This is a genomic window from Catalinimonas alkaloidigena, from assembly GCF_900100765.1.
In the GTDB taxonomy this organism is placed as follows: Bacteria; Bacteroidota; Bacteroidia; order Cytophagales; family Flexibacteraceae; genus Mooreia; species Mooreia alkaloidigena.
This window is the reverse complement of sequence record NZ_FNFO01000003.1, coordinates 115,344-173,014: the sequence shown is the minus strand read 5'-3', so window position 1 is coordinate 173,014 and position 57,671 is coordinate 115,344. Positions and strand designations below refer to the sequence as shown.

Sequence of the window (57,671 nt, the reverse complement as noted above, 5' to 3'; positions counted from 1 at the left end):
ACAAGCTCAGCGAAAAGTCTCTGCTGCGTTTCGGGCAGTCGCGCTCGACGAGCGGTGCGTTTTGGACGCCTACGTCGATCAACTATTCCATTACGAACGACATGGCGTTCAACGGTCCAGGCAGCGGCCCGTTCTACACGTACAACCTGAGCGGCAACCGGAACCTGAAACTGGCCTCTGTTACGCTGACCGAACTCGGTTTTCGGACCCACCTTTCCCGCAACCTTTCGCTGGACGTGGATGCGTTCCGGCAGAAACTGCGCGACATGAACATGTTCGTAATGACGGAGATGACCTACCAGCCGACGGGGTATCCGGCGCCTTACCCGGCCTACGTACCCGAGCGGATTCAATTTAGCTTCGAGAATCTGCCCCTCACGGCGACGCAGCTGGGCCTGACCGTGTCGGCCAATTACATCGCCAGTGCCAAGTTCCAGTTCAAACCGTTTGTCACCATTCAGCGGACCCAGGTGATCGATATCCCGCGCGGTGCCAATACCCTGCCTGTCGATTCGGCGTCCAATCCGTACAACATTTACAATGGCTTCGACGACGAACACAAAAGCACGCCGGCCGTTTTCGGTGGCTTGTACGCCAACTTTAGCCCCTCGCAGAAGTGGAACATCAACCTGAACGGTTATTTCTTCAGTGCCCATACGCAGTTCCACCAGTACGATCTGGAACGCGAATCGACCGTAGGGGCAATCAGCGGCAAGGTGCTGATCAACAGCAAGGTGGCCTATCAGGTGATCGAACCGTTGCAAGTGTACCTGAACGTGCGCAACCTGACGGGGAGCACCAGCCGCGAGTACTACGGTTCCGACCGCACCAGCCGTTCGGTAATGTTCGGTGCCAGCTATAATTTCTAGTTGTATTGCGTTATCCTGTTATGTTAGACGGGCCGCACGTTCTTTAGCGTGTGGCCCGTTTCTTTGGGGAAGTACTTTCCGCGGCTAGGGCTTCGTGCCACGCGGCGTAGGGTGTATTTTTAGCCAGATGACGGTTGTAGTCCGGTGCGCCATCTTCCCACCAGACGGGGCCGCGTTCGCCTAACGCCACTTTGGCGCGATGCACGTCGGAACGTGCCTGTTTAAGCGCCGCCTCGTCTTCCAGCTTTTGCGCGCGGCCCACCGCGGCCCGCGCCTGCATCAGGGCCTTGACCAGACGTTCGCGCTCGGCGTCGGCCAAGGCCGGGTTGCTGCAACGCCACAGACGACCCTTCACTACAAAATAGCGCCCATCGGGCGTGACAGGATACCGCATCTTTTTGGGGTAGCATACGGAATTCACGCTGGAAGGGATAACGCCCTGCCGGACTCGAACCGGAACGTGGAGCTGCACGTACAAAGCAATGTTTCTATCCTCTTGCTCCTCCCATGTCTGCAGACACCCTTACCCCCGCCGACCCTTCCGTGGCCGAGGCCTATCGATTGCCGGTCGATCAGATCGCCCAACGCTTGGAAACCGATCCTGAAAAAGGCCTTACGGCCGAAGTTGCCCGGCAGCGGCTGGAACAATACGGTCCCAACGAACTGGAACACGAACCGCCCGTGCCGGGCTGGAAGCGCTTTCTGGCGCAGTTCAACGACGTGCTGGTCATTCTGTTGCTGATCGCGACGGCCATTTCGGTGGCGGTCTGGCTGTACGAAGGCGAAGAGGCGTTGCCCTACGAGGCCCTTGTCATTTTCTCCATCGTGCTGCTCAACGGCATTCTGGGCTACGTGCAGGAAGCGCGCGCCGAAGAGGCTGTGAGTGCCCTGCAGGCCATGTCGGCGGCCGAGGCGCAGGTGATTCGCGACGGCAAACGGCAGTCGGTTAAGTCGACGGAGTTGGTGCCCGGCGACGTGCTTCTGCTCGAAGAAGGTGATACGATAGGGGCCGACGGTCGGCTGGTGCAGGCGACGGGGCTGCAAACGGCCGAAGCGCCACTGACCGGCGAAAGCGTCCCGGTATCGAAAACCGCCGACCCCATCGAAGCGGAAGCGGGCGTGGGCGATCAGACCAACATGGCATTCAGCGGTACGGCCGTGACCTACGGGCGCGGCAAGGCCTTGGTGACAGCCACCGGCATGAAGACCGAGATGGGAAAAATTGCCGGGATGCTGCAACGCGCCGAAGCCAACGATACTCCCCTCCAGAAAGAACTGGACAAAACTGGCAAGCGGCTGGGCCTGATCGTTATCGTCATTGCGGTCATCATGGTCGGCACCATTCTGCTGGTCGAAGGAGCCACCGACTTTTCGGCGGTGATGGAAGTGCTGATCCTCGGCGTGGCGCTCGCTGTGGCGGCTGTGCCCGAAGGCCTGCCCGCCATCGTCACGGCTGTGCTGGCGATTGGCGTACGACGCATGGCTGATCGGAACGCCATCGTCCGGAAATTGCCGGCTGTGGAGACGCTCGGCTCGGCCACCGTGATCGCCTCCGACAAAACCGGAACGCTTACCAAAAACGAAATGACCGTCCGGGCCGTGATTACCGCCAGCGGCCGCACCAACCTGACGGGCACCGGCTATCAGCCCGAAGGCGCGGTAGAGCACCAAACCGACCGGGACGAAAGCGCCCTCACGGCCGAAACGGAACGCATTCTGCGGGCCGCCGATCTGGCCAATAATGCTGTATTGCAGGAGAAAGACGGGCAGTGGATCATCCAGGGAGACCCGACCGAAGGGGCACTGCTGGTGGCAGCACGCAAAGCGGGTATGAAGCCGGACGAACTGGAAAGCCGTTTCCGGCGGGTGGGGGAGGTGCCATTCTCGTCGGAGCGGAAGCTGATGAGCACCGTGCATACCGACGCCGAGAAAAAAGAAGAACGCAACATCGTGTTCACCAAAGGTGCGCCCGACGTGCTACTGGAACGCTGCACACACGAGCTGGTGGGCGAGGAAGCACGAGCGCTCACCGACGAGCGCCGGATGGAAATCAAACAGGCAAATGAACAACTGGCCGAAGAAGCACTGCGGACCCTCGGGGTAGCGTTTCGCTCGGTTGCTCCCGATACTCAGGGCGATAAAGTAGACGATGCGGTTGAGCAGGAGCTGGTCTTTCTGGGACTGGTCGGTATGATCGACCCGCCCCGCCCCGAAGCAAAAGAAGCGGTGACCAAGGCACACAAGGCTGGCATCCGCACGATGATGATTACCGGCGACCACCCGAAAACCGCGGCGGCCATTGCCAAAGAGCTGGGCATGGTCGAGGAAGAAAAGGCCGTAGTGGGGGGCGAGTTGCAAAAGATGGACGAGGCGACGCTGGAGCGGACGGTCCAAGAGGTGTCGGTGTACGCACGCGTCAACCCCGAACATAAACTCAAAATTGTCGAAGCGCTGAAGCGCAACGGGCAGGTTGTGGCCATGACCGGCGACGGCGTAAACGATGCCCCGGCGCTGAAAACGGCCGATATCGGCGTGGCGATGGGCATCACGGGCACCGACGTCTCAAAAGAAGCCGCCGACATGGTGCTGACCGATGACAATTTCGCGTCGATTGTGGCGGCGGTAGAGGAGGGGCGCTCCATTTTTGCCAACATCCAGAAGTTTCTGCGGTACCTGCTGTCGTCCAACATCGGCGAGGTGCTGACCATGTTTCTGGGCGTGGTGCTGGAGGGCGTCATCGGCCTGACAAGCGAAGAAGGATTGGTGGTATTGCCCCTGCTAGCTACTCAAATTCTCTGGATCAACCTGATGACCGACGGCGCACCCGCGCTGGCGCTGGGCCTGGACCCGGACGATCCGGAGGTGATGAACCGCCCTCCGCGCGACCCGAACGAAGGCGTCATTACCGGAAGCATGTGGCGCGGCATTGTGCTGGTCGGAGTCGTGATGGCGGTCGGCACCCTCCTGGTGCTGGATGCCTCGTTGCCCGGCGGACTGATCGAGGGGGATGGCAAGCTGGCGTACGGACGCACCATGGCCTTTACTACCCTGGTGATGTTCCAGTTGTTCAACACGTTCAATGCCCGCTCCGACACCCAGACGGCCTTTCACCGGCCTTTTCAGAATCCGTGGTTGCTGGGGGCCATTGGCCTCTCGCTGGTCCTGCACGTGTTGGTGATTTACCTGCCCTGGTTGCAAACGGCCTTCGAAACGGTGCCGCTGTCACTCGGCGATTGGCTGGAGTGCGTCCTGGTCGGCGCCTCGGTTGTGGTCGTACGCGAGGTTAGCAAACTGATGGGGTGGTGACACAAGCAACGCTTTGTATACCCTTCGGCCCATGCTGCGTAGGCTAGAGTAGACTTTATTCGGAAGCATGCGCGCATTAACCATCAAAGTACCCAAAGGCAAAGGACACGAAGTCAAGCAAATCGCCGCACAACACCACGGCAAAAACCTGACGTTGCAGCCCACAGAGGCAGGCGAGCAGGTCACCGTGCACCTTAATAACGAGGCGGTGAGTCGCTTCATCGAAGCCATCAGCCACCTGGAATCTGCCGAAATTACGCTGGTGCCTCGCGGGGTCATCACCATGTATCCACCGGCCGAACAAACGCCGGAACAGGTTGTGGACGTCACGTACCGCAGCCCTATCGAAATCTTTTTAGGCGGGTTGCAGAGCGTCGGTTCCTGGACAGGCCTTCTGGTCTATTCCATCGCCGGAGCGGTGCTGGTCTGGATCGGCCTCTACACCGGTACGAGCTACCTGCTGGTGGCGGCCATGCTGATTGCGCCGTTTGCGGGCCCGGCCATGAATGCCGCCCTGGCTTCGGCCGCGGGCAAAATGCAGCTGTTGCAACAAAGTCTGCTCCGGTATTTTGTCGCCATCGGGACGGGCATCGCCGTCTCGTTTCTCCTGTCTCTCCTGGTCGGACAACAGCACGCGACGCCGATGATGGTGAGTGTGAGTCAGATCTCGCAGGTAACGCTGCTGTTGCCGCTGATCGCCGGGGTGGCCGGTGGCGCGAACCTGATCCAGTCGGAACGCGACAGTCTGGTGTCGGGCGCGGCCGTCGGCATGCTGGTAGCCGCTTCGCTGGCTCCGCCCACGGGCCTGATCGGCATGGCGCTCAACTTCGGCAACTGGCAACTGATTCGGAGTGGTATTTTCCTGCTGATTCTGCAACTGGCGGGCATCCAGCTGTCGGCGGCGCTGATGTTCCGGCTCATGGGACATGTCACCACCAGGGGCGTGCGCTTTGCCGACGGGAAATCCTACGTATTTCCGCTGTCGATGTCGGTGGCCGTGCTGGTCATTGCCGGGTTTATGTTCTGGCAGTTTTCGCAACAACCCAATTTGCAGAAGGCCAGCCTGGACACGCAGATTACGGAAGTGATGCGGACGGAACTGAGCAAACTGGACCAGCTGGAAACCATTGAGGTCAACGCCCGTTTTACCCGAGGAACGTTGCCCGACCTGAATCCGGTCATTTGCGAACTGTACCTGTACCGGCGCGATGCGTTGCTGACCGACGCGCAGCTCAAGCAACAAATTGAGCAACGACTTTATGAGGCCATCAAGGCCCAGGGGTGGAACGCCGATCCTATGTTCAACATCACGTTGCTCGACTATCCCGGCGAAGCCCCCCGCTAATCATCCATCAATCACTGATAACGCATTCAAGCTATGAATCTTTCTCAAGCCAAAGTACTCATCACCGGGGGCAGTTCCGGCATCGGCAAAGCCACCGCCCAACTGCTCCTCCGCAAAGGGGCGAAAGTCGCCATCTGCGGACGCGACCCGCAGAAACTCCAGGCCGCTGCCGACGAACTGGGGGCCGTAGCCCTGCCGGCCGACGTCAGCAACGAAGCACAGGTGACCGAACTGGTGCAGGCGGCTGTGACCCAACTGGGCGGTTACAACGTGTTGATCAACAATGCGGGCTTCGGCCTTTTTGCCCCGCTCACCGAGCTCGATCCGGCCGATTTCCGGCGCGTGTGGGAAACCAACGTGCTGGGTGCCATGCTGGTGGCTCAGGCTTCGGCGCGCCACTTTGTGCAGGAAAAGTACGGCAACATCATCAACATTTCGTCTACTGCCGGGTCACGCGGTTTTGCGGGGGGGACGGCCTACGCGTCCAGCAAATTTGCCCTCGGCGGCATGACCGAATGCTGGCGTGCCGAACTGCGCCCCCACAACATTCGGGTGATGCAGGTCAACCCCAGCGAGGTGCTGACGGAGTTCCGCGAACGGTCGGGACGCGACCGTGCCCCCGAAAATCCGACGAAGCTCCACGCCGAAGACATCGCCCACGCCATCGCCAGCTTACTGGAACTCGACGACCGTGGGTTCGTGACAGAAACCACCGTCTGGGCCACCAATCCCCGTGAGTAAAAGCCACTTACCTTCTGTGGTAACCAACGAACATGCCCTACGGTGCGCCCTGCCTGCCGTAGGGCATGTTCGTTTGATGCACTATTTATCGAAGAAATAATCGGATAATGTGGCGAAAAACCGAAAGAGCTATTATCTTGGCCTTCGATTAGTCTCTGCACGAGAGACGTGCCACATCGGCAATCGCAAACGAAGACGCCTCTAAGCACCATTCCACTCGGCGTCTGACGAACAGCTTTCTGGGCATACGAGCGCTAAACCGCATTGTACTGGCAAACCAACAGGCCAGTGTACGTTCAGCCATGTCTTTCCGCTCCTGGTTAACGCTCCGCCAGCGGCAGTAAGCATGCGCTTCTTTCATAGACAGTACGGTTAGTCCTCGCTCTACCGGTAGCGCCCAGCCTTGGCTGTTAGCGAACGCTTACCCTTATCTCATGAAAAAAACCATAACTCCCGCTCAACTCAAAGCCGCAGTTCCTGCTTCGCTGCGCCACTCGCTTCGCTCCACGCATTGGTTTGCCCACAGTGTAGTGCGCCACGTAGAAAACCTCCGTTTTACGGGCAAAGCCACGCCGCACATTCACGTACTGCGCGACCACGAACGCAAACGCAACTGGTCGTTCTTCACGTGGCTCCAGGAAACTTATCCCGAACAGGCGCGCCTGTTCAGGCATACCACGACTCATGATCGAAACCTGGCTCCCTTGCCCGGCGCGGCCTTGTTTATTCCCTGGTTGCAAGATCCGGTGCGCGAGCGTTGGCTGCCCCTGTACAACAAAGTGGTGGCCCTGGAAGAAACCTACGGTAAGCTGGGCGTACCTGTCGTTAATTCCGTGCGCATGCTCTCCAATAGCATCAAGTCGCGGGCGCTGAACATCATCCGCAACGAAGGCGTCCGTACGGCGCACAGCCTACATATTTCGCCGGAAACGTCGTTCGAAGAAGTGGCCACGGCGCTAGGCTTGCCCTTTATTGTGCGGAACGATGTCGGGCACGGAGGCGCGGTCCATTTGGTGCAATCCGCAGACGACTACCATACCATCACGTGGTCGCAACTGCCCTATCCGGTGGCGCTGGAATACATCGATACCACTGACGCCGAGGGGTATTACCGCAAGTACCGGTACGTGATGATGGGGAACGAGGGGAAGATGCGCTCCCTGGTGATTACGCCCAAATGGATGGCCCACAGCGAAGACCGCGTCATGCAAAAACGCTTCCTGGATGAGGAACGGACGTTGCTGCGCACTGCAAACCCGCACCATGCGCTGTTCAACCGGCTCCGCAAACGATTGAAGTTCGATTTCGTTGCGTTCGATTATGCCTTCGATGCGCAGGAGCAACTGGTGGTGTGGGAACCCAATCCGTTTCCGGTGATCATTCGTCCTTACGAGTGGCAGCATCCCGAGCTGACGCACCACCACGAGGCGGCAACCGAGATTTTCGAGATGATGTTGTGGCACTACCTTTCGCTGGCAGGTATGGCGGAACGGTGCCCTGTGCGTCCGAAAATCGCTGAAGAAGCGGTCGCCTGTAATGAAGCCCTGTAGCCGGGGCGCTCTTTTTCTGCGCAATTACACCAAAGCCGCTCCCGGGAATCGGAGGAAACCGTTATTTTCCGGTTTTGACTCCCTGCCCATGAAGCTACGACATCTACTCGTTACCGGAGGTTTGTGTGCCTTCGGTCTGTCGGCCATTCCCCGCCCGGCCATTGCTCAGAAAGTCCCCTCGGCCGCGAAACTCAACGCCCGCTGCGACGCCCTCGAAGCGAAGGTCATCGCGTGGCGACGCGATTTTCACGAACATCCCGAACTGGGCAACCGCGAATTTAAAACCGCCGAAAAGGTGGCGGCCCACTTGAAATCGCTCGGGATAGAAGTGCAGACCGGCGTGGCGCATACCGGCGTAGTCGGGGTGCTGAAAGGCGGCAAACCCGGGCCGGTCATTGCCCTGCGTGCCGACATGGATGCGCTGCCGGTGACCGAGCGGGTCGATCTGCCGTTTGCCTCGAAAGTCACGACCGAGTACAACGGGCAGCAGGTCGGGGTGATGCACGCCTGCGGACACGATACCCACGTGGCGATGATGATGGGCGCGGCCGAAGTGCTGGCCGGGATGAAAAACGAATTGCCGGGAACGGTAGTGTTTCTGTTTCAACCCGCTGAAGAAGGACCACCCGAGGGCGAAAAAGGCGGTGCGGAACTGATGGTAAAAGAAGGTGCTCTGAAAAATCCCGACGTGGAAGCCGTGTTCGGGCTGCATATCAACTCCATTACCGACGCCGGCAAGATCCGCTACCGGCCGGCCGGGTTTATGGCCAGCGCCGACGACTTTCGCATTCGGGTCAAAGGCAAACAGACACACGGGGGGTATCCGTGGGGCGGAGTGGACCCGATCGTCACGTCCGCGCAAATCGTCAACGCGTTGCAATCCATCGTCAGCCGGAATGTGGAACTAACCAAGAGTGCCGCCGTCATCACCGTCGGAAGCATTCACGGCGGGGTGCGCGCCAACATCATTCCCAGCGAGGTAGAAATGCTGGGCACCATCCGGGCGCTCGACCCGGACGTGCGGACGCAGTTGCACGAACGCATCCGTACGGTGGCGACCCACGTGGCCGAGAGCATGGGCGCTACGGCCGAAGTAGAAATTTCGGTGACGACGGCTTATCCGGTGACGTACAACGATCCGACGCTGACTGAGGCGATGCTCCCGTACCTAGAGGCCGCCGCCGGGAAAGAGAATCTGGTGCTAACCGATCCGGTGACCGGCGCTGAAGATTTTTCCTTTTTTGCGCAGGAAGTGCCGGGCTTCTTTTTTAACGTTGGCGGCAAGCCGAAGGAGGTAGCGAAAGAAGACGCCGCTCCGCACCATACCCCCGATTTTTACATTGACGAGAGTGGCCTGAAAACCGGCGTCCGCGCCCTGGTGAACGTGGCGGTAGGCTATTTGAGTAAACCGGTCGCCCACACGGGTCCGAAACGCTAGGTCATGTCTGTTGCCGGCAAGGTGCTCTGCTACACGTTGGGCGTGCTGTTTGTGGGGGCGGGGCTGAACCACTTTCTGCAACCCGCCCTTTACCTGAACATCATGCCGCCGTATCTGCCGTGGCACCGGTTTCTGGTGTACCTCAGCGGTGTGTTCGAAGTGGTGCTGGGTGTCGGTGTGGTACTGCCCGCGTCTCGTCGGTGGGCGGCCTGGGCCCTAATTCTGCTGCTGATCGCCGTATTTCCTGCCAACGTGTACATGGCGCAACATGCCGCGCTTTTTCCCAACGTTCCGGTTTGGGCGCTCTGGCTGCGGCTGCCGCTACAGGGCGTGCTGATCGCGTGGGCCTACGCATACACCCGACCGAGGCGAACCTGACCATCGCGCCCTTTCCAACCCTGCATTGTTACGCCACCTCTACCCAACCCACCGTTGTTCCGCTTCTAACCCTTTATCTGCTGTGCGTTATTCTATTTGGCTCTTCTTAATTGCATGCATCCCCACCGGGCTCTTTGCCCAGAAAAATCCGCTCAAGGGACTGGACCGGTACGTCGACGAAGCCCGGCAGGCATGGGAGATTCCGGGCATGGCGCTGACCATCGTCAAGGACGGAAAGGTGGTGTATGCCCAGGGATTCGGGGTGCGCAACCTCGACACCCGGGAGCCCGTCGATGCTCATACGCTTTTCTCCAACGCCTCTACGACCAAAGCCTTTGTAGCAACCGCCCTCCTGATGCTTTCCGACGAAGGAAAAGTAGACCTGGACGCGCCGGTGATTCGCTACCTGCCCGGCTTTCGGGTGGCCGATCCGTACGTGACGCGTGCGTTGATGGTGCGCGACCTACTGTCCCACCGCACGGGGGTGGAGCCGACCAACCTGTGGGTGTACGACAGCCTGGACCTGAGCGACGACTACGTCCGACGGCTGCAGTTTGCTCCGCAGCACTCCAGTTTGCGTTCGCACTACCAGTACAACAACGACATGTTCATTGTGGCGGGGAAGGTGATCGAGGCGGTGACCGGGCAGCCATGGGAAACGTACGTACAACAACGCATCCTGACGCCGCTCGGCATGGCAGAAACCCTGACCAACGGCTTGGAGGTGAAAGGCAAACCGAACGTTGCGGCAGCGCACGGCCCCATTCACGACACCCTGCGGGTGCTGGCCTATCCGTACAATCCCGGCGTAAGCGCTGCCGGGGCCCTGCGCTCCAACATCCACGACATGGCCCGCTGGGTCATCGCTTTGCTGGACAGCACGCGGCACGACGGGACGCGCCTGCTGACGCCCGGTGCATACGCACAGCTGTTTACGCCTCACACCCTGATCGGCCAGTCGAGCAACCCGGCCATCCGCCGGGCGGGGATTCATTTCTACGCCTACGGCCTCGGGTGGTTTCTGCAAGATTACCGCGGGCATCTGCTCGTGTTCCATACGGGTTCGTTGCGTGGCGCAAGTGCATTGGTGGGCATGTTGCCGGAAGAAAACCTCGGCTTTGCCATGTTCCTGAACAAAGACCAGGCAGAGTTGCGGATTCCACTCATGTACGAAATTTTCGACCGGTACCTGGGGACGCAGGGCATCGACTGGAGCGGCGAAGCGCTGGCCTACTACCAGGCCGAAGCGGCGAAAGAGCACCAGGAAGCATTAGCCGTTTTGCCCCGCGTACCGCACGATGTGCCCTCCCTTGCGGCGGAGGCCTATGCGGGCACTTACGTCGACAGCCTGTACGGAACCCTCACCGTGACGCTGGTGGGCGGAGCATTGCAGATGCAGCGTGGCGAACGGTCGTACGACCTGCAACACGTGCATTACGACACGTTTCGGGCGGTGAATCAGGACCCGTGGTACGGACAATGGCCTTCGCAGCTCCGGTTTCTGATGGACGAAAAAGGCCGGGTGGTGCAACTGGAGATGGACGAGGTGCGCTACCACCGCCTACCCACCGGAAACGCGGGTGGCACGCGTTAGAAGACAGCCTACGGTCGATTAGCAGACCGGATAAGGTCCGTCAGAAAACTTGGTGCTGTGGTAACCTTTGGCGCCGATCTGGTTTGCCAGCGAACTGAGTGGTCCCTGTCCGTTTTCGAGCCGTTTCAGCACCGTATCGAAGTCGTGGTGCGGTTGCCAGCCAAGTTCCATGCGGGCCTTGGTATTGACGTATACCCGGTCGAGGTGCGGAAACATGCGCCAGCCCAGCCGCGCGTAGACCGCCTCGTAAGCGGGCACCCGGCGTCGGACCACGGTGGGCGCGTCGGTGCGCAGCGCCGGCAGATCGTCGGGCGTAAAGGGCGTGGTGGCACTGATGATGTACCGCCCGAAACCCAGCGCCGGTACTTTTTCGATTGCCAACAGATGCGCGCTTACCACATCTTCCAGATCGACCCGGCGGTACAGAAATTCGTTGGTTTTGATGTTGGCGTCCGCGTAGGCCTCGCGCAGGTCGCGGTGGTCGTCTTCTTCCGCAAAGAACCGTGACGTTCTCAGAATCAGGCAGGGCAAGTGCTGGTTACGGTGAAAGAGCTGGCACAGGTCTTCGGCGGCGACTTTCGTCACGCCATAAATGTTTTTCGGGATGGGCACGACCTCTTCCGTAATCCACGGGGTGGGCGCTTCGGCGTTCGGCGCCATGGCATCGCCGAACACACTGGTGGTGCTGGTGAACACGAACGCACGGACCTTCGCCTCCGCCGCCTCTTCGAGCAAATGCAGCGTCCCGGTGATGTTGGTGTCGACAAACGCCTGCCGACTGTGGGTCGCCACGTGGGGCTTGTGCAGCGTGGCGGTGTGGACCACGGCCTCGACCCCCTGCATGCACCGTCGGACGTGGTCGCGGTCGGTGATCGACCCTACGCGGTGTGTGGTTGCCGAGGGCAACACATCCGTCCCGACTACCTCGTGGCCCTGCCGTTGCAACGTACGGACGAGCGCCTCTCCCAAATGGCCGGCACTGCCTGTAATCAGAATTTTCATGGGGCTAGTTTACTTCCTCAAGAGGCACTTGCCTCCGCGTGCCAAAGGTAAAACTTTTTGTACGCCTACCTGCCCCGTCCCACTCGACCGCCTGGCCTCTTCAGACACTTTCCAGAATGGCCCGCAGGCTGTCTTCCTGCACAGGTTTTACGACATAATCCGACACTTCGGAGTAGCGTTGCGCTTTGGCGACTTCATCCGGATCGACCGAAGACGAGACCATGTAGATCGTGATTTTTCTGGATTTGGGTTTGATCTGAATGAACTCGTCCAGAAACTGCCATCCGTCCATAATGGGCATGTTGATGTCCAGCAGAATGATGTCGGGCAGCGTGTCGTTTTGTTGGATGACGGGTGTCAGGTACTTGAGGGCCTCTGCACCGTTTTTGAAAACCAGCATGTTTTCGCAAAAGTCGACCAGTTTCATCAGCTTTTTGATGCCGTACACATAAACAGGATCGTCGTCAATGATGCAGGCAAGCTGTATCTTTTTCATAACAGAAGTAAATCTTGAAGGTGGTGCCTACACCGGGCGTGCTCTCCACGGCTACTTTTCCGCCCATCGCTTCAATTTGGTTTTTGGTGATAAAAAGCCCTACGCCGCGGGCGTCGGCATGCTCGTGAAACGTTTTGTAAAGTCCAAAAAGCTTGGCCCCGTGGCGCTCCAGGTCTATGCCCATGCCGTTGTCGCGAATGGACAGCACGCGGTACCGTTCCTGTTCGTCCATGCTAAGGGTAATCTGCGGCGTGCGCTGCGGATGGCGGTACTTCAGCGCGTTGCTCAGAAAGTTGAGCAGCACACTGTCCAGGTACGCCGCATTGAACAACACCCTGGCCTCGTCAGGAACTTCGTTGGTCACGACGCCTTCCGTGCGGCGCAAATCGGCGCTGAGCGTGCTGATGGTTTTGTCGAGAAAGCGCCGCAGACCCAGTTCTTCTTTCTGTTCGTGTGCCCGCGTCTGAATCTGCACCACCTGGGTGAGGTGGGTAATGGTTTCCGAAAGCGAAGCCGAAATGTTATTGATGTTTTGCAGTAGCAAGGCTTTCTCGTCTTCGTCGGTTTCGGTGCTGAAAAAGGTCAGCATCATCTCCAGGTTGCCGCCGTGCGAGCGCAGGTTGTGCGAGACGATGTGGGCGAAATTCATCAGCCGGTCATTTTGTTCCTTGACCAGCACGAGCGTCTCTTCCAGCTTTTGAAATGCGATTTTGCGCTCGGTGATGTCCTCGATCTGCGACACGAAGTGCAGGGGCCTGCCGCGCTCGTCGCGCACCAGCGATACGGCCAGGTTTACCCAGACCGTGCTGCCGCTTTTGTGAAAATAGCGTTTCTCCATCCGGTACGTGTTGATTTGCCGATTCAGCAGCTGCTGCACGTACAACAGGTCGATTTCGAGATCGTCCGGATGCGTAACGTCCTGAAACGTTTTCTGCATCAGTTCTTTCTCGGTGTAGCCCAGCAGCTCGCACACCTGCCGGTTCACCCGGAGCCAGGCGCCTTTGGTAGACACCAGCGCCATGCCGATGGCGGCGTGGTCGAACGTCTGGCGGAACTGTTCCTCGCTTCGGGCCAGGCGAATTGCCGCTTCTTTCCGTTCGGTCACATCGGACGTATACATCACCAGTCCTCCGATTTCTTCTTCGGAAATGTACCAGGGACGCACGTCCCAGTTGATCCACTGCGTGGTGTCGTTCATGCGCGGAAAACAGACCTCGTCGCGCTGGTTGATGTGGCCCTGCAAACATTCCTGATGGATCTGCTTCCAGTCGTCGCCGATTTCCGGAAAGATCGTGTAGTGCGATACGCCGATGATCTGGCGGCCCTGCAACGCATACTCTTCGATCCATTGTTGCGAGGCGGCCAGGTAGCGCATCTGGGTATCGAACATGGCGATGGCCCCGGGGCACTGTTCGACGAAAATCTGGTTGCGTCGCAGGCTGTCGCGAATCTTGAGTTCGGTGGTTTTCTGGGCGTCGATGTCCTGAAAAATGCCGTAGAGGCGGGTGCACTGGTTCTGGTCGAATTCCGGAATGCCGATGGCGCGTACCCACTTCAGTTTGTTGCGGGCGGTGAGGATCTGCAATTCCAGGTCGTAGCCCTGCCCTTCTTGAATGGCCTGATGAACGGCCCGGGTAATCGTTTCGCGATGCACGCCTGCGGGATAGAAAGCCAGCGCGGTGCTCAGGTCGGGCTGGAAGTTTTCGTCTACCTCGTGAATTTCTTTGGTGACCTGGCTCCAGACAGGCTCGTTTTTGGCCAGATCAACCTCCCAGGTGCCGATCTGGGCTACCTGGTTAACTTTCTGCAGCAATTCGCGGTAGTGCTCGATCTGCGCTTGGTACTGCTTGCGCTCCGTTACGGTGTGGCGACATCCCTGCATTTGCAGTGGTGTTCCGCTTGCCGACCACTGGGTCAGCGTGCCTTTGTCCAGCATCCATACCCACTGCCCGTTTTTGTGTTGCATGCGGACTTCGCACTCGTAGCGGCTTTGTGTGCCCGCCAGGTGGGCCGCCAAGGCCTGCTGTGCATAGGGCGCGTCGTCCGGATGGACCAGGGCCAGCCAGTTGTCGCGCGTAAACGGCCGTAGCTCTTCGCTGGTGTAGCCCAGTTGTGCCGCCCACTGCTCGTCGAAGACCATACGGCCATTCACTAAGTCGGCTTCCCAGACGCCTACCTGATTGCCCGCCAAAATGGAGCGGTACATCTGGTTTTCCAGCTGCGCCTCTTTATAACGCGTGATGTCTACGTGGCGGCCCGCCAGTTGGGTCGGTCGCCCTTGCGCGTCGCGCGCTGTGATCTGCGCCGTGTGCGTCACCCAGACGATTGCGCCGCTTTTGTGTCTGCACCTTACATCTTCCCGGTACGAAAGTGGCTGCAATGCCTCTGAGAGTGCATAATGTTGCGAAGAAATTTCAGCAGCGTATTCGGGTAGAAAGAGGGCATTCCATACATCTGGCGTTTGCGTCAGTTCGTCGGAAGCATATCCCAGTTGGGAAGCGAGTGCGGGACTTACAGAGACAGTATTGTCCGGTATATTCCAATGCCAGGTGCCCACGAAAGCATCTTCAAAATCAACCGGGGTAAAATCGTTCATACAACAGGGAGTGGTACTAAACTAAGGCGTGAGTCCAGGGTAAATCGGGGTGGTAAACGGACGTAGGCGTTCTTGTTAAAAGTATCCAAATCGCGTAGCACAAAAAAATGAAGATTGCCGCTTTTTATTACAGAAAGGGCCTTGAAATTCAGGGGGTTAGAGCGAGGCGAGCCGCGCCTGACTCCTGTGTCGAAACAACACAGGGTAGCCACTGAACCAGTCGCGGCTTGAGGCCGGACCTTGGCCCAGTCCTTCCATTCCGGAACGGTAAAGCATATTGGATCAGTAGCGGAGCTACACCGGTTCGGCGCGCGGGGTGGGCTTGGTCAGGTGGCGGTAGAGGACCACGCTCAGCCCGATGACCCACGCCAGCGAAGCCGCCCAGCCCGCCAGAATATCCGACGGAAAATGAACGCCCAGGTAGAGCCGCGACAGCGCCACCAGCACCGCAAAGCCTAGCCCGAAAAAGAGAGCGGGCCAGCGCCAGCGGGTGGGCCAGAGCAGCACAATCACCGCCGCCGCAAACGACATGGCCGCCATCGTATGTCCGCTCGGGAAGCTGTAGGTGGCATTGTGGTGCAACGGTTCCCAGAGCGCCGGGCGGGGCCGCCGGAAAGTATGCTTGGCCGCCACGTTCAGCAGGCCGGAGCCGCCTAACGCCAGCGTCCAGAACCACAGATCGCCCCAGCGCCGTTTCCAGGTCAGCCGCACGCCGATCAGAATGGCGGCCGGAATCAGTCCGTAAGTGGTGCCAAGCATCGAAATGAGGGTCATGAACTGATCCAGGGCGGGCGTCGCGTGCCGGTGCAGAAACAGCAGCAGCGGGTCGTCGAACCAGAACGCTTCCTGTTCCAGCACTTCCTCGGCCAGTTCGCTAAAGAGGTAAAGCGGCAGGGCCACACCTAAGAACAGAACCAACAACCGAACCCAGTAGGTCTTGAGCCAGGGCAGAAAACGTGTGCGAATCGGAACGAGCATGAAAAGGGTTTTCATGCTGCTTACGGAGAAGGCCACAATTTAGATCAGCCGCGGCGAAACGGGCCTCCTTTTCTTCGTGGTGCGGAATCGTGAAAAAGATGGGGTTAAGAAGAACAGCCCGTCGAAGTCTTGCGTTACAACACCGGGGAACCGCCGCCCGCCCTGCGCGTGGCAGACACCCGTAACGCAACCTGCCTCCTTATGTGCATGGAAATGCAAGTAATCCACCCTTTTCTGATCAATTCTAATTGTCCGTTTTATGGAAAGTAGCAACGGAACCGCTCCGCACGCCGACACACCCGACATTGCCAATGGCCTCAACATTCCTCGTTCCCGCAAGCCACGCCTCGTGGTGATTGGCGGTGGTTTCGGAGGCATTCACCTGCTGAAAGAACTTTATCAGCACCGTTTTCAGATCGTCCTGTTCGACCGGCACAACTACCACACCTTCCAGCCGCTGTTGTATCAGGTAGCAACGGCCGGGTTGGAGGCCGACTCCATTGCCGGCCCGCTGCGCAAGCTGTTCGAGCCGAGCAAAGACTTTTTCTTCCGCTGGGGAACGGTGTACCGGGTGGTACCGGAGGAAAATAAAATCGAGACGTCGCTGGGCGAACTGGAGTACGATCTGCTGGTGATCGCCAACGGCACCAAAGTCAACTACTTTGGAAAAGACGAGGAACTGAAAAAAGCCTTTCCGCTGAAGCAGATTCCGCAGGCGTTGAACTTCCGCAGCCACATGCTGCAGTGTCTGGAAAAAGCCACCATGGCTGAGCCGGAAGAGCGGCAGCGCCTCCTGAACTTCGTGATTGTGGGCGGTGGGCCGACGGGCGTGGAACTGGCCGGTGCGCTGAGCGAACTGAAAACCCACGTGCTGCCCAACGACTACGACGAGCTGGACTTCAGCAGCATGAACATTTACCTGGTGGAAGGCCTGCCCCGGCTGCTGAACGGCATGTCCGACAAAGCCGGCCGACTGGCGCTGGACTACCTCAAGGAACTGGACGTCCACGTGATGCTCGAAAAGCTGGTGAGCGCCTACGACGGCGACGTGGTGAAACTGAGCGACGAGACGGAAATTCCGGCCAAAACCGTTATCTGGGCGGCGGGCGTTACCGGCAACCTGGTGGACGGGCTGCCGAAAGAAGCCATCGAAAAAGGAAATCGGCTGAAAGTGGATCAGTTCAGCCGCGTGAAGGGCTACGGCAACATTTACGCGATTGGCGACATCGCGCTGATGCAGACGGAAAAATTCCCGAAGGGGCATCCGCAACTGGCGCCGGTGGCCATCCAACAGGGCGAGCACCTGGCGAAAAACCTGAACCGCATGGTGACGGGGCGGCCCATGACGCCGTTCAGCTACTTCGACAAAGGATCGATGGCGACCATCGGGCGGAACCGTGCCGTAGCCGACCTGCCCGGCGACATCCACATCGGCGGTTTCCCGGCCTGGATGGCCTGGATGGGCGTGCACCTGATCTTCCTGGTGGGCTTCCGCAACAAGCTCATCACCCTGACCAACTGGATCTATAATTACTTCACCTACGACCGCAGCACGCGGCTCATCATCCGTCCCTCAGAGAAAAACCCGGCCTTTTTGCCGCAGGAAAACCCTGAAGAAGAACCCACGCAGGCGGATTATTAAATCTTGTAGTGGTGTGGCGTAATAGCGACGTGGTGATGTGTCGTTTGGAAGGGCGGCGTTTTGCCTGAGAAATCAACAAATACGTTACCATCCCTTTCCAATGGCGTCACGCAACAGGTGCCGCAACTCGTCGCCGTTCGCTTTGGGTCGCGATGCCACTGCGCCATTGCGGATGCTGTACTAATACCTCACCGTTTTGCACACGCTTGCCTGTCAAGGTGACACAGTCCGGTAACTTGGCACGGTTGGTGACAAACAACGGAAGATTTTAAAGACCTTTGTCGGGAAATCTTCCGTTGTTCTTATGCTCCTTCGCTTTCATAAATACCACGGCACCGGTAACGACTTTATCATGGTCGACGACCGGAACCAGTCGGTGAAACTTTCGCAAGCCATGATTGCGCGCCTGTGCAATCGCCATTTTGGCATCGGGGCCGACGGCCTCATCCTGGTTCGCAACCACCCGGAATACGATTTTGAGATGGTGTACCACAACGCCGATGGTGGCGTGGGAACCATGTGCGGCAACGGGGGGCGCTGTACAGTAGCGTTTGCCCATGCGCTGGGCATCATCGGTACGAAAACCCGTTTTCTGGCCGCCGACGGGCCGCACGAAGCCGAAATCCGCGAGGGGTTGGTCTACCTGCACATGCAAGCGGTAGAGGGCATCGATCGCGCTGCCGATCACGTCTTTCTGGATACGGGCTCGCCCCATTACGTCAAGTGGGTGGACAATTTGGCGGCCTACGATGTAGTCGGCGAGGGCAAAGCGATTCGCTACGACGAGCGGTTTGCGCCCGGCGGCGGGACCAACGTCAACTTTGTGGAGCGTGCACCCGACGGGGCCGTGCAGGTGCGCACTTACGAGCGGGGCGTCGAGGACGAAACCCTTTCGTGCGGCACGGGCGTTACGGCCGTGGCCCTCTCGTCCGGCTTGCCGAGTCCGGTGCGCATTTCGACCAGAGGGGGTAACCTGCGGGTGGCCTTCGAGCAGATCGACGGGAGCAACCACTTCCAGAACATCCAACTGATTGGTCCGGCCCAAACCGTATTTACCGGCGAAGTAGACCTGAAACAGCTCTAAATTTTTCTGACCGTTTGGCGGTTTCGTCGAACATTCTCTGTAAAAATTGACGTTATATTTTGTTGCACGTACGGCCACCGCATTTCGGGAGGATTTGCCTGACCGCGCCCCGCTCTGGAGCGACACCTTGCCGCTCCCGCGATATTTTCGATAAAAAGAGCGTACCTTTACTTTCCTATTTTTGAGACTTTCACTAGCCCAGCCACATATATGATTGACGCAATAGTTAAGGGGTTAACCAAAATTTTTGGCTCCAAGTCGGAACGCGACATTAAAGAGCTGTATCCCTACGTAGAGCAGGTCAACGAGGCACATCAGAAACTCGTGTCGCTCAGCCACGACGAACTACGCGACCAGACCTACCAGATCAAAGCCAAAATTGACGCGCATCTTCAGGAAATCGACAACGAAATTCAGGCGCTTCACCAGGAGATCGACGAAAATCCGGACCTGGACATTGCCGAAAAGGAAACGCTGTTCGAAAAGATCGATAAGCTCGAAGAGAGCCGTAACACAGAGCTGGAAAAGGTTCTGCTGACCGTGTTGCCCGAGGCGTTTGCCATCATCAAAGAAACGGCTCGGCGCTTTAAAGAAAACGAAGAAATTCGCGTCAAAGCCACGGAACTGGACCAGGAGTTGGCCGCCCGCCGGCCCGACAGCATCCGCATCGAAGACGGATACGCCGTCTGGAAAAACCGTTGGATGGCCGGCGGTAGCGAGGTGGTCTGGGACATGGTTCACTACGACGTACAGATCATCGGGGGCGTCGTGCTGCACCAGGGGAAAATCGCGGAGATGGCGACCGGGGAAGGAAAAACCCTCGTGGCAACGTTCCCCGCTTTTCTGAATGCCCTCGCCAAGCGCGGTGTCCACATCGTGACGGTCAACGACTACCTCGCCAAACGTGACTCCGAGTGGATGGGCCCGCTGTTCGAGTTCCACGGCCTGCGGGTCGATTGCATCGACAAGCACCAACCCAACTCGCCGCAACGTCGCCGTGCTTACACCTGCGACATCATCTACGGCACCAATAACGAATTCGGTTTCGACTACCTGCGCGACAACATGGCGCGCGATCCGCAGGAACTGGTGCAGAAGAAGCACCACTTTGCCATGGTCGATGAGGTCGACTCCGTGTTGATCGATGACGCACGGACGCCGTTGATCATCTCAGGTCCCATTCCGCGCGGTGACCAGCAGGAGTTCGAAATTCTGCGGCCCCGCGTCGGCACCCTGTTCGAAGAGCAGAAAAAGCTCGTGGGAAGTTTCCTGGTCGAGGCCCGCAAAAAAATCTCGGAAGGCGACGAGAAAGAGGGGGGGCTGGCGTTGTTCCGCGCCTACCGCGGGTTGCCCAAATACAAGCCGCTGATCAAGTTCCTGAGCGAACAGGGTATGCGGCAGATCCTCCAGAAAACGGAGAACTTCTATTTGCAGGACAACGCCAAGCAGATGCCGGAGGCCGACCAGCCGCTGCTGTTCACCATCGAGGAGAAAAACAACACCGTCGACCTGACCGAGAAAGGCATTGAGCACCTGACCAAAGCCAACGAAAGCACCGACTTCTTTATTCTGCCCGACATCGGAACCGAGATCGCCAAGATCGAAAAGCATACCGAGTATTCGGACGAAGAAAAGCTGGAGGCGAAAGAAAAGCTGATTCAGAGCTACACCGAAAAAACGCAGCGGATTCACTCCGTCAACCAATTGCTGAAAGCCTACGCCCTGTTCGAGCGCGACGTCGAGTACGTTATCATGGACGGCAAGGTGAAGATCGTCGACGAGCAGACGGGCCGGATTATGGAAGGTCGTCGGTATTCCGACGGGTTGCACCAGGCCATCGAAGCGAAAGAAGGGGTGAAAGTCGAAGACGCCACCCAGACCTACGCGACGATTACGCTCCAGAACTACTTCCGGATGTACCACAAGCTGGCCGGGATGACCGGTACGGCCGAAACGGAAGCCGGCGAATTCTGGGAGATCTACAAGCTGGATGTGGTGGTCATCCCGACCAATAAACCCATCGTCCGCGACGACCGAGACGACAAAGTGTACAAAACGACGCGGGAGAAATTCAACGCGGTTGTCGACGAAATCGTCACCCTGACGGAAGCCGGGCGACCCGTGCTGGTGGGCACCACTTCGGTCGAAACTTCCGAGTTGCTCAGCCGCATGCTGCGCGTCCGCAAAATCAACCACCAGGTGCTGAACGCCAAGTTCCACCAGCGCGAAGCAGAAGTCGTGGCCGAGGCCGGGAAACCGGGCACCGTCACCATCGCCACCAACATGGCGGGTCGTGGTACGGACATCAAGCTGACGCCGGAATCGCGCGCTGCGGGTGGGTTGGCCATCATCGGTACTGAGCGGCACGAGTCGCGGCGCGTCGACCGGCAGTTGCGCGGCCGTTCAGGTCGTCAGGGGGATCCCGGTACGTCGCAGTTCTTTGTGGCCCTGGACGACAACCTGATGCGGATTTTCGGAACCGACCGGATTGCCAAGCTGATGGACCGCATGGGGTTGGAAGAAGGCGAAGTGATTCAACACTCGATGGTCTCCAAGTCGATTGAGCGAGCGCAGAAAAAAGTCGAAGAAAACAACTTCTCGATCCGGAAACGCCTGCTGGAATACGACGACGTGATGAACGCCCAGCGTGAGGTGATTTACACCCGGCGTCGGCACGCGCTGTTCGGCGAGCGCCTGGAACTCGACCTGATGAACGCGATCTACGACATCAGCGAAGACATTGCCATGTACGCGAAGCAGAGCAACGACTTCGAAGACCTGACACTCAACATAATCCGCGTGTTCGGGATCAACACGAGCCTGACGCAAGACGAATTCGATTCGCTGTCGCTGAACGCCCTGACCGAGCGGCTTTACGAAGAGGCCTACGCTGGGTACCGTCGCAAACAACAGGGGCTGACCGAGCGCGTGATGGGCGGGCTTTCGCGTCTGTACGAAGAGCAAGGCAGTGTGGTGGAAAATGTCGGTATTCCGTTTACCGATGGCAAAAAGCAGTTGCAGGTCGTGGTGCCGCTGAAGAAAACCATTGAGTCGGAAGGAAAAGAGATGATCCGGTCGATGGAAAAATTTGTGGCGCTGGCCTTCATCGACATGAGCTGGAAAGAGCACCTGCGCGAGATGGACGACCTGAAGCAGTCGGTGCAGAACGCCTCATACGAGCAGAAAGACCCGCTCTTGATCTACAAATTTGAGGCGCTGGAGTTGTTCAAACGGTTTATCAGCAAACTCGACGAAGAAGTAATCTCGTTCCTGACCAAGGCCGATATCGCCATCGACCGGCCCGATCAGATGCCCATGCCTCGTCCTGCAATGCGCCCGCCGCGCCCCGCTGCGCCGCTGCACACCAACCGGACGGAGCCGGCTGCGGCCCCTGCGCCGAGCAACGGCGCACCCGCCCCAATGGGCGCGCGGCCGCAAGTGAGCACCAATCGACCTTCGGCGGCGCCTCAGGCACCGGCCAAAGCCAAAAAGGTAGCGGACCGCAACCAGCGCGTATCGGTACGCTACGCAGACGGACGGGTGAAAAAAGACGTGAAGTTCAAGACGGTAGAGCAGGACCTGATGCAAAACCGGTGCGTGCTGATCGAAGCCTGATTCATGCAACAGCTGGCTTCCTACATCGACTACACGGCGCTGCGCCCCTTTCTGGAGCAGCAGGCGTTTCAAACGCACCTGCAAGAGGCACGCCATCACGCCTTTGCGTCGGTTTGCATTCCACCGTATCTGGTACCGCAGGCCGCTGAGTACCTTGCCGGTACGTCCGTAAAAGTGGGTACCGTAGTCGGGTTTCCGCTGGGGTATATTTCGTTGCACGAGAAACTAAGCGAACTGATCCGACTGATTGACGACGGGGCCGACGAACTAGATTTCGTGATGAACATTTCGGCGTTCAAGTCGCAGCAGTACGATTACGTCCGCACGGAAATTCAGCAACTGACCACCGTGGCGCATCAGGCCCGGCGGGTCGTGAAATGCATCCTCGAAACCGCCTACCTGGACGAAGACGAAGTCAAACGTGCGTGTGACCTGTGCGCCGAAGCGCGCGTAGATTTTGTAAAAACCTCGACCGGGTTCGCACCTGAAGGCGCGCACATCCGTACTGTGTATCAGATGCGGCGCTGGCTCCCCGATACCGTTGGGGTCAAAGCTTCCGGAGGAATCCGGACCTACGAACAAGCCATGGCTTTTCTGGAAGCCGGCGCTACGCGCATCGGCACGTCGGCTCTTTTAACTGAAGTTCATCATGAAGTGGAATAACGTTCTCGCCCCGATCCTGCTGGTGGCTCTGCTGGCCAGTTGCAAAACGCCTCAGAAAACCACGGAGCGCGTCTACACTTACAAAGAAAGCCTGGCGGCCTACCGTCCTACGGTTGAGGGCGACGCCGTTGTTGCCAGTGGCGGAGGAGCAGTCGCCGACGTAACGCCTACCCATCAGATTAACGACGAGGTGAATGATCTGATGGAAAAGGCCAGTGAAAAAAACCGGGAGATCCGCTACGCCCAGGGCTACCGTGTGCAGGTGTATACCGGCACGAGCCGCGAAGAGGCCAACAAAGCGAAAGAGCGCGTTTATTATGATTTCCCGAACGTTGACGTTTACCTATCTTACAACCAACCCACGTTTAAACTGAAGGTGGGAGATTATACCGACCGGCTGGATGCGCAGAAAGCGCTGGTCCGGCTGAAAGAACATTTCCCGACGGCCACCATCGTGGACGAACGGGTCAATCTCCCCCAGAGTAATCGCTGAATGCATGGATCTAGCCCGGCAGATTAAAGAATTAGTTGCTCGTCAAGCGGACGAACTGGTCGCCATCCGGCGGCACTTACACGCTCACCCTGAGCTATCTTTTGAAGAACACGAGACAGCGGAGTTCGTAAAAAGTCGCCTGACCGAATGGGGGCTAGCGCCGAAGCCAATTGCCGGGACGGGCGTGGTGGCCCTGATCGAAGGTCAACATCCGGAAAAGAAAACCGTTGCCCTGCGTGCCGACCTCGATGCCCTGCCCATTCAGGAAGTAGACGACCGTTCGTATCGTTCCACGCGGCCGGGTGTAATGCACGCCTGCGGACACGATGTCCATACGACTTCGTTGCTGGGCGCCGCGTACGTGTTGAACCAGTTACGCGACCAATTTGAAGGCACCGTTAAGCTGATTTTCCAACCGGGCGAAGAAAAAGCACCGGGCGGCGCTACGCTGGTAATCAAAGAGGGCGGACTGGAATCGCCACGACCAAATGCCATTGTAGGGCAGCACGTAATGCCCCTGATCGAGGCCGGGAAAGTGGGCTTCCGTTCCGGTATGTACATGGCCAGCGCTGACGAGCTGTACGTAACCGTCAAAGGCAAGGGCGGCCACGGTGCGATGCCCGAAATGAACATCGACCCGATCCTGATTGCTTCGCACATGGTGGTGGCGCTTCAGCAGATCGTGAGCCGCAACGCCAACCCGAAAATTCCGAGTGTGCTGTCGTTCGGGCGTTTCATTGCCGAAGGTGCTACGAACGTCATCCCGAATCAGGTTTACCTGGAAGGTACGTTTCGGACCATGGACGAAGCGTGGCGCAAAGATGCCCTGCAGCGCATGAAAAAGATGGCGGAAGGATTGGTAGAAAGCATGGGCGGCACGTGCGAGTTCAACATTGTGGAAGGCTACCCTTTCCTGAAGAACGATCCGGACCTGGCGCAGACCCTGCGCGGCTATGCGGAAGAGTACCTGGGGGCCGAAAACGTGGTCGATCTGGACATGTGGATGGCCGCCGAAGATTTTGCCTACTACACACATCATGTACCCGCCTGTTTCTACCGGCTGGGCACACGCAACGAAGCCCGGCAGATTACCTCGTCCGTACATACACCTACCTTCGACATCGACGAAAGCGCTCTTCCCATCGGCGCGGGACTTATGGCCTGGCTCGCCATCCGCCAATTGCAGCCCTGAGGCATCCCTACTCCGTTACGGTATGTTAACAATTTGTTAAATTGTGTCTTGGAAGCGTTATCCCGGGACGACACTTTACAAGAATCGTCCGGAATGGCGTAGTTTTGGCTAATTTTTTCGATCCCTGCGACATTGGGCCATTAGTGTTGAATATAGAAAAGAAATCCCGTGTGTTGTCGCACGAACCGTTGATGCCGGAAGCCGCTGAAGACCACGTAGTGTTATCATCGCGGATCAAAACGCTACTCAGACTCCTCTGGATGGCAGTGGCCTTGTATGCTTTTCTGGTAGCGCTCGAAAGCATGGGAAGCGCCTTTCGCCTCCTCAACAGCGACATCGCTCAGGAGATCATCAGCGTAATGGCCAACCCCTTCGTGTCCCTGTTCATCGGGTTGCTGTCTACCGCCATTCTGCAGAGTAGTTCCACCATTACGGCCATGGTCGTGGCCATTGTAGCGTCAGGCACCATCAGCCTCGAAAATGCGGTGCCGATCATCATGGGAGCCAACATCGGGACAACCGTTACCAGCACCATCGTCTCGATGGCGCACATTATCCGCGAGAAAGAGTTTCGGAAGGCGTTTGCAGCCGCTACCATTCACGACATCTTCAACATCCTGACAGCGGTCATTTTGTTTCCGCTGGAGTATTATTTCGGTCTGTTGTCCCATCTGGCGACCGACATTACGCATCTGTTCAACACGTCGGGCGGTAAAAACATCGATTTGGCTTTCGATGTGCTCTCCGTCACCGTGTCGCCGTTAGCCCACTGGCTGGGCGAGGCGATGGTCGGGTATCCGCTGTTGCTGGTGTTTGTTTCTGTGCTGCTGCTGTTTTTTTCGTTGCAGCAGTTGTCGATGGTGATGAAAGAAGTCATCATCGGGAAATCGCGGCGTCGGTTCGATCGGTACGTCTTTGGCAGCGATTTCAAGGCCCTTCTGTGGGGAACCGGCCTGACGGCCGCCATTCAGTCCAGTTCCATCATTACTTCGTTGACTGTTCCGCTGGTTGGTACCGGAAAGGTGAGTCTGAAGCGCGCTTTTCCGTTCATCATGGGAGCCAACATCGGCACCACGTTTACGGCGGTGCTGGCGGCCCTGCCCCGCTCCGAAGCGGCGTTGAGCATTGCATTTGCACACGTCCTGTTTAACGTGCTTGGCGTGATGATTTTCTTCCCCTTTCCGTTTACCCGCGAAATTCCCCTCCGGCTGGCGCAGCGGTTAAGCTTGGCCAATGCCCGCACGCGTTCGGTGAGCTTTATTTATCTGATTTGCGTTTTCTTTCTGATTCCGTTTCTGCTCATCTACTCGGTCGAAGAGCCATCCGTAGGCAATGCGCAGCGGAAAGAAAAGAAACAGACCGTGCTGCCTCAGGACGCCAACCCTACTGCCACTGCCGATGCACATTGAAGAATACCGCGAGTATTGTCTGTCGTTCCCCGGTGTGACGGAAGAGCTGCCGTTTGGGGAAGAGACCCTTGTGTTCAAGGTCAAAGGAAAAATTTTTGCGCTGTCGGGTATTGAGGAATTCGGCAGTATCAACGTAAAGTGCGATCCGGAAAAAGCCGTTGAGCTACGCGAAAAGTACCGTGGCGTGGTGCCCGGCTACCACATGAACAAGCGGCACTGGAACACCCTGCTGCTGCGAGAAGACCTGGCCGACCGCGACATTCGCCAGTGGATTCGCGATTCGTACGAGCTGGTAGTAAGTGGGCTGCCCCGGCAAGTGCGCGAAGCACTGGCCGCCGGCAACTAGCGAAAATTGCCACCTTGGCGACAGGAGGCATTGATATGTTTTGCTTTTTTACATAAATTTGCACCATTGAATTCTTAGAATTCAGTGGAGGGGACACGCAAGTCCCCTCTTTTGTTACGCATCCTAAAATAACGATTGGAACAACGCGAACAGATCGCCGCCATGGTGCAGGAGCACCTGGCCGGCAGCTCCCTGTTTCCGGTAGCGGTAGAGGTAAAAGGAAGTGCGCAACGCCCGAAGGTAGTGGTATTGCTGGACGGAGACTCAGGCGTGAAGATCGACGACTGCGCTAAAGTAAGTCGTTGGTTAGGAGAGCGCCTTGAGGAACTTAACTTGTTCGGGAATGCTTATACGCTTGAGGTTTCCTCACCGGGAGTTGACTTTCCGCTTACACAACCACGACAGTACCCGCAACACATCGGACGAACGCTAAACGTAACCCTGACGGAAGGAGAAACGGTAACCGGTCGCCTGGAGTCAGTGAATCACGACGGGATCGTAGTGCTCGAAACCCGTAAAGAAAAAGGTAAAAAAGCCACCACTCAACCGCGCGACCTGCTTTTTAGCCAGATCAACCAGGCGCAGGTGCAGGTATCTTTTAAGTAAGTATATGGACAGCAAAGTACTCATTGATTCGTTTTCGGATTTTGCCCGGCAAAAAAACATCGACCGGCCGCAGATGATCCGTATTCTGGAAGATGTATTCCGGTCTATGATCCGGAAGAAGTACATCACCGACGAGAATTTCGACGTCATCATCAACGTCGACAAAGGTGACCTGGAGATTTGGCGTTTCCGCGAAATCGTGGCCGACGACGAACCCGAGCTGGACCCGACGCGTCAGGTGAAAATTTCGGAAGCGCGCAAAATTGAGGAAGACTTTGAGATTGGGGAGGAACTGGCAGAAGAAGTGAAGTTGCCCGATTTTGGCCGACGGATGGTGATGACGGCGCGCCAGACGCTGATTCAGAAAGTAAAAGACCTGGAGAAAGACCGGTTATACGATAAATACAAAGATCTGGTGGGAGAAATCATCACCGGAGAGGTATACCAAATTTTATCGCGCGAAATTTTGTTGCATGATCAGGAAGGGAACGAACTGATCTTGCCGCGCAACGAACAGATTCCGAAAGACCGTTTCCGCAAGGGCGATACCGTGCGGGCCATTGTGCACCGGGTGGAGATTGTCAACGGCACGCCGCGCATCATCATGTCGCGCACGTCGCCGGTGTTCCTGGAGCGGTTGTTCGAAAACGAAGTTCCCGAAGTGTACGACGGCCTGATTACGATTCGGCGCGTGGTACGCGAACCGGGCGAGCGCGCCAAAGTAGCGGTAGAGTCGTACGACGACCGCATCGATCCGGTAGGCGCTTGCGTAGGAATGAAAGGATCGCGTATTCACAGCATTGTGCGCGAACTGGAAAACGAGAACATCGACGTCATCAACTATACCGACAACCTGGAGTTGTTCATCAGCCGTGCGTTGAGCCCGGCCAAGATCAGTACCATCAAGATAGAGTCGGAAATGAAACACGTATCGGTGTTTCTGAAGCCGGATCAGGTGTCGTTGGCCATTGGCCGGGGTGGGCAGAACATCAAGCTGGCCAGCCGTCTGGTCGATATGGAAATCGACGTGTTCCGCGACAACGAAGGGTACGAGATCGAAGACGACGTTCCGCTGGAGGAATTCGACGACGAAATCGATACCTGGATGATTCAGGAGTTGAAGCGGATTGGACTGGATACGGCAAAGAACGTGCTTTCTGTCTCAAGAGAAGACCTTCTGCGGCGTACGGAGTTGGAAGAAGAAATGATTGACGAAATTTTTCAGATTCTGAAGCAAGAATTCGAAGAAGAATAGTTTTTAGAAATAAAAACCAGAAATTGCAGAAAAGTCTGTCAGGTGGGAATGCCCACTGACAGGTACCAAATTTAACATATGTCAGAGGTCAGGACCATGCGATTAAGCCAGGCGGCACGGAAGCTCAACGTAGGGACATCTACGATTGCTGAGCACCTGTCGGCCCGCGGCTTTAAGATTGAAAATAACCCAAACTCCAAGATCACTATGGATCAGTTTGACATGCTGGCCAAGGAGTTTGAGTCTTCGGCATTGGCGAAAGAGGAAGCATCGGGCATTACCATTGGGCATAAGCATGGTGAGAACGTAGTGATTAACACTGCGCAGGGGGATCGCCATGATGCAGACGACGATGACCTGATGATTCGTGATTACGGGAACGCCCGTCGTGAGGCGGGATCAGACAAAACAGCTCCCAAATCTGCTCCTGCCAAAGAGGAGAAGAAAGAAGAAACCAAAGGTGAGAAAGAGGTGATCCGTGCCAAACTTCCAGGACTAAAAGTGCTGGGCACGATCGACCTGGATGCTAAACCTGAAGCGGCTCCAAAGCCTAAAGTGGAGGAGAAGCCGAAAGAAGCACCCGCCGTAGAGAAACCGGCCACTCCGGCAGCACCGGTAGAAAAGCCTGTCGCCGAGAAGCCCGCTGCGCCAACCCCGCCGCCCGCCGCTCCCAAAGCGGAGCCGAAAGCTCCCGAAGCGGTAACGCCTCCAAAGGAGGAGAAAAAAGCGGAAGTGCCTGCGCCTCCTAAAGAGGAGAAAAAAGAAGCACCTGTCGCGCAAAAGCCGGCAGCACCGCAACCCAAGCCCCCAGTCGCGCCTCCGCGTGAAGAAAAGCCTGCGCCGAAACCGGCGGCTGAGAAGCCTGCCGAAAAGGCACCTCAGGCCGAAGAGGAGGAAAAAGATCCGGAGCTGATCGAAGCCAAGGCCAAAACCCTGAAAGGGCTGACCGTACTGGGCAAAATCGAATTGCCCGACGATCGCCGCGGTCGTGGTAAATCGACCGGCAAACCGGGGGATGCTGCCGACGGCGACAAGAAGAAGCGGAAGCGGAAGCGCGTTCGTGTTGCCAACACACCTTCTGGACAAGGGAAAGCGGCACCCGCCGGTGGCGGAGGACGTGGTCCCGCGCCCAAAGACAACAACAAAGGCAAAAAGCCGGTCAAGCGCGAAGAGCCTACCGATAAGGAGATCCAGGAGCAGATCAAAGCTACGCTGGCGCGCCTGAGTGGCGGCAAGGGCTCAGGCCGAAGCCGTTCACGTTACCGGAAGGAGAAGCGGTCGGCCGCTGCCGATGCACGCGAAGAGCGGATGATGCAGGAGCAGGAAGCTTCGCAGAAACTCCGCGTGACGGAGTTTATCTCCGCCAACGACTTGGCCTCGCTGATGAACGTATCGGTCAACCAGGTTATTTCGGCCTGCATGTCGATGGGTATGTTCGTTTCGATCAACCAACGCCTCGACGCCGAAACCATCACCATCATCGCAGACGAATTTGGCTACGAAGTCGAATTTTACAAGGCGGAAGATGAGATGCAACAGGCTGAGATCGTCGAAGACAGCGAAGAGGATCTGGTACCGCGTGCTCCGATCGTGACCATCATGGGTCACGTCGACCACGGGAAAACCTCGTTGCTTGACTACATCCGGAAAACCCGCGTCACCGAAGGCGAAGCCGGGGGGATTACCCAGCACATCGGGGCCTACGAAGTGGAAACCGATACGGGCAAAAAGATCACCTTCCTGGATACACCGGGTCACGAAGCCTTTACGGCCATGCGTGCACGGGGTGCGAAAGCAACCGACGTAGTCATTGTGGTGGTAGCGGCGGACGATAGTGTAATGCCCCAAACGAAGGAGGCCATCAACCACGCACAAGTGGCGGGGGTTCCGATCATAATTGCCATCAACAAAGTAGATAAGCCCACGGCCAACCCTGATCGCATTCGCGAACAGTTGGCCGGTATCAACATCCTGGTCGAAGAGTGGGGTGGAAAATACCAGAGTGAAGAAGTCTCGGCCAAATCAGGTCAGGGTATCTCTGAATTGCTGGAAAAAGTGCTGCTCGAAGCTGAGCTATTGGATCTGAAAGCCAATCCAGACAAGCCTGCCGTAGGGACTATTCTCGAAGCCTCGCTCGACAAAGGCCGGGGGTACTTGGCGACCATGCTGGTTCAGGGCGGTACATTGCGCATCGGTGATGTGCTCTTAGCCGGGTCGCACTACGGTCGTGTAAAAGCCATGTACGATCACCGCGGAGGCCGCATGAAAGAAGCCGGGCCTTCGGTACCGGTGCAGGTACTGGGTCTGGATGGTGCACCACAAGCAGGTGATATTGCGAAAGTGTACGAGAGCGACCGCGAAGCCCGCGACATCGCCACGCGCCGGGAGCAGATCCTGCGCGAACAAAGTGTACGCACACGCAAGCACATCACGCTGGATGAAATTGGTCGACGCCTGGCCATCGGTTCATTTAAGGAACTGAACGTCATCGTGAAAGCCGACTTCGACGGTTCGGTAGAAGCCCTGTCGGATTCCCTGTTGAAACTTTCGACCGAGGAAATTCAGGTGAACATCATCCACAAAGCGGTGGGGCAGATCTCCGAGGCGGACGTTATGCTGGCCTCTACGGCCGATGCCATCATCGTGGGCTTCCAGGTACGACCTTCGGTCAATGCGCGTAAACTAGCCGAGAACGAAGAGATCGAAATCCGTCTCTACTCGGTGATCTACGACGCCATAAACGAGATCAAGGATGCCATGGAAGGCATGCTGGCGCCGAAGGTAGAAGAGGTAATCGTGGGCAACGTCGAAGTGCGCGAAGTCTTCAAGATTTCGAAAGTGGGTACCGTAGCCGGTTGTTATGTGACCGATGGGTATATCAAACGGAACAGCCATATTCGCCTTGTCCGCGAGGGCATCGTCGTCTACACGGGTGAAGTCGATGTGCTGAAGCGCTTCAAAGACGATGTTGCGGAGGTCCGCTTTGGCTACGAGTGTGGTATCAGCATCAGAAACTTCAACGACATCAAAGTGGGTGACGTGATCGAATCGTTCGAAGAACGCGAAGTGAAACGGACGTTATAGGTCGTCACACGAATATAAAAAAGCCCTGTCAGCAACGCTGGCAGGGCTTTTTTATGGATTGATCGGTACTAATACGTTCCGCCGATGGTACGTTTGGCCAAGGCAGGGTCCTCGAACGAAGGCAAACGGGCGGGCCTTTCCGTTAGGCCGGTGGTATCGGTCAGGGCACCGATAAAGGCAATCAGGTCCTGCTTTTCCTGCGTGGACAGGTCCAGCGGATCGGGTGCCAGCGTCTGATCAGGGACCTCGAGCCCCAAACCCGTGCCCCCGCCCTTGTTGTAGAAATCAATGACTTCTTCCAGCGTTTCGTACACCCCGTTGTGCATATAGGGAGCCGTAAGCGCAGCATTACGGACCGTAGTGGTTTTAAAAGAATGACGATAGAAAGGAGCACGTTCTTTCAGACGACCGTCGTACCGGCCCAGATCTTCGTCCAAAACAGGATGCAGGGTATCGATTGTGGCTGGCACTCCCAACACTTCTGATTCGGACTCTTCGTAGAAGGGCGGCACCAGACCGGCGAAGGTCGGAGCAAAATGGCAGGTACCGCAGGCGGCTTTCCCCATAAAAAGATTAAAACCTCGTATAACGGCCGGTTGCAGTGTGTCGAGTTCGCCGCGCACATATTGATCGAAAGGCGAGTTAAACGACTGTAACGAAGCCACGTACGCACTGAGGGCTGCGGCAATGGTAGGTTTGCTAAGGGCATGATGACCCGCTTCGGGAAATGCTTCCTTGAATAGCGCAAGGTACTCTGGACTACGCCCGAGGGTTTCGATGATGGTGAAATAATCGTTGTGGAACTCTAGTTTGCCCGTTACAACGTGCTCGAACTGATCTTCTAGCACATCGACGCGCAGGTCGTAGAAATAACGGTCGGCGAATACCGAGTTGAGCAACGTAGGCGCATTGCGCAGCACCGTTCCGTTAAAATCCATCGCTACACTTTTATCCTGTCCGTCGGTGAAGGCGCGTTCCGGCTGGTGGCAGGACGCACAGGAGCGTTCGCCGTTTTGCGAAAGTGCCGGATCGAAAAAAAGAAGCTTCCCCAGTTCGACCTGTGCGGAGGTAGGCGCTGCGTTACGCATAAAGTAATCGGCCTGCAAAAAATCGGCGCTGAACATGTTGTCCGCCTGGTAGTTGGTGGCAAAGCGAGTGGTACGCGGTTGTGTCTCGGGCGTCGATTCGATTCCCAGGGCCAGTTGGGCTTCCAGCGTGGTTTTAAACAAAGGATTCAGATACTGGCGCAGAAAGTAAAGGCGATCGAACGTAGCAAAATCTTGGTGCTGGTCCAGGTACGCAATCGCCTCTGTGTAGTGGGTCTGTAGACGCGTAGCTACGTCGGGAGCGGTGCGCGTCAGCGCGGGAGTATAGAGCTGGGCGTGGTCGGACATGGCCTGAAGGGCCGCGCGCGTGTCGGGCAGGGCGTGCAAAGAGCCGGGCGTATCGAAGCCGGTGATGCCCAGGGCCAGCAGGCGGATCAGCTCAAAGCGGGTCCCTTCAAAAAAGTGACGATCGAGTAGGGGGCGGCGGCGCTGGTATTCAGCCAAGGCCTGAACATGCTGTTGTAGGGTGTGTACCGTCCCAACGAGCGCTGCTTTATCCAGCGTCTCTTCGAACATCAGTTCATCGATTACCTGTAACCCCTTAGGTTCCAAGATGGTAAGGCTCGGCGCGGTTTCCAGGAGCTTGGGTAGCGGCGCGCCGTTGATCTGCCGCTGTACTGCCTCCCGATCCAGGTAATCGATCAGGAACTCAATCCGTTTATAAGCAGTGCGGCTGCGAAAGTACGCTTGCTGCAAGCGCTGGTAAGCACCTGCCGTGCCATCGTAAGCTTCACTGGTCTTGGCCAGCGAAGCCAGAGACGCTTGAAAAGCGGTCAGGTCGCGTACGTAGCGTTCGCGCAGCGCAGTTGTGGGCAGTTCTTGCGTGGTGAAAGCGGTGACCACCAGCGCAAACAGGAGCACGGTAGTCAGTAGGGCGTAGAACGTGCGCATGGCAGCGGGGTAGAATAGAAAGATCCGGTGCAACCACGAAGGCTGCACCGGATACAGTGGAGAAAAACAATTATTGGACGATAAGTTTGCGCGTCTGTCCTTCTGCGTTGCGGACGTAGTAAACGCCGGAGGTCAAGTCCGATACATCGACCGAACGCACCTGACGGTAGACTTTAACGCGGCGTCCCATGTTGTCGTAAATCGCGACGTCGGTCGGCGAAGAGACATTGAGGCGCAGTTCACGCGAGATCGGGTTCGGATAAATCTGGAAGCCAATCTCGGCGTCCAGGGGCAACTCTGCATCCGTAATCTGGGCCTGGTCCCAGCCGGTGATGGCGTACGTCAGCGAGTGGTTGTAGGGAGCAGGGTTCTCGTCGCTGGGGTGTTGTGCATCGACCAGCAGGGTTTTGCCGTCGGGCGTAGGGCAGGCGCCGGTCACTTCCGCGCCCAGCGGCACCACCGAGACACGCACCAGATCGTTGACCGTGGGGTTAGAGATCGCAAGATCCAGCATGAACAGTTCGCAGGTGCGGTTGCTGACGCCTTCGGGCGTGCGTCCGAACGAGGTGCCGTTCAAGTCTTCGCAGATGGTCAGGTACGCTTTGTCGTTGATGTACATCACGTTGATGCCATCAGGGTTCGCCAGATGTTTCACAGGATATTCGGCGTATTCAGGCGACGAAGGCAGGTAAGGCCCGCCTTCCACCACGATGTCGACTTCGCCGGTTGTCGGATCGTACACCAGCACGCGGCCGTAGTAGTTGTTGAATTTGCCCGCCAGGACCGAGTCAATGGCTTCGGCATCGGTGCCTGCAAACGCTTCGCCCGTCATGGCTTCGTAGCGCATCCGGTACGCTTTGGCCCAGTAAGGAGCCATCGTTCCGCCTTTGGCAGCGCCTTCGGCCAGGTCTTTACCCGGTGAGTCACTGCCTGTTTCGGTGAAGTAGATTTTTCCGTCGAGTTTGTTATACGCGACCCATTCGACCCGGTTGAACATCGCCGCGCCTGCTTTCAGCCCATAGGCCGAATCGGTACCGGCCGAAAGGTTGAGCATAACGTCCAGGTCGCTGTTGTCTACTTCTACCCAGTAATCGTCAGGACCGGTAGCCTCTTCGCCCGGATAAGTATACACGTAGAGCTTGCCGGAGGTAAAATCGCCTGGGGTATCGGCGATAAACTTGCTGAAGAGACCGGGCGTACCGTCTTCGCCCAGGTAAACGGTTTTGTTGTCGGGCAGTACCGCACCGCCTTCAAAACCCTGCCGTCCCCAGTTGTATTGCTTGCGAACCGCGCTGGCTGTACGCGGGTCGATTTCTACCATCCAGTTGAAGTTCTGGTACTTGGGAAGCATGGTGCCGTTTTCGCCCGACAGGCCAGCGATGTCGGTCATAAACTCAAAATTGCTGGTATCGGTGATGCCGCCACCGTTGCTGCTGATGGCAGAATTGCTGCCCTGAAACCACTCTTCGGCGGTCCAGATCCGTCCGTCGGCATCTGAGGTGATGCCTCCGCAGTTCATGCCGGTTTCTCCGACGGTGTTCACAAAATCCACGTTGAAGAATTTGCCGATCCGGCTGTCGGGCAGGGTTTGCTCGACAATCACCAGCGTGTCGGTTGCGGCGTCGCGTTGTACTTTGAAAACGGTCATGCCGCCGCCGTCACCAATTTTATCGTCGGCAAGAATCATCTCGTGGTTGACCGAAATCCAGCCCAGATCGCTGGTGCCGCTAGCGGTGTCGGGCGTAAAGCCGATGAAGTCGTGCCACTCTTTGGCGAGCGCAAAACCGTTCGGGTGTTGGGCGTTATCGAGCGTGGCGACCGAATCGAGGCCACCCACAAACAGCACTTGGTACTTCAGGGGAGAAGGGTGCAAAACGACAGAGGTGTTCCAATCTGCCGAATCCGCCATCGAAATATCGACGGGGAACGGGGACTGGCCGTAGGCGGACGTTGCCATGGCGGCGGCCAGTAGCGGTACGTAAAGCTTTTTCATAGCAAGGAGTTCATTGTGTGTAGACACAAAGTTGCTGGCGGCGGATTACCTGTTTTTCATCACCACGTTATATCCTTGTTATGAATAAATCTTCATGAATCGGGCGAGCTGAGGCGAAAAAATCCAAGCGGGTGCATAGGGGGATGGATCAGGCGATCGACCAACTTCGAAAAAGTAAAAACAATGTATAAAAGCTTTATTATCTGAGTTTTATCTAAATGCTACTGAAGAAAGCATAAACACTTCGGAAGCATCTTCCGTAGATAAACGGAGGAGCCTCCTGCCGCCCGCTCCTGAGGCGGCACCCATTGTCTCACATCATTATTTATGCAAGAAGCACAAGTTGAAGAAGCACAAGTTGAAGAAGCACAGGTTAACGTTAATGAGGCTATCAACGGCGTATGGGATAAAGTGACCGGATGGGTCGAGAAGATCATCATCATGCTGCCCAACCTGGTGGTCGCCATTCTGATCTTTCTGATCTTTTATTTTCTCGGTCGGCTCGTTCGGCGGATAGTCGATAAACCGCTGCACCGCCTCACGCACAGCCGCGCTATTGCCGACCTGATGGTGAACCTCATCTTCATCGGGCTGGTGGCGCTGGGCATTTTCATTGCGCTGACCGTCCTGCAACTGCAAGGGGCCGTTACGTCGCTGTTGGCCGGGGCCGGAATCATCGGTCTGGCGTTAGGCTTTGCGTTTCAGGACATCGCCGCCAACTTCATGGCCGGGATGTTGATGGCCGTGCGGCGGCCCATCCGGGTAGGCGACATCATCAAATCCAACGACTTTTTCGGGACGGTGATGCAGATCAACCTGCGCGACACGGTGATCCGGACGTTTCAGGGGCAGATCGTTTACCTGCCGAACAAAGATGTATACGGCTCGGCCATCGAAAACTACACGATGGAAGAGCGGCGGCGTGTCGACCTCGACGTGGGAGTTTCGTACGGTGACGATCTCCGGAAAGTGCGCGAGATCACCATTAAGGCCATCGAGTCGCTCGACATGATCGACAAAGAAGCGGGCGTGACGCTTTTCTTCAAAGAATTTGGCGACAGCTCGATCAACTTCACGGTACGCTACTGGGTGAGCTTTCATAAACAACCCGAGTACCTCACGGCCCTGAGCGAGGGCATTATTGCCATCAAAGAGGCGTATGACGCAAACGACATCATGATTCCGTTCCCAATTCGCACGCTGGATTTCGGCATCAAAGGCGGCGAAAAACTCTGGGACAATCCGCTGGTACTCGAAAACGGCCAAGATCAGGGAGGCCACTGACCTACGTGTTGAATTTACGAATTGACTTCACGCCGGTACGCAACTACGTACCGGCTTTTTTGTAGGATTGTAGTATGAGCACAGCGAGAGAAAACAAGCTCCTTGATTACCGGAGCGATACGGTTACCCGCCCCACGGCAGGGATGCTGGACGCCATGATGCGTGCAGACGTGGGGGACGATGTGTATGGCGAGGACCCAACCGTCCGCCAACTGGAAGAGGCGACGGCGGCATGGTTCGGGATGGAAGCGGGGCTTTATTGCCCTTCGGGCACGATGACGAACCAGATTGCCATCAAACTCCATACACAACCCGGCGACGAAGTGGTGTGCGACCGGTTGGCGCACATTTACAACTACGAAGGGGGGGGGATCGCCTTCAACGCCGGCGCTTCGGTGCGGCTGATCGACGGGGACCGGGGGCGGATGACCGCCGCCCAGGTAGCAGCCAACCTGAATCCTGACGACCTGCACTTTCCGCCCAGCACGTTAGTCGCACTGGAAAATACCGTCAACAAGGGCGGCGGGTGCTGTTACCCCTTGGCACAGATGCAGGAAGTAGCGGCCCTCTGTCGGCAGCGGGGCATCGCCTGCCATCTCGACGGTGCGCGGGTGTTCAATGCCTTGGTGGCAACGGGCGACGATCCGAAGGCATATGGTCAGTGTTTCGATACGATTTCTGTCTGCTTTTCCAAAGGATTGGGAGCACCCGTGGGGTCGGTACTGATCGGGAGTGCGCAGGCGTTACACAAGGCCCGGCGCTACCGAAAAGTGTTTGGCGGTGGTATGCGACAGGCTGGTTACATAGCCGCAGGTGCGCTGTATGCGCTTCATCACCAGGTAGATCGACTCGCGGACGACCACCGTCGGGCGGCCCAACTGGCTAAGGCATTAACCGGATTGGAGTACGTTGGCGAAGTCTATCCGGCCGAAACTAATATCGTGATTTTCTCTCTGAGAGAAGGACTCGCGCCGGCCGATCTGCTGGCCTACTTGCGAGCACGCGGGATTTTGGCGAGTGGTTTTGGCCCCAAACACATCCGCATGGTGACGCATCTGGACATCGACGATGTCATGCTGACCCAGACGCTGGAAGCGCTGCAGGCATACGCGCCTCAGGGCGTTACGCTATAAACGAAAAAGCCGCTTCCGAGACCGGAAGCGGCTTTTTTCTATGCATTCTTTTTTTAAGAAAGTGCTGCCACGCCGGGCAGTTCTTTTCCTTCCATGTATTCGAGCAAGGCCCCGCCTCCGGTAGAAACGTACGATACGTCATTGCCGAACCCTAGTTGGTTAACGGCCGCAGCCGAATCGCCCCCGCCAATCAGCGAGAAGGCGCCGCTTTTCGTGGCTTCGGCAATGGCTTCGGCGACGGCCTCGGTACCTTTGGCGAAGTTGGGCATTTCAAATACTCCCATCGGGCCGTTCCAGAGCACCGTTTTCGACTCCTTGATCACCTGGGCAAAAGCCTTGCGGGTTTCCGGGCCGATGTCGAGCCCCATGTAATCGTCAGGAATTTTGCCGTTGCCCACTACCTGGGTTTTCGCCTCGTTGTCGAATGCTTCGGCCGCGACCGAATCGACGGGCAATAAGAGGTTGACGCCTTTGGCTTTGGCTTTCGCCATCAGTTCACGCGCCAGTTCCAGCTTGTCTTCTTCCAGCAACGAGTTGCCGATGTTGCCGCCCTGCGCCTTGGCAAACGTATACGACATGCCCCCGCCGATCAGAAGGTTGTCGACACGATCTAACAACTGATGGATCACCTCAATTTTATCAGAAATCTTCGCGCCGCCCATAATGGCCGTAAACGGTCGTTCTGCATTTTTGAGGACTTTGTCGGCGTTTTCCAGTTCGGCTTGCATCACGTAGCCCGTCATGCGGTTTTCGGGTGCAAAGTTTTCGGCAATGATAGCCGTCGAAGCGTGCGCGCGGTGTGCGGTACCGAAGGCGTCGTTCACGTACACATCGCCCAACGCCGCCAGCTTCTTCGCAAAGTCGTGGTCGCCTTTTTCTTCCTGCTTGTAGAAGCGAAGGTTTTCCAACAACAGAATTTCGCCGGGTTGCAGCGCGGCTGCCTGCTTTTGCGCTGATTCACCGATGCAGTCGTCGGCGAATTTCACGTCCCGCCCAAAGGCATCCGACAGATAGCTGATCACGTGCTTCAGCGAGTATTTTTCGGTCGGTCCTTCCTTGGGGCGACCCAGGTGCGACATCAGAATCACCGCTCCGCCATCGTTCAGAATCTTTTGGATGGTCGGGACGGCCGCTTTCAGGCGGGTATCGTCCGTTACGTTATAATCTTTATCGAGAGGTACGTTGAAATCGACCCGGATCAGGGCTTTCTTTCCGTTGAAGTTAAAATCATCGATGGTCTTCATAAGCAAGCATTTAAGTTGGGTTGCAATTGCGTCGGGCAATTTTACGAAGAATCGACAGATCGGGAAGAAGCGGTCTAAAAGTTAACTTTTGCGCGACCCTGCGTTCTCTGTGAGGAGGGCAAAAAAAAGTCCGGCGGGTGGGCCGGACGTGTATTCAGGGTTTGTAGACGTTCACGTAAACTCCGTTTCGTAGTCGGCAGTGTCCGCATCTTCGGTTTTGCGGAGCAGATTGCGGCCCGTCAGCATGAGCGACATGCCCAGGAAGCCGATCATAAAATTACCAAGCGTGCCGGGAGCGCCCACGGCGTCGGTCAGGTCAAAGTCTGTGTAAGCGAGCGTAACCAGGTTAGATGCGCCAAGGAAAGGCCCTAGCACAAGCAGGAACCAGCCGGTAGGTTTGCGGTATTTGTGCATCATAACGTATACGTTGGTGGATTTATCAAGAAAAGGAATTTCCCCGATAAATCAAAATAATCTATTGAGGATCATCAACTTGGCTGCCGGGATGCCCACCACTGGTTGTGCAACGCCAACACTTGCGGAATGACCAGCTGGCGCTCGTCGTTGTAGATCACATGGTCGGCCCGCTTCACTTTTTCGTCTTCGGACAGTTGGCGGGCCATGATGGCACGGATCTCTTCCGCACTGCGGTGTGGGTCGCGTTGGCGAATGCGCGCGATACGCAAGGCTTCTCCGGCGTAAACCACCACGACCTGATCCAACTGCTGCCACGATCCCGCTTCGTACAAAAGTGCGGCCTCTTTGATGACGTACGGAGACCGTTGTTCAGCGACCCAGGCGCCGTAGTCGTCGGCGACGCGTGGGTGCACCAGTGCGTTTAGTTGTGCCACCTGCTCTGGGTCGGAGAAAACACGTGCCGAAAGCCAGGGACGGTTTAGTTGACCGTCGGGCGTGTAGGCTTCGTTGCCAAAGGCGCTGCGTACACTTGCGGTGAGTTGCGGATCGTGGTTCATCAGCCAGCGTGCCCGGTCGTCGGCTTCGTAAATGGGGATGCGCAACAGGGCAAACAGGCGGCACACCAGACTCTTGCCGGAACCTATGCCCCCCGTAATGCCGATCTGTAGCGGTTTAGAGGGAGTCGCGGAGGGGAATGCGGACGGGGCGGAGGGTGACGTTGAAGACATTGGCGGGCGTGCGAGACAGCGTAAGGGTCAGGGTAGAATCTTCGTTCAACTGTCGGAAATTGGCGGTTACCTGGAAACTGTCGACCGTTAGGGTCGTGGGCCGTTCCGTGTTGATGTAGTAGTTGACCAGAACGGTCGTATCGCGCAAAATCGGCTGTTTGAGCTGCGACGGCACGTTCCGCACGCGCACCGGTACCTGAATGGATTGCTGGCGGAAGAGCGCTGTTTCGAAGCTGACCCGTACCTGCGGCGTGAGAAGCGTCGCGAGGTTGTCCTGCGGATAGTCCAGCTCAATCTCTTCTTCGTAATCTTCTGAGATTTCCTTCTCCCGGATCGAGATCATCAGGAACGGCGGCAGATCGTCCAGGCGTGAGGCCGCGCCGACGAACGTGACCGAATCGGGTTCGATCCGAATGGGCGACACGATGCGGTAGCCTTCTTCCAGCGAGATTTTCTGGCTGTCTACCACCACTGCCACCTTGCGGCGGGCGCGTGCGTCGAAGTCCAGGAACAAGGTATCCTGAACGATGAAGTTGAGTTCCAGGTCCGGCAACTGTTCCTGCACGGCCGGGTACAGTTGCGCGTTGGTGATGTAACGGGTGGCTGGCAGGTTGGAGGGTGTATAGCGCAGCGGCCGCTTGCCCAGCCACGACGATTGCCGCAGGAGGTTCCAGCCGTAGCCCGTCACGTTTACTTCTACACTTTTGGGAGGGGGCAGGATGGGAATCACCTCGCTCTGGTCGTAATCAATCTCAATGGGATACGACAGACGCGTGGTGTAATCGCGGTTCAGCTTGTTGAGCAGCCAGATGGTAGCCGCTACCCCCATGCACAACAGGATTACTTTCCATTCGTCAGGCCGCTTTTTGAAAAGCGACCGAAACAGCCTAGCCGGTATGTCCTGAAAGCGCATTCAAGTTATGACGACTTTTTCTTGCTGAATTCCAGCGAAATCGCCGATTTATCGAATCTGAGTTTCATACCGCGGTCCACCTCCAGGGTGACGGTATCTTTATCGACTTCCATAATCCGTCCGTGCATTCCGCCGATCGTCACGACTTCGTCGCCCTTTTTGAGCGAGTCGCTAAACGTTCGCTGATCCTTCTGCTTTTTTTGCTGCGGACGGATCATGAAAAAATAGAAGACCACGAAAATGGCTCCGAACATGGCAATTTGCAAAAAGCCGTTGCTCGAAGGAGCCGCTTGAAGAAGAACAGAGTAATGCATAGAGCAGAAGATGCTTACTGGCGAATGGGGCCTTGCTCGTCGGAAAGGACCTCGCCGGTCAGCGAAAGTTTTGTGGTATTGGGTTCAGTATTGGCTAGCACGGTGATGGTTTTGTTGACCTGTTCGCCAGCGCGCCCGGTGCTGTTAAATTCAACGGTGATTTCTCCGGTACCACCGGGGGGAATCGGGTCTTTGGGGGGCGTGGGAACCGTACAGCCACACGACGCCGTCGCGCTTTGGATCAGTAGCGGTGCTGCGCCGGTGTTTTCGAATTTGTAGATGTGGCGCACTTTTTCGCCAGCCACCACCTTGCCGAAATTGTAACTAGATTCTTCGAAAGTGATGGCGGCCACCGCCGTAGCCCCTGCCGAAGAGGCATCGGCCGTATTGGAGTTGGTAACCAGTTCGTTGGCCGAAGTCGCTTTCGAGTTGTCGGCTTGGCCCGACTCGCAGGCCGGGAGCAGCAGCACCAGGACTGCCAGCGTTGCTCCTGTAATCAGTTCTTTGCGCATAACCAAACTATTCAGAAAATGAGCGACGGGATGCAACTAGCGCCCCGACTTGATTTGACCAATAAGGCTTTCTACGTCGTTCAGCAGCTCTTCGGCGCGGTCGCGTGTGTCTTCGATGAGCCGCTGCCCTTCCGAACGAGCCGAGTTTACCGGGATGTCCTTCTGGGCTTCCAGTTGCTGAATCAGCTCGCCCAGACGGTCGCGGTATTTGCTGAGCCGGAACGTCAGCCGGTCGCGGGTGTTACGTCCTTTGTCTGGTGCGTACAACACACCAGTCGCCATCCCGGCGCAGGAGCCGAGCAGGAAAAATAGCAAATATTTAATGCCGTTGTATCTCATAGAGTTATTATCGGTTATCGAGCAGCCCACGGCCGCTTTTGCGTATAGTCCCGTTGGCGGTAAGTTCGGCCGCCAGCACGTCTAGTAATCCATTTACGAATTGTTTGCTCTTGGGGGTGCTATACTTTTTTGAAATTTCAATGTATTCGTTGATCGTGACTTTTACGGGAATCGACGGAAAGTGGATCATCTCGGCCAGGGCCATTTGCAAAATGATTTTGTCCAGGGCCGCGACCCGTTCCATATCCCAGTTTTCTACCCGGCCGGCGACCAGGGCTTCCAACGCTTCACGATGGTCCAACGTGGTGTCGTACAAAGCTACAAAAAAGCTTCTATCGTCTTCCCAATTGCTCGAAAGCGGGGCCAGTGCCGAGACGCCCTCTTCGGCCGGGGCGGCGAGCGACTTGAGTGTCCGCAGCACCATGCTGCGCGTCGTTTCGCTGTTTTCGGCCCAGTTGATGTCCCATTCTTCGAAAAACGCCTGTGCCATGTCCGATTTAAAGATCACGGTTTTTACGATGTGGCGCACCATGGCTTCGTGTTCCTCGGCCGAAACCGTTTCAGCCGCCTGGTATTGGAGGTATTTTTCGTTGGTGGCCAGCACGTCGCGATAGAGCGCTTTGACAAAAGAACGATCGTTAGCCCAGCTAATATTGTGTCGAATCATGGCCGCGCGGATTTCCTCATTGGAACGCAGCGTCTCAAGCAGCGGATTGCGGTGCAGGCGCAGTTGTCCCGGGGTGGGCGGCGTGCCCTTCAGCCGGCGGCGCTCAAACGCCTGCTGCTCCTGGCCCACGAGGTCGGCCAGTTCGAGCAGTAACTGCAAAACCCGCAGGTAGCCTTCGTACACGTGTTGTGCGTCGGCCAGCAGCTGGTTGCGTAAAAACGTACGATCGCGTTTTACCTGTTCGTGGTAAAAGTTGACCGCCGACATGACCGCATCGCGTACGTCGGGCGTAATTTCTCCCTCGCGGTCGGGCGAAGGGGCCGCGAGGCGGCGCTCTTGGTAAGTAGTTTCGAACACCTCGGCCGAAAACGTACGCTTACGGTGGATCACCGCCCGATCGGGCGGATCGGCAGCCAGAGGATCGGGCTCAAAATGGGCGTCAATGCGTTCGATCGAGGCATGGTAATCGGACACCCGAGCCTGTTGAAAGGCATAGAGTGCTTGCATTACTTTGATGCGCAGGGTATGACGATTCAGCATAGTACAGGAAGAACTAAGACGCGATGCTTTGGCAAACATCGCGTCGCTGCAAATATAACCAACCGGTGGCGGCTTCTGGCAGAAATGCAAAAACTTTGGCCATTTCGCCACCCCACCGGCCTATCTTCGTACGAAAAATGGAAGCTTGGATGGTTCTGAGCAATTGAACAATTTGCTTTATGATGAAACACGGGATAATCACTTTTTGGATCGTGCTGCTGGCCGTATTGGGGGCGTGCAGCACGGACGAGTCTTCTTCAGATCTAACCAAACCTGTGGCCCTGGGGCGGGCCGGCGATGTGTTGTTCGTGGTGGACAGCACCTTGTGGAATGGCCCTGTGGGGAAACAACTCCGCACGATTTTCGAACAGCCCATGCCCGGACTGCCTACCGACGAGGCGGCCTATTATGTCCAGCGCATCAGCCCTTACGACTTATCGAATCGCTTTCAGCAGCAACGCCGCAATTTGGTGTTTGTGCACGTTTTTAACGACAAAAGTGCCGAGTCGCAGCGAATGAGCACGTATTTCGGGAAAGACGTGCGCGAGCGGGTCGACAGCGATAGTTCGTTCTTTCTGGCGACGGAAGAGAACAAGTTTGCCCGCGGCCAGACCGTCATGTACCTGTTTGCGCCTACCGCTGCCGATTTGTTGGCCCAGTTGCAGGAAAATCCGCAGCGCATCCTGAACCGCTTTCGCAACAGTGAGCTGAAAAGCATTCGCGACGACGTATTGAAGAAAGAAAATCGCTCGCTGGAGCGGCAGTTGCGCAACGACTATGGTTTTGTGATTCGCTTGCCCGAGAACTACAAACTGGCGTTGGAGCGCGATAATTTCGTCTGGCTTCGCAACATGGAGGCGGTGCTGGACCGCAGCATTGTGATCGGCTGGCGCGAGTATACCAGCGAGTCGCAATTCAGTCCCGATAGCGTGGTGGCGTGGCGCGACCAATTGGGGCGCTACATTACCGGGTCGGACGATACGGCCTCGTACATGGTCACGGAGACCTACATTCCACCTGACTTTGAAACTACCACGTTCAACGGGCGCTATGCCGTGGAGAGCCGAGGGCTTTGGAAGATGAACGACAACCGTCTGGGGGGCGTATTTCTGAGTTACACGTTTGTGGACGATGCGCAGCAGCGTCTGTACTACGTCGAAGGATTTATCTACGCGCCGAACATGGACAAACGGGAATACCTCCGGGAAATGGAGGCGTTGCTGCAAACCTTCCAGCCGGCGAAGTCACAACCCGATGCCTGAGTTCGTCCTGCGGAATCCGACAGAATTGCGCACTTTTGTTTCAACCATTTCCCGCCACCATGGCCCTATCAAAAAGAAAAATACGTAAGGAAGACGCTCTTGCTTTCCACGAGCATCCCCGCCCCGGCAAAATCGAGGTTGTGCCGACCAAGGCCCTGAGTTCGCAACACGACCTCGCGCTGGCCTATTCGCCCGGTGTGGCAGAGCCGTGCAAAGCCATCGCGCAGCGTCCGGAAGACGCCTACCGCTATACTTCGAAAGGCAACCTCGTGGGGGTAATTTCCAACGGGACGGCCGTGTTGGGGCTGGGCAACATCGGGGCGCAGGCGTCGAAGCCCGTTATGGAAGGAAAAGCCGTGCTGTTCAAGAAATTTGCGGGCATCGACGTATTTGACATTGAAATCGATTCGCAAGATCCGGATGAGTTTATCCGTACGGTGAAGCTGTTGGAGCCCACCTTCGGGGCCGTTAACCTGGAAGACATCAAAGCGCCTGAGTGTTTTTACATTGAGCAGCAGCTGCGTAAGCAGATGAACATTCCGGTGATGCACGACGATCAGCACGGGACCGCCATCATCACGTCTGCCGCTTTGCTGAACGCTCTGGAACTGGTAGGCAAGAAAATCGACGAGATCAAACTGGTGGTGTTGGGGGCGGGGGCCGCGGCCATGGCCTGCACCCGTTTTTATGTATACATGGGCGTGCGTGTCGAGAATCTGGTGATGATCGACATCAACGGCGTATTGCGGAAAGATACCGTTCCGCCCGACGACGTGCGCTACCAGTTTGCGACCGACCGCGACGTACACAATTTGCAGGAAGCGTTGGACGGAGCCGACATGCTGCTGGGATTGGCGACCGGTAACATTGTGAAGCCGGAGGATCTGCAGCGTATGGCCCCCCATCCGATCGTCTTTGCACTTTCGAATCCCGAGCCGGAGATTAATTACGACCTGGCGATGTCGTCGCGCCCCGATCTGATCATGGCGACCGGGCGTTCCGACCATCCGAATCAGGTCAATAACGTATTGGGATTTCCCTACATCTTTCGCGGGGCGCTCGATGTCAGTGCCACCGAGATCAACGAAGAAATGAAGCTGGCCGCCGTAAAGGCCCTGGCCGAACTGGCAAAAGAAGTTGTGCCCGACCAGGTAAACCGTGCTTACGAAGACAATACCCTAGGCTTTGGGCGCGGCTATCTGATTCCCAAGCCACTGGACCCACGCTTGATTACCACGGTTGCCCCGGCGGTGGCCAGAGCCGCGATGGAAACCGGCGTAGCACGCCGAAACATCACCGATTGGGATGCTTACGATCAGGAGTTGCTTGGGCGGGTCGGCAGTACGCAGAAACTGATCAGCCAGATTGTGAGCCGGGCCAAGCGCGCTCCGAAGCGGGTCATCTTCGCCGAAGCCGATAATTATAAAATCCTGAAAGCCGCGCAGATTCTGATCGACGAAGGCATCGCGCTGCCCATTTTGCTGGGGAACCGGACACGCATTGCGCACCTGATCCAGGAAAACCGTCTGGAACTGGAGGATTCGGTCATCATCGACCCGATGGAAGAAGATGAACTCTGCACAACGTACGGTGCCGTGCTGTACGAAAAGCGGAAACGCAAAGGTGTAACGCCCGACGAAAGTGTAAAGCTGATGCGCGACCGCAACTACTTTGGAGCGGCCATGTTGGAGCTGAACGAAGCCGATGTCCTAATCTCAGGACTCACCAAAGACTACCGAAAGACGATTCGTCCGGCCCTGCAGGTCATTGGGGTTAAGAAGCACGTGAACCGTGTTGCGGGTATGTACATCGTCAATTCTGCGCGTGGTGCGTACTTCTTTGCAGATACCACCGTGAACGCAAATCCGTCGGCCGAAGAGTTGGTAGACATCATCGGCCTCACGGCCAATGCGGTGCGGTTCTTCGATACGGAGCCACGAATTGCGCTGCTTTCGTATTCTAACTTTGGTTCGGCGCCCGGCTACGTGCCCGAAAAAATGGCGTTTGCCACGCAGTTGGCTCAGGAAAAATATCCCGATCTGCAGATCGAAGGAGAGATGCAGGCAAACATCGCGCTGAACACTGACCTGCAGCGGGAAAATTACCCGTTCAGTTGTCTGGCCGAAACCGGAGCCAATACGTTGATTTTCCCGGATCTGGCTTCCGGAAATATCGCCTATAAACTTTTGCAGGAAATGGGGGGAGCCGATGTAATCGGCCCGATTTTGATCGGGATGCAGAAACCGGTCCACATTCTTCAGCTCGGAAGCTCGGTTCGCGAAATCGTGAACATGGCTGCCATTGCTGTAGCTGACGCGCAGTACGAACAGGCGCGGCAGAAGTCGCTATCGGGTGAGGGAAATGGAAAAGGGGAGGTCCGCAAAACGGCGCGGCAACCGGAAACAGCGCTTAAGGATAAATAAAGATTACGCTTAAAGTCGCAAAGCTTCGATGATTTCGACTACGGCGCGCATGCCTGCATTGTCGTTGGATTCGACAATCTTGATCAGGGTGTTGCGCATGTCGTCGGAGATGCGCTTCTCAGTGCGCAACATCAGAATCAGTTTACACTTGGCAGCCGCCACTTTCAGCGAGCGCTGTTCTTCGGCAACGTACGATTCCTGGATCATGCAGTCCATGCCCGCTTTTTTCGCCCAGAAAGGTGCAGGACGTACGGTTTCCGGGTACTCGCCGGAAAAGGGCACAAATTCGTTGTAAAGGGCTTTGTTGGTTAGTTCATAATACTGCTCGGTTTCCCAGGCCAGCAGTGAGAGGTAAGCATTATCCGGTGAAAGCAGCTTGCGTAATTTCTCCTGTGTAATAGTTTGATTCATAACCAGATCTCTTTGGGGCAGGTGTTTTGCACTGCTTATGCAAGGTAGAGTAGAATCAGGCCATAGAAACGCGGAAGGCAGCGCTTTAAATACTTATGTAAGAAGTGTACTATGATTGGGCCTCTTTTCCTGAAACCTTCCTGTTTGGCACTAGCCGAAAAGTCAATTAAGCATGAATCTGGCCTGTATCAGGCAAGGGTTCGCGCGGGATTGTCCAATACCGAGGAAAGGGCAGCGAATCTGTACCAGCGCACGGTGTAGAATACCTGACGTGAGGCATACGGAAGAATAGAGGCTTTTTTGCGCTTCAGGGGGCAGAGAAGAAGCAACATGTCGTTCCACAAGGCGAATCAGCGTCGCAGAAGCGGCCTTCTCTAATGACCTTCTGAAGGCAGGGTGTGAAAAGTTATCGGTGTGGCACCGGTAAACTCAAGCTACGTTTTCTTGCCGGATGCGCAGTCCGCTCTGTTGTAGAAAGCTTAAAGAAAACGTGCTGCGACGTCTTGCCAGCTGTGGAGGCGCTCGTAGCCGGTCACCCGTAAATTATGAGGAGCCGAGAACAAGAGAGGGGTGCCTGTGAATGTCCGGAGATTTTTGAGGTGATCGTCGATCAGGTAATCCGCGGCAATAATGCTCTTGTCACCACAGAGTACGACATTGCGCCAACTGATAAAAGGAAAGTACTCAGCCAGCCACGCCAGTTTTTCGTTCGGGGAGAGCGGAAATTCTGTAGCCGCCGAGACGATGAAAACTTCGTAGTGTTCCATCAGCGCCTTCAGGACCTGCTGGCTGTCGGCGATGGGCTCAAGCGCCCTGAAAAAACCTTCACGACTGGGGTAACGACGAATGTGCGCGGCATGATCTTCTCCTACTAACTCTTCCCACGAGCGTCCCTGCACTTCTTCGGGAAGGATGCGCTTGCCGAACTCAGACTCGTAGATACGCAACAGGGACCCGTGCGAATCCGCGATCACTTCGTCCATGTCGATGGCAATTCTTTTCATAATTTCATCTCGTTACGAGGTAAAAGTCTGCACAATTTTGCATACTTGCAATGTGTTTCGGAATAAAAACGCACAAAAACGCATTGTTACGCGAAGAACGTCTCCAGTACATTTTATTGCAGTTACGTGCAACAAAACGCGTGACTTCCACGGCGCTGAGTGAGGCCTTACAGGTATCGGACGATACCATTCGGCGTGATCTGCACGAACTGGCCGAACAGGGACTGTTGCGGAAAGTACACGGCGGGGCCATTCCGCTGCCTACGTCGCCACTGCTCTATGCGGAGCGTTTGCAATTTGCACAACCCGAAAAAAGTCGCCTGGCTCAAAAAGCACTGCCTTTCTTGGAATCCGATACGCTGATCCTGCTGGATGGTGGTACTACCAACTTGGCCGTTGCCAAAGCGCTACCCGCTGACTTTCAGGCAACTATCTTCACCAACAGTGTCCCCATTGCGCAGGAGTTGATGACCCGACCCCGGATTGAGCTGGTAATCTTGGGAGGGCGGGTGTTTAAGCAGGCACAGGTGATGGTGGGGTCGGAAGCAATCCGCATGCTGGACGACGTTCGGGCAACCATTTGCTTGTTAGGAGCCTGCAGCGTCCATCCCGACGTAGGGGTCAGCGTGCCCGACCGAGAGGAGGCGCAACTGAAGCGAAAAATGGTTGCGTGCAGCGCACGGACGTTACTGTTGGCTACACACGAAAAACTGGATACCGCGTCGCATTACATCGTTTGTCCGTATGATTCGCTCGATACGTTGATTGCCGAGCCGGCGTTATCGGCGGCGCAGCAAAAAGCGTACGCAGCAGGAAACGTAACGCTACTTTGATGGAAAATTGGTTGGGCATGTCAGGGCTTGAGATCGTGGCAGCCGTGATAAGCATTATGGGCATCTGGCTGGGCACCCGGCAAAGTCTGTGGTCGTGGCCGCTGGCCATTGTGGCGTCCGGGTTGTATGCCGTCGTTTTCTTTGACGTGCGGCTTTATGCGGATATGGTACTGCAAGTGTTTTTTATGACGCTCAGCGGGTACGGTTGGTACGCGTGGCGGTTTGGCGGGAAAGCTCAAACGCCGCTGCTGCCTTCATGGATGCCGTCGCGATTCTGGCCGTGGCTTGTCGGAATTGCGGTAGTAACAACAGGTCTGGCGGGCTATCTGCTGAGGCGCTTCACTGATGCCGATCTGCCGTATTTCGATGCGGGCACCACGGCCGTCAGTCTGATTGCCCAATGGATGTTGGCGCGCAAGTACCTGGAAAACTGGCTGGTATGGCTGGGTGTCGATGTGGTCTACGTCGGCGTTTATTATTACAAAGGACTCTACCCAACGCTCGTTTTATACGCCCTACTCATCGGCCTGGCCTGGTTCGGGTATCGTTCCTGGCGCAAGGCGTTGGTCCACCGAACCGTGAACGCATGATTCGGGTAGCGCTCGTCGGACCGGAATCTACCGGAAAAAGCACGTTGGCCGCTCAGTTGGCGGCACATTACCAGACCGTCTGGGTGCCCGAGTACGCCCGCGAGTACCTGGCACGCACTGGGCGACCTTACACGCAGCAGGATGTCGCACGCATAGGGCGTGGACAGATGGCGTTAGAAGCTGCCCTGGCGCCGCTCGCCAATCGCGTGCTGGTGTGCGATACCAATCTGCTGGTCATAAAAATATGGATGGAGCATGCATATCGTACATCGCCCCGGTGGGTTGCCGAGTATGATACAGCACACATGTATGATTTACAGCTTTTGATGCACGTCGATCTGCCCTGGGAAGCCGATCCACAACGAGAGCATCCCCACCTGCGCAATTATTTTTTTGAGTGGTACCAACGTGAGCTTGAGGGCCAAAAACGGCCCTACCAAGTGATTTCGGGCACTGCGCACGAGCGTTATGAGCACGCCATTCGTCTGATCGACGCTTTACTTTAAGAAGCAGCGTAACACTTTTTACTTTCTATAAGTAGATTGTAATTTTGAAGGCTAAATTCCGCTATTTGTAGAACAGGATGTTACTTTTTGCTAACTTTTGCTTTCGTTGCGACGTGTTTGTGGAGCAACTTCATGGCACGAAGGGCGCAACTCTTACATTCCCGTCGTAATAAGTTCATTTTCTGAATGTTTTACCTATTTTGAGAAAATGTGTAAACTGCAAGGTAATACAACGACTCGCTTTAAAGCTTGATTTTCACTTTTAGGGAGGGACATCGACCCTAGCAGTATTGGATCATCTAACCCGCAGGACCACTTCCATGGACTCCTCTGGTCTTCCCCTGTGAAAGAATTTGCAAATCACACCTGACCGAGCAAAACAATATGCCGTCGATTAAAGTGCTCATTGTTGAAGATGAAATGATTATCTCAAAAGACCTTGAGATGAGACTTCGCAACATGGGGTATGTGGTTACCGGAACCGTTTCCAACAGCGATGCGGCTTTGCAATCGGTACGCGACAAGCAGCCGGATGTCATCCTGATGGACATTATGATCGACGGGGACCTCGATGGCATCGAGACGGCTGAACTGATCCACCGCGAGATACAGATTCCGGTGATTTACCTGACGGCGTTTGCAGACGAAAGCACTTTTCAGCGCGCCAAGCTTTCCGATCCTTTCGGCTACATCCTCAAACCGTGCCAGGACCGGGAGCTGGATCTGACGATTCGCACGGTAATGCACAAGCATAGCGTGGACATTCGCCTGCGCGAAGGCGAAAAACAGGTGCGTGAGTCGCTGAACCTGATGCGTCTGTTCTTCTCACAGTCGCTCGACGCTGCATTCTTCATGGAGCTCGACGAGCCGATCAACTGGCGCGATGCCACTACGACCGAGAAGCGGCAGTTGGTAGAGCGGGCTTTCCATACGTTACATTTTACGCAGGTAAACGAGGTGATGTCGCGGCAGTACGGTCGGTCGCAGGAAGAGTTAATCACCCTGCGGTACCACCATATTTTTGCGTTCAACCCGGAGTTGGGGCGGCAGCACCTGTTGCGACTGTACGAAAGCGGAACGCTGAAAACAGAGTTTTACCAGCAGATTAACCAGGAGCATGGCATTTGGGTAGAGGGAGAGTACAGCTGCATTTACAATCCTGAAGGCCACATTGTGGGCCATTTTGGTTTGCGCCGCGACGTAACCGAGCAGCGCAAAGCACGGCAAGTACTGGAAAACTCGGAGCGTCAATACAAGTTGCTGTTTGCCGACAGCCCGCTCCCGATGTGGATTTACGACATCAAAACATTACGTTTCCTGGCGGTGAACTGGGTCGCACAACAAGTCTACGGCTACACGGAGGAAGAATTCCTCAGCATGCGCATCGTGGATATCTGTTCTCCGGGCGAAGTGGAAGCGCTACAGGAAAGCTTAAAGACGATCGACGGCGCCGGTACCCTTTCGCGCGTGTGGCAACAGCTTCGGAAAGACGGGACCAGCATCTACGTGGATGTAAATAGCCAGCCGCAACAATTCGAGGGTCGGAAAGCCCGTCTGGTTGTGGCGACGGACATCACCGCCAAAATTATGGCCGAAGAGGCCCTGCGTAAAAGCGAAGTTCGTTACCGCAGCTTGTTTGAAAACACCAACGAGTCGATTGTGGTCGTCGACGACCAGGGCGTATTGCAAGACGCCAACCGGGCCACGGCGCGCTTGTACGACAGCCCCATCGAAGAGCTGATCGGGCAGCCGCTGTATTCGTTGTTTCCTTCCTGCCCTCAGGAAAAATTCGAGCATCTGTGGCAGGAACTGTCACAAAAGGCTGACATGACCCGCACGTTCGATTTTCGCCGGCCCGATGGGCAGCGGCGGTATGTCGAGCTAAAGGCGCAGTCGCACTTTTTGCCGGGGTTGCACCTGGGCGTGTTGCGCGACGTAACGCCCGAACGAAATGCTCAGACGCTGGTCAACCTGCAACGCGACGTCTTGGAAATGGTAGCGCGCGGCAATGCCCTGGACGTGATTCTGGAACAGATCTGTCAGCGAATCGAAGAGACCGAGGAGGGGGTTATTCCGGCCGTAACGCTATTAAACGAAGGGTGCGTCAGCCGTACCGTTGGTGCTAGCCTGCCGTCGGACTACCAACAGGCGATGGTCGGGCGCTGTGCAACAACGGCGCAAGAAAGCTGGGGTATGGCCACGGTGCGCAAAGAAGCGGTCTGGACGCACGACATCGCAGAAGACCCAGCTTGGCAAGAGGTACGGACCCTGGCCCTAAAGCATTCGCTACGGGCTTGTGGCTCTACGCCGGTGTTGGATTACCGCGGCCGCGTGATCGCTACGCTCGATCTGTATTATACCAGCCCTCAGCGCCGCCAGCCCAATGTATTGCCCCTGGTCGATGTGACCTGTAGTTTGATTGGACTAGCCGTAGAACGGGAGAGCGATTACGAAAGCCTCTATAAACAGGCACTCACGTTCGAAAAAATTAACGATGCGGTTATCATCACCGACCCCGCTAACCGCATTCAGGAGTGGAGTCCTTCTGCGCAACGTCTGTTTGGCTATTCTAAAGAAGAAGCCATCGGCAAAGATCTTGGCTTTCTGCAACATTCGGCCCCAAGTCCGTTGTCGCAAACTTCGGCCGTGGGGCTGCCGGACGAAGTCGAGTTTATTACGAAAGACCAGCAGGGAGGTATTGCCGAAACGATGGCTACGGCCCTGAAAGACAAGCGCGGCAAGGTCTACGGGACGCTTTACGTGCTCCGAGAAGTTACTCAACAGCGCCTGGCCGAACGTTCGCTTCGCGAATACGAAGAGCGTTTCCGGAAAGTATTTACTGCCAACCCGACGGCCATCCTGATTTCGGACTTCCAGACCGATTTGCTGGTCGATGCCAACGATAGCTTTTTGCGCCTCACGGGCTATACCCGCGAGCAGCTGCTGGGTCGACCCAGCAACCGGTTGAGTTTCTGGAGCGATCAGGCGCAGCGCGACGAAATTTACCGGCAGCTTCGCAAAGGGCGCACCGTGCTCAACTACCCGATGGCCTTTGTGGCAGAGCAGGGAGATTTACGTTACGTCAACACGTCGTTTGAGCGCATTCAGGCAAACGAAAGTGACCTGGTCATCGCGATGATCAACGACGTGACCGAGCAGCGGAAGGCCGAGGAGGCGGTACGGAAGAGCGAAGCTTACTACAAGTCCCTCATTCAGCACTCTACCGATCTGGTGACGTTGCTAAAAGCCGACGGCGAGATCTTATACGAAAGCCCCTCGGTTACCTCCCTGTTGGGATACGATCTGGAAGAGATGATGGGCGAACGGCTGTACAGTTTCATGGATGCGGACAGCCAGGAAGAACTGCGGACCGTACTGGAAACTCACGTTCACGATCCGGAAGAAATTCATCACATCGAGATTGGATTGCGTCACAAAAACGGCGAGTGGCGGTATTTCGACGGCAGCGTAAAAAACCTGCTGCACAACCCCGATGTAGGGGGCATTGTGGTCAATTCGCGCGACATTACCGACCGCCGTCGCATTGAGCGCGCGCTATCGCGTTCGGAAGCCAACCTGAAGGCCATCTTCGAAACCACCATCCAGGCCTTTGTGCTCCTCGATAATTCGTACCGGGTGCAGACGTTCAACAAAACGGCACGCCAACTGGCCTACTCCCTCACCGGCAAGTCGCCGGAACCTGGTCACTCGGTGTTGGAATACCTGATGCCGGAGTGGACCGACGGCTTCAAAAAGCGGTTTCAGGAGGCGGCGCGCGGGCGCTACATCTCCCTGGAAAAATCGGTTAGCACGCCTTTCGGATCGCAGTTGTGGCTTGAGGTAAGCTTTCTGCCGGTATATAATCAGCACAAAGAAATCACCAGCATCTGTTTCACGGCACTCGACATTCAGGATCGGAAAAATACCGAACTGGCTCTGGCCGAGAGCGAAGCCCGCTTCCGTTCGCTCGTCCAGAACTCGTCCGACATCACGACGGTGTTGAACGAAGAGGGATATGTGAGCTACACCAGTGAGTCAACCTACCGTTATCTGGGGTACGACGCGATGGAGCTGAACGAGCAATGCTGGCGCGATTTAGTGCATCCGGAAGACCGGGCGACGTTAGACAAGCTGTTCGGGCAAATTCTGGCGAAGGAAGAGACCTCAACGCTGGAATACCGTTTCTGCCGTGCAGACGATACTTATGTTTACGTGGAGTCGGTATTCAGCAATCTGCTCGACGTAGACGAAGTGCAGGGAATCGTGGTCAACACACGTGAGGTCACGGAGCGGTACCTGCAACAGGAAAACCTTCGGTTGTTGCAGCGCGCCATCGATACCAGCAACAACGGCATTGTCATCGCCGAAGCCCGTCCTCCTGCGCACCAGGTCATCTACAGCAACCGCGTATTCCGGGGAACGGCGCAGGAACCATTACTACAAGTCCTGAATCGCCAGTTGAATCAGGGGAACGACGATTCTGAACGCAACGAAGCGTTCGCGCTGTTGAGCCGGGCCATTCAGCAGCAGGAGGAGTGCAGTGTGCTGTTTCATCAAACCAACGGCGAACAGGAGCGGTGGCAGGAATTCAATCTGTCGCCTGTTTACAACCACAAAAAGCAGCTCACCCACTTCATCGGCATCCTGAACGACATCACGGACCGGAAGATGGCCGAGGAAATCTTGCGTAACATTGTGCGGGGGGTATCGGGTGCCATTGGCGAGCAATTCTTTATTTCGCTGGTCGAGAACCTGGCGGCGTACCTGCAAGTAAACAACGCCGTTATTGCGAAGATCGAGGACGTCACCAAAGGCGCTCCCGACGTAACGACGCTGGCAGTATTTCGGGATGGGCAGACGTTGCCCAATTACCAGTTTGCACTAAACGACAGCATTTGTCGCACCATCCTGGAGGAGGGCTTTGTCTACATGAGTGACGGAGAGCTGGAAAACCGACCGGATGTAGCGGATACGATTCGCACCTTTATGGGCATTCAGTTGCTGGACAGCCGCCGTCGTGCGGTGGGCGTACTTTATGTAGAAGACAGCAAACCCCTGTTCAACAGCCAGATTGCCGAATCGATCTTGAAAATCTTCTCGATCCGGGCTGCCGCAGAACTGGAACGGATCTCGACCATGCAGGCACTGACCGAAAGCCAGGCCAACCTGAGTGCGCTCATCGAGAACACTACCGACAGCATTTGGGCAATCAACCATCACTACGAACTGATCGCCCTCAATACCATTGCCAGCAAGTTCTTTATGCCCGAGGTCTACGGCGTAAAAGCCGCACTGGGCGACAACATCCAGGAAGCCAGCTCTCAGAAAAGCACTTTGTTCTGGCAGGAGCATTACCAACGTGCCTTGGCGGGCGAACGCTTTTACATCGAGTTTGACCACGTCCTGGCCGACGAGCGGGTGATGAACTTTGAAGTGTCGTTCAACCCCATTTTCGGGAGCAACGAGGCGGTTGCAGGCGTCAGCGTGTTTGCCAAAGATATTTCGAAACGCAAGCAGGCCGAGCTGGAACTGCGGCACAACGAGGCCAACCTGAGCGCGCTGATCGAAAACACCTCGGATATCATCTACTCCCTCGACAGTAGCTTCAACATCATGACGCTGAATACGCCTTTCCAGGAGCTCTGTCAGGTGGGGTTTGGCGTGGAGTTGGAGAAAGGTAAAAACTTGGGCGAATACATTCCGCCGCTTTATTTCAACAGTTGGAAGAAGATTTTCACGCGGACGCTGGCCGGCGAAACGATGCAAAAAGAGTTTCATTACGAGCTGCCGACGCGAAGCATCGACCTGGAAATTTCCTTTAACCCGATTTTCTCGAAAGAGGGAGAGATTAGCGGCCTGACGGTGTTCGGGCACGACATCACCCAACGAAAAATATGGGAAGACGAACTGAAGCGGACCAACTTCGAGCTGGATAGCTTTGTGTACCGGGCTTCTCACGACTTGCGGGCGCCGCTACGTTCTATCCTGGGATTGCTGAATATTTCGAAGATTGAGGATAACGCGGAAGAACGACTCAAGTTCCTGAATCTCATCGAAAAGTCGGTCAATAAACTCGATACCTTCATCATCGATCTGACGAACTTCTCCCGGAATACCCGCCTGGAAGTAAAAGCCGAACGGATTGATTTCGAACACTTGCTGAACGATACGGTCGAAAATCTGCGGTACATGGACCACGCGGACAAGATCCAATGCACCGTGGAAGTGAACCGCGAATACGATTTTTATTCTGACCCGAGGCGCCTGGCCATTGTGATGCAAAACCTGGTGTCCAACGCGGTGAAGTACCAGAAAGTAACGGCCCCCGATTCGTTCGTGAAAGTGATGGTCAACCAAAAGCAGGAGTATGCCCAGATCGTGGTGGAAGACAACGGGAAAGGCATCGACCAGAAACACCTCGACCGCATTTTCGAGATGTTTTTCCGCGCTTCGGAAGAGTCGTACGGCTCGGGTCTGGGGCTTTACATCACCAAGCAGGTGATCGAAAAACTCAAGGGACAGATCGTCGTCACGTCTACGCCAGGCGTGGGCACGGCGTTCAAAATCAAACTGCCCAACTTAACGCCACAAACTACCCCGACGTCTGAGCCGGCTGTGCGGGAAGTGCTTAGGTAACCTGCGTGACGCGCTGTACCGAATGTGCTGAGGGCCTGCCGCCGAAAAGCTGACGGGTCTCTGCCCAGGTTTGCTTGAAGAGGGGCGAATGCCGGTACTGCTCCAGGGCCGCTTCCGACTCCCAGTAGCTATACGTGTAGTACACATGCGGATGGGTGCAATCGTGTAGCAGCTCCAGGTGCTGGCACCCTTCGAAATGACGAATATGGGGAGAGGTACGCTGAAAAATCCGGAGAAATTCCT

At 56.3% G+C, this 57,671-nt stretch carries 45 protein-coding genes (2 of these 45 cut by a window edge); 27 read left to right on the top strand and 18 right to left on the bottom strand.

The window, feature by feature from the left end; translation table 11 throughout:
* On the top strand, positions 1–869 hold the final stretch of the coding sequence (locus BLR44_RS07855; protein WP_176955944.1) for a TonB-dependent receptor plug domain-containing protein. Its footprint begins 1,282 nt before the window's first position; only the last 869 of its 2,151 coding nucleotides appear in the window; the start codon falls outside the window, past its left edge; its stop codon occupies positions 867–869.
* A 43-nt stretch (positions 870–912) separates the two neighbouring features.
* Here the strand turns inward: BLR44_RS07855 and BLR44_RS07850 are convergent, their stop codons facing one another.
* Complete coding sequence (locus tag BLR44_RS07850) at positions 913–1,263, bottom strand: hypothetical protein (protein WP_089681057.1); 351 nt, start codon at positions 1,261–1,263, stop codon at positions 913–915.
* Between the two features lie 113 nt (positions 1,264–1,376).
* Between BLR44_RS07850 and BLR44_RS07845 the strand changes: the two genes are divergently transcribed.
* The 7 genes from BLR44_RS07845 to BLR44_RS07815 all read left to right on the top strand — a co-directional run bounded on the left by BLR44_RS07845 (position 1,377) and on the right by BLR44_RS07815 (position 11,221).
* Positions 1,377–4,175, top strand: coding sequence for a cation-translocating P-type ATPase (locus BLR44_RS07845; protein ID WP_089681054.1), 2,799 nt, complete (start codon positions 1,377–1,379; stop codon positions 4,173–4,175).
* Between the two features lie 67 nt (positions 4,176–4,242).
* On the top strand, positions 4,243–5,520 hold the full coding sequence (locus BLR44_RS07840; RefSeq protein ID WP_089681052.1) for a DUF389 domain-containing protein: 1,278 nt from the start codon (positions 4,243–4,245) through the stop codon (positions 5,518–5,520).
* A 33-nt stretch (positions 5,521–5,553) separates the two neighbouring features.
* Positions 5,554–6,261 (top strand): SDR family oxidoreductase, encoded by a 708-nt coding sequence (locus BLR44_RS07835; RefSeq protein ID WP_089681050.1) that lies wholly within the window; start codon positions 5,554–5,556, stop codon positions 6,259–6,261.
* 434 nt (positions 6,262–6,695) lie between these two features.
* Positions 6,696–7,811, top strand: coding sequence for an ATP-grasp domain-containing protein (locus BLR44_RS07830; protein WP_089681049.1), 1,116 nt, complete (start codon positions 6,696–6,698; stop codon positions 7,809–7,811).
* Positions 7,812–7,899: 88 nt separating this feature from the next.
* Positions 7,900–9,249 (top strand): amidohydrolase, encoded by a 1,350-nt coding sequence (locus BLR44_RS07825; RefSeq protein WP_089681047.1) that lies wholly within the window; start codon positions 7,900–7,902, stop codon positions 9,247–9,249.
* Positions 9,250–9,252: 3 nt separating this feature from the next.
* Positions 9,253–9,627 (top strand): DoxX family protein, encoded by a 375-nt coding sequence (locus BLR44_RS07820; RefSeq protein WP_089681045.1) that lies wholly within the window; start codon positions 9,253–9,255, stop codon positions 9,625–9,627.
* Positions 9,628–9,709: 82 nt separating this feature from the next.
* A complete protein-coding gene (locus BLR44_RS07815; RefSeq protein ID WP_089681043.1) occupies positions 9,710–11,221 on the top strand; it encodes a serine hydrolase in 1,512 nt (503 codons plus the stop codon).
* 18 nt (positions 11,222–11,239) lie between these two features.
* On the opposite strand, the gene BLR44_RS07810 is transcribed toward BLR44_RS07815, so the two are convergent.
* The 4 genes from BLR44_RS07810 to BLR44_RS07795 form a co-directional block, all read right to left on the bottom strand.
* The gene (locus BLR44_RS07810; protein WP_089681040.1) at positions 11,240–12,223 is read right to left on the bottom strand and encodes an NAD-dependent epimerase/dehydratase family protein; all 984 of its coding nucleotides are present in this window, start codon (positions 12,221–12,223) and stop codon (positions 11,240–11,242) included.
* 100 nt (positions 12,224–12,323) lie between these two features.
* Positions 12,324–12,719 (bottom strand): response regulator, encoded by a 396-nt coding sequence (locus BLR44_RS07805; RefSeq protein WP_089681038.1) that lies wholly within the window; start codon positions 12,717–12,719, stop codon positions 12,324–12,326.
* Entirely contained in the window at positions 12,688–15,315 is a 2,628-nt protein-coding gene (locus tag BLR44_RS07800) for a PAS domain-containing sensor histidine kinase (protein WP_089681036.1), read from the bottom strand. The genes BLR44_RS07805 and BLR44_RS07800 overlap by 32 nt, the downstream gene beginning before the upstream one ends.
* Positions 15,316–15,609: 294 nt before the next feature.
* Complete coding sequence (locus tag BLR44_RS07795; protein ID WP_218127034.1) at positions 15,610–16,308, bottom strand: phosphatase PAP2 family protein; 699 nt, start codon at positions 16,306–16,308, stop codon at positions 15,610–15,612.
* Between the two features lie 244 nt (positions 16,309–16,552).
* Between BLR44_RS07795 and BLR44_RS07790 the strand changes: the two genes are divergently transcribed.
* From BLR44_RS07790 to infB, 11 genes are all read left to right on the top strand, one after another.
* Positions 16,553–17,935, top strand: a complete 1,383-nt coding sequence (locus tag BLR44_RS07790; RefSeq protein WP_089681034.1) for an NAD(P)/FAD-dependent oxidoreductase — start codon at positions 16,553–16,555, stop codon at positions 17,933–17,935.
* Positions 17,936–18,239: 304 nt separating this feature from the next.
* Positions 18,240–19,019, top strand: coding sequence for a diaminopimelate epimerase (gene dapF / locus BLR44_RS07785; protein WP_089681032.1), 780 nt, complete (start codon positions 18,240–18,242; stop codon positions 19,017–19,019).
* 210 nt (positions 19,020–19,229) lie between these two features.
* Positions 19,230–22,634 carry a preprotein translocase subunit SecA gene (gene secA, locus BLR44_RS07780; RefSeq protein ID WP_089681030.1) on the top strand — a complete coding sequence of 1,135 codons (3,405 nt, stop codon included), beginning with the start codon at positions 19,230–19,232 and terminating at the stop codon, positions 22,632–22,634.
* 3 nt (positions 22,635–22,637) lie between these two features.
* On the top strand, positions 22,638–23,297 hold the full coding sequence (deoC, locus tag BLR44_RS07775; protein WP_089681028.1) for a deoxyribose-phosphate aldolase: 660 nt from the start codon (positions 22,638–22,640) through the stop codon (positions 23,295–23,297).
* Positions 23,284–23,790: an SPOR domain-containing protein gene (locus BLR44_RS07770; RefSeq protein ID WP_089681026.1), complete on the top strand. Its 507-nt coding sequence runs from the start codon at positions 23,284–23,286 to the stop codon at positions 23,788–23,790. The genes deoC and BLR44_RS07770 overlap by 14 nt, the downstream gene beginning before the upstream one ends.
* A 4-nt stretch (positions 23,791–23,794) precedes the next feature.
* Positions 23,795–24,982: a M20 metallopeptidase family protein gene (locus BLR44_RS07765; RefSeq protein WP_089681024.1), complete on the top strand. Its 1,188-nt coding sequence runs from the start codon at positions 23,795–23,797 to the stop codon at positions 24,980–24,982.
* Between the two features lie 170 nt (positions 24,983–25,152).
* Entirely contained in the window at positions 25,153–26,391 is a 1,239-nt protein-coding gene (locus BLR44_RS07760) for a Na/Pi symporter (protein WP_143017177.1), read from the top strand.
* Entirely contained in the window at positions 26,381–26,737 is a 357-nt protein-coding gene (locus BLR44_RS07755) for an MmcQ/YjbR family DNA-binding protein (protein ID WP_089681020.1), read from the top strand. Before BLR44_RS07760 ends, BLR44_RS07755 begins: the two co-directional genes overlap by 11 nt.
* Positions 26,738–26,872: 135 nt before the next feature.
* Positions 26,873–27,343, top strand: a complete 471-nt coding sequence (rimP, locus tag BLR44_RS07750) for a ribosome maturation factor RimP (RefSeq protein ID WP_089681018.1) — start codon at positions 26,873–26,875, stop codon at positions 27,341–27,343.
* A 4-nt stretch (positions 27,344–27,347) separates the two neighbouring features.
* A complete protein-coding gene (gene nusA, locus BLR44_RS07745; RefSeq protein WP_089681016.1) occupies positions 27,348–28,598 on the top strand; it encodes a transcription termination factor NusA in 1,251 nt (416 codons plus the stop codon).
* Between the two features lie 78 nt (positions 28,599–28,676).
* The gene (gene infB, locus BLR44_RS07740) at positions 28,677–31,682 is read left to right on the top strand and encodes a translation initiation factor IF-2 (RefSeq protein WP_089681014.1); all 3,006 of its coding nucleotides are present in this window, start codon (positions 28,677–28,679) and stop codon (positions 31,680–31,682) included.
* A gap of 68 nt (positions 31,683–31,750) precedes the next feature.
* Here infB and BLR44_RS07735 read toward each other — a convergent pair whose 3' ends face one another.
* The gene (locus tag BLR44_RS07735; protein ID WP_089681012.1) at positions 31,751–33,679 is read right to left on the bottom strand and encodes a cytochrome-c peroxidase; all 1,929 of its coding nucleotides are present in this window, start codon (positions 33,677–33,679) and stop codon (positions 31,751–31,753) included.
* 70 nt (positions 33,680–33,749) lie between these two features.
* A complete protein-coding gene (locus BLR44_RS07730; RefSeq protein WP_089681010.1) occupies positions 33,750–35,672 on the bottom strand; it encodes an alkaline phosphatase PhoX in 1,923 nt (640 codons plus the stop codon).
* Between the two features lie 327 nt (positions 35,673–35,999).
* Here BLR44_RS07730 and BLR44_RS07725 point away from each other — a divergent pair, with 327 nt between their 5' ends.
* Complete coding sequence (locus BLR44_RS07725; RefSeq protein ID WP_089681007.1) at positions 36,000–36,956, top strand: mechanosensitive ion channel family protein; 957 nt, start codon at positions 36,000–36,002, stop codon at positions 36,954–36,956.
* 74 nt (positions 36,957–37,030) lie between these two features.
* A complete protein-coding gene (locus BLR44_RS07720) occupies positions 37,031–38,089 on the top strand; it encodes a threonine aldolase family protein (protein ID WP_089681005.1) in 1,059 nt (352 codons plus the stop codon).
* A 53-nt stretch (positions 38,090–38,142) separates the two neighbouring features.
* Here the strand turns inward: BLR44_RS07720 and BLR44_RS07715 are convergent, their stop codons facing one another.
* The 8 genes from BLR44_RS07715 to nusB form a co-directional block, all read right to left on the bottom strand.
* On the bottom strand, positions 38,143–39,333 hold the full coding sequence (locus BLR44_RS07715; RefSeq protein ID WP_089681003.1) for a phosphoglycerate kinase: 1,191 nt from the start codon (positions 39,331–39,333) through the stop codon (positions 38,143–38,145).
* A 171-nt stretch (positions 39,334–39,504) separates the two neighbouring features.
* Positions 39,505–39,750: a hypothetical protein gene (locus tag BLR44_RS07710; RefSeq protein WP_089681001.1), complete on the bottom strand. Its 246-nt coding sequence runs from the start codon at positions 39,748–39,750 to the stop codon at positions 39,505–39,507.
* Between the two features lie 71 nt (positions 39,751–39,821).
* Complete coding sequence (coaE, locus tag BLR44_RS07705; RefSeq protein WP_089680999.1) at positions 39,822–40,478, bottom strand: dephospho-CoA kinase; 657 nt, start codon at positions 40,476–40,478, stop codon at positions 39,822–39,824.
* Positions 40,423–41,307 carry a YbbR-like domain-containing protein gene (locus tag BLR44_RS07700; protein WP_143017176.1) on the bottom strand — a complete coding sequence of 295 codons (885 nt, stop codon included), beginning with the start codon at positions 41,305–41,307 and terminating at the stop codon, positions 40,423–40,425. The genes coaE and BLR44_RS07700 overlap by 56 nt, the downstream gene beginning before the upstream one ends.
* Before the next feature lie 89 nt (positions 41,308–41,396).
* Positions 41,397–41,705: a preprotein translocase subunit YajC gene (gene yajC, locus BLR44_RS07695; protein WP_089680995.1), complete on the bottom strand. Its 309-nt coding sequence runs from the start codon at positions 41,703–41,705 to the stop codon at positions 41,397–41,399.
* Positions 41,706–41,719: 14 nt separating this feature from the next.
* A complete protein-coding gene (locus BLR44_RS07690; RefSeq protein WP_089680993.1) occupies positions 41,720–42,217 on the bottom strand; it encodes a DUF1573 domain-containing protein in 498 nt (165 codons plus the stop codon).
* Between the two features lie 36 nt (positions 42,218–42,253).
* Complete coding sequence (locus BLR44_RS07685) at positions 42,254–42,556, bottom strand: YtxH domain-containing protein (RefSeq protein ID WP_089680991.1); 303 nt, start codon at positions 42,554–42,556, stop codon at positions 42,254–42,256.
* Positions 42,557–42,563: 7 nt separating this feature from the next.
* The gene (gene nusB / locus BLR44_RS07680) at positions 42,564–43,763 is read right to left on the bottom strand and encodes a transcription antitermination factor NusB (RefSeq protein ID WP_176955942.1); all 1,200 of its coding nucleotides are present in this window, start codon (positions 43,761–43,763) and stop codon (positions 42,564–42,566) included.
* Between the two features lie 182 nt (positions 43,764–43,945).
* Here nusB and BLR44_RS07675 point away from each other — a divergent pair, with 182 nt between their 5' ends.
* Both BLR44_RS07675 and BLR44_RS07670 read left to right on the top strand, forming a co-directional pair.
* On the top strand, positions 43,946–45,025 hold the full coding sequence (locus tag BLR44_RS07675) for a DUF4837 family protein (RefSeq protein ID WP_176955941.1): 1,080 nt from the start codon (positions 43,946–43,948) through the stop codon (positions 45,023–45,025).
* A 59-nt stretch (positions 45,026–45,084) separates the two neighbouring features.
* The gene (locus tag BLR44_RS07670) at positions 45,085–47,448 is read left to right on the top strand and encodes an NADP-dependent malic enzyme (RefSeq protein ID WP_089680985.1); all 2,364 of its coding nucleotides are present in this window, start codon (positions 45,085–45,087) and stop codon (positions 47,446–47,448) included.
* A gap of 9 nt (positions 47,449–47,457) precedes the next feature.
* Here the strand turns inward: BLR44_RS07670 and BLR44_RS07665 are convergent, their stop codons facing one another.
* Both BLR44_RS07665 and BLR44_RS07660 read right to left on the bottom strand, forming a co-directional pair.
* Entirely contained in the window at positions 47,458–47,859 is a 402-nt protein-coding gene (locus tag BLR44_RS07665; protein ID WP_089680983.1) for a hypothetical protein, read from the bottom strand.
* Positions 47,860–48,338: 479 nt separating this feature from the next.
* Positions 48,339–48,863 (bottom strand): 5' nucleotidase, NT5C type, encoded by a 525-nt coding sequence (locus BLR44_RS07660; protein WP_089680982.1) that lies wholly within the window; start codon positions 48,861–48,863, stop codon positions 48,339–48,341.
* A 50-nt stretch (positions 48,864–48,913) separates the two neighbouring features.
* Between BLR44_RS07660 and BLR44_RS07655 the strand changes: the two genes are divergently transcribed.
* The 4 genes from BLR44_RS07655 to BLR44_RS07640 all read left to right on the top strand — a co-directional run bounded on the left by BLR44_RS07655 (position 48,914) and on the right by BLR44_RS07640 (position 57,428).
* Positions 48,914–49,696 carry a DeoR/GlpR family DNA-binding transcription regulator gene (locus BLR44_RS07655; RefSeq protein WP_089680981.1) on the top strand — a complete coding sequence of 261 codons (783 nt, stop codon included), beginning with the start codon at positions 48,914–48,916 and terminating at the stop codon, positions 49,694–49,696.
* On the top strand, positions 49,696–50,286 hold the full coding sequence (pnuC, locus tag BLR44_RS07650; RefSeq protein WP_089680979.1) for a nicotinamide riboside transporter PnuC: 591 nt from the start codon (positions 49,696–49,698) through the stop codon (positions 50,284–50,286). The genes BLR44_RS07655 and pnuC overlap by 1 nt, the downstream gene beginning before the upstream one ends.
* A complete protein-coding gene (locus BLR44_RS07645; protein WP_089680977.1) occupies positions 50,283–50,792 on the top strand; it encodes an AAA family ATPase in 510 nt (169 codons plus the stop codon). The genes pnuC and BLR44_RS07645 overlap by 4 nt, the downstream gene beginning before the upstream one ends.
* Before the next feature lie 384 nt (positions 50,793–51,176).
* Positions 51,177–57,428 (top strand): PAS domain S-box protein, encoded by a 6,252-nt coding sequence (locus BLR44_RS07640; protein ID WP_089680975.1) that lies wholly within the window; start codon positions 51,177–51,179, stop codon positions 57,426–57,428.
* Here the strand turns inward: BLR44_RS07640 and BLR44_RS07635 are convergent.
* Positions 57,421–57,671, bottom strand: the 3' portion of a protein-coding gene (locus BLR44_RS07635) for a putative quinol monooxygenase (RefSeq protein ID WP_089680972.1). The gene runs 46 nt beyond the window's last position; the window shows 251 of its 297 coding nt (coding positions 47–297); its start codon lies off the right edge, out of view; its stop codon occupies positions 57,421–57,423. The two genes, BLR44_RS07640 and BLR44_RS07635, sit on opposite strands and share 8 nt — an antisense overlap.

Coding starts and splice junctions, on each gene's coding strand:
- BLR44_RS07850 (WP_089681057.1), bottom strand. CDS start 1,263: ATGCGGTATCCTGTCACGCCCGATGGGCGCTATTTTGTAGTGAAGGGT.
- BLR44_RS07845 (WP_089681054.1), top strand. CDS start 1,377: ATGTCTGCAGACACCCTTACCCCCGCCGACCCTTCCGTGGCCGAGGCC.
- BLR44_RS07840 (WP_089681052.1), top strand. CDS start 4,243: ATGCGCGCATTAACCATCAAAGTACCCAAAGGCAAAGGACACGAAGTC.
- BLR44_RS07835 (WP_089681050.1), top strand. CDS start 5,554: ATGAATCTTTCTCAAGCCAAAGTACTCATCACCGGGGGCAGTTCCGGC.
- BLR44_RS07830 (WP_089681049.1), top strand. CDS start 6,696: ATGAAAAAAACCATAACTCCCGCTCAACTCAAAGCCGCAGTTCCTGCT.
- BLR44_RS07825 (WP_089681047.1), top strand. CDS start 7,900: ATGAAGCTACGACATCTACTCGTTACCGGAGGTTTGTGTGCCTTCGGT.
- BLR44_RS07820 (WP_089681045.1), top strand. CDS start 9,253: ATGTCTGTTGCCGGCAAGGTGCTCTGCTACACGTTGGGCGTGCTGTTT.
- BLR44_RS07810 (WP_089681040.1), bottom strand. CDS start 12,223: ATGAAAATTCTGATTACAGGCAGTGCCGGCCATTTGGGAGAGGCGCTC.
- BLR44_RS07805 (WP_089681038.1), bottom strand. CDS start 12,719: ATGAAAAAGATACAGCTTGCCTGCATCATTGACGACGATCCTGTTTAT.
- BLR44_RS07800 (WP_089681036.1), bottom strand. CDS start 15,315: ATGAACGATTTTACCCCGGTTGATTTTGAAGATGCTTTCGTGGGCACC.
- BLR44_RS07795 (WP_218127034.1), bottom strand. CDS start 16,308: ATGAAAACCCTTTTCATGCTCGTTCCGATTCGCACACGTTTTCTGCCC.
- BLR44_RS07790 (WP_089681034.1), top strand. CDS start 16,553: ATGGAAAGTAGCAACGGAACCGCTCCGCACGCCGACACACCCGACATT.
- dapF (WP_089681032.1), top strand. CDS start 18,240: ATGCTCCTTCGCTTTCATAAATACCACGGCACCGGTAACGACTTTATC.
- secA (WP_089681030.1), top strand. CDS start 19,230: ATGATTGACGCAATAGTTAAGGGGTTAACCAAAATTTTTGGCTCCAAG.
- deoC (WP_089681028.1), top strand. CDS start 22,638: ATGCAACAGCTGGCTTCCTACATCGACTACACGGCGCTGCGCCCCTTT.
- BLR44_RS07770 (WP_089681026.1), top strand. CDS start 23,284: ATGAAGTGGAATAACGTTCTCGCCCCGATCCTGCTGGTGGCTCTGCTG.
- BLR44_RS07765 (WP_089681024.1), top strand. CDS start 23,795: ATGGATCTAGCCCGGCAGATTAAAGAATTAGTTGCTCGTCAAGCGGAC.
- BLR44_RS07755 (WP_089681020.1), top strand. CDS start 26,381: ATGCACATTGAAGAATACCGCGAGTATTGTCTGTCGTTCCCCGGTGTG.
- nusA (WP_089681016.1), top strand. CDS start 27,348: ATGGACAGCAAAGTACTCATTGATTCGTTTTCGGATTTTGCCCGGCAA.
- infB (WP_089681014.1), top strand. CDS start 28,677: ATGTCAGAGGTCAGGACCATGCGATTAAGCCAGGCGGCACGGAAGCTC.
- BLR44_RS07735 (WP_089681012.1), bottom strand. CDS start 33,679: ATGCGCACGTTCTACGCCCTACTGACTACCGTGCTCCTGTTTGCGCTG.
- BLR44_RS07730 (WP_089681010.1), bottom strand. CDS start 35,672: ATGAAAAAGCTTTACGTACCGCTACTGGCCGCCGCCATGGCAACGTCC.
- BLR44_RS07725 (WP_089681007.1), top strand. CDS start 36,000: ATGCAAGAAGCACAAGTTGAAGAAGCACAAGTTGAAGAAGCACAGGTT.
- BLR44_RS07720 (WP_089681005.1), top strand. CDS start 37,031: ATGAGCACAGCGAGAGAAAACAAGCTCCTTGATTACCGGAGCGATACG.
- BLR44_RS07715 (WP_089681003.1), bottom strand. CDS start 39,333: ATGAAGACCATCGATGATTTTAACTTCAACGGAAAGAAAGCCCTGATC.
- BLR44_RS07710 (WP_089681001.1), bottom strand. CDS start 39,750: ATGATGCACAAATACCGCAAACCTACCGGCTGGTTCCTGCTTGTGCTA.
- coaE (WP_089680999.1), bottom strand. CDS start 40,478: ATGTCTTCAACGTCACCCTCCGCCCCGTCCGCATTCCCCTCCGCGACT.
- BLR44_RS07700 (WP_143017176.1), bottom strand. CDS start 41,307: ATGGGGGTAGCGGCTACCATCTGGCTGCTCAACAAGCTGAACCGCGAT.
- yajC (WP_089680995.1), bottom strand. CDS start 41,705: ATGCATTACTCTGTTCTTCTTCAAGCGGCTCCTTCGAGCAACGGCTTT.
- BLR44_RS07690 (WP_089680993.1), bottom strand. CDS start 42,217: ATGCGCAAAGAACTGATTACAGGAGCAACGCTGGCAGTCCTGGTGCTG.
- BLR44_RS07685 (WP_089680991.1), bottom strand. CDS start 42,556: ATGAGATACAACGGCATTAAATATTTGCTATTTTTCCTGCTCGGCTCC.
- nusB (WP_176955942.1), bottom strand. CDS start 43,763: ATGCTGAATCGTCATACCCTGCGCATCAAAGTAATGCAAGCACTCTAT.
- BLR44_RS07675 (WP_176955941.1), top strand. CDS start 43,946: ATGAAACACGGGATAATCACTTTTTGGATCGTGCTGCTGGCCGTATTG.
- BLR44_RS07670 (WP_089680985.1), top strand. CDS start 45,085: ATGGCCCTATCAAAAAGAAAAATACGTAAGGAAGACGCTCTTGCTTTC.
- BLR44_RS07665 (WP_089680983.1), bottom strand. CDS start 47,859: ATGAATCAAACTATTACACAGGAGAAATTACGCAAGCTGCTTTCACCG.
- BLR44_RS07660 (WP_089680982.1), bottom strand. CDS start 48,863: ATGAAAAGAATTGCCATCGACATGGACGAAGTGATCGCGGATTCGCAC.
- BLR44_RS07655 (WP_089680981.1), top strand. CDS start 48,914: ATGTGTTTCGGAATAAAAACGCACAAAAACGCATTGTTACGCGAAGAA.
- pnuC (WP_089680979.1), top strand. CDS start 49,696: ATGGAAAATTGGTTGGGCATGTCAGGGCTTGAGATCGTGGCAGCCGTG.
- BLR44_RS07645 (WP_089680977.1), top strand. CDS start 50,283: ATGATTCGGGTAGCGCTCGTCGGACCGGAATCTACCGGAAAAAGCACG.
- BLR44_RS07640 (WP_089680975.1), top strand. CDS start 51,177: ATGCCGTCGATTAAAGTGCTCATTGTTGAAGATGAAATGATTATCTCA.